General features: G+C 68.6%; 30 protein-coding genes, 1 tRNA gene and 3 pseudogenes (2 of these 34 cut by a window edge). 22 read left to right on the top strand and 12 right to left on the bottom strand.

What is annotated here, in order from left to right; all coding sequences use genetic code 11:
• Positions 1 to 540: the 3' portion of a hypothetical protein gene (locus tag GobsT_RS28570; protein WP_010050013.1), read on the top strand. Its footprint begins 315 nt before the window's first position; only the last 540 of its 855 coding nucleotides appear in the window; its start codon lies beyond the left edge, outside the window; it ends in the stop codon at positions 538 to 540.
• A 180-nt stretch (positions 541 to 720) separates the two neighbouring features.
• Here the strand turns inward: GobsT_RS28570 and GobsT_RS28565 are convergent, their stop codons facing one another.
• Positions 721 to 2,121, bottom strand: a complete 1,401-nt coding sequence (locus GobsT_RS28565; protein WP_010049960.1) for a Gfo/Idh/MocA family protein — start codon at positions 2,119 to 2,121, stop codon at positions 721 to 723.
• A gap of 1,035 nt (positions 2,122 to 3,156) precedes the next feature.
• Between GobsT_RS28565 and dnaG the strand changes: the two genes are divergently transcribed.
• From dnaG to GobsT_RS28515, 10 genes and pseudogenes are all read left to right on the top strand, one after another.
• Positions 3,157 to 5,067, top strand: coding sequence for a DNA primase (gene dnaG, locus GobsT_RS28560; RefSeq protein WP_010049962.1), 1,911 nt, complete (start codon positions 3,157 to 3,159; stop codon positions 5,065 to 5,067).
• Between the two features lie 103 nt (positions 5,068 to 5,170).
• Positions 5,171 to 6,841: an RNA polymerase sigma factor RpoD gene (gene rpoD / locus GobsT_RS28555; protein ID WP_010049964.1), complete on the top strand. Its 1,671-nt coding sequence runs from the start codon at positions 5,171 to 5,173 to the stop codon at positions 6,839 to 6,841.
• A 238-nt stretch (positions 6,842 to 7,079) separates the two neighbouring features.
• Positions 7,080 to 7,436, top strand: a complete 357-nt coding sequence (locus GobsT_RS28550; protein ID WP_148087905.1) for a hypothetical protein — start codon at positions 7,080 to 7,082, stop codon at positions 7,434 to 7,436.
• Positions 7,412 to 7,687: a hypothetical protein gene (locus GobsT_RS28545; protein WP_010041928.1), complete on the top strand. Its 276-nt coding sequence runs from the start codon at positions 7,412 to 7,414 to the stop codon at positions 7,685 to 7,687. The genes GobsT_RS28550 and GobsT_RS28545 overlap by 25 nt, the downstream gene beginning before the upstream one ends.
• A gap of 58 nt (positions 7,688 to 7,745) precedes the next feature.
• A complete protein-coding gene (locus GobsT_RS28540) occupies positions 7,746 to 8,447 on the top strand; it encodes a zinc ribbon domain-containing protein (protein WP_010041931.1) in 702 nt (233 codons plus the stop codon).
• 109 nt (positions 8,448 to 8,556) lie between these two features.
• On the top strand, positions 8,557 to 8,748 hold the full coding sequence (locus GobsT_RS28535; protein ID WP_010041933.1) for a DUF4177 domain-containing protein: 192 nt from the start codon (positions 8,557 to 8,559) through the stop codon (positions 8,746 to 8,748).
• Positions 8,749 to 9,134: 386 nt separating this feature from the next.
• On the top strand, positions 9,135 to 9,641 hold the full coding sequence (locus tag GobsT_RS28530) for an MCP four helix bundle domain-containing protein (protein ID WP_232068500.1): 507 nt from the start codon (positions 9,135 to 9,137) through the stop codon (positions 9,639 to 9,641).
• A pseudogene (locus GobsT_RS28525) lies at positions 9,611 to 10,992 on the top strand (methyl-accepting chemotaxis protein); the annotation flags it as partial. The gene GobsT_RS28530 and the pseudogene GobsT_RS28525, both read left to right, overlap by 31 nt.
• Before the next feature lie 520 nt (positions 10,993 to 11,512).
• Complete coding sequence (locus GobsT_RS28520; protein WP_010041939.1) at positions 11,513 to 13,525, top strand: methyl-accepting chemotaxis protein; 2,013 nt, start codon at positions 11,513 to 11,515, stop codon at positions 13,523 to 13,525.
• A gap of 64 nt (positions 13,526 to 13,589) precedes the next feature.
• Entirely contained in the window at positions 13,590 to 13,949 is a 360-nt protein-coding gene (locus GobsT_RS28515) for a hypothetical protein (protein WP_029600978.1), read from the top strand.
• A 197-nt stretch (positions 13,950 to 14,146) separates the two neighbouring features.
• Here the strand turns inward: GobsT_RS28515 and GobsT_RS28510 are convergent, their stop codons facing one another.
• Positions 14,147 to 15,142, bottom strand: a complete 996-nt coding sequence (locus GobsT_RS28510) for an IS701 family transposase (protein WP_010033997.1) — start codon at positions 15,140 to 15,142, stop codon at positions 14,147 to 14,149.
• A gap of 312 nt (positions 15,143 to 15,454) precedes the next feature.
• On the opposite strand from GobsT_RS28510, the gene GobsT_RS28505 reads away from it, so the two are divergent.
• Positions 15,455 to 17,761: a methyl-accepting chemotaxis protein gene (locus GobsT_RS28505; RefSeq protein WP_010041943.1), complete on the top strand. Its 2,307-nt coding sequence runs from the start codon at positions 15,455 to 15,457 to the stop codon at positions 17,759 to 17,761.
• 845 nt (positions 17,762 to 18,606) lie between these two features.
• Here the strand turns inward: GobsT_RS28505 and GobsT_RS28500 are convergent.
• Positions 18,607 to 18,680: transfer RNA gene (locus tag GobsT_RS28500), tRNA-Arg, on the bottom strand.
• Between the two features lie 832 nt (positions 18,681 to 19,512).
• Here GobsT_RS28500 and GobsT_RS28495 point away from each other — a divergent pair.
• Positions 19,513 to 21,438: a redoxin domain-containing protein gene (locus GobsT_RS28495; RefSeq protein WP_010041949.1), complete on the top strand. Its 1,926-nt coding sequence runs from the start codon at positions 19,513 to 19,515 to the stop codon at positions 21,436 to 21,438.
• A 97-nt stretch (positions 21,439 to 21,535) separates the two neighbouring features.
• Here the strand turns inward: GobsT_RS28495 and GobsT_RS28490 are convergent, their stop codons facing one another.
• The 7 genes and pseudogenes from GobsT_RS28490 to GobsT_RS41265 form a co-directional block, all read right to left on the bottom strand.
• Complete coding sequence (locus GobsT_RS28490; RefSeq protein ID WP_162542124.1) at positions 21,536 to 24,628, bottom strand: DUF4114 domain-containing protein; 3,093 nt, start codon at positions 24,626 to 24,628, stop codon at positions 21,536 to 21,538.
• 620 nt (positions 24,629 to 25,248) lie between these two features.
• Positions 25,249 to 27,636, bottom strand: coding sequence for a chemotaxis protein CheA (locus tag GobsT_RS28485; RefSeq protein WP_010041957.1), 2,388 nt, complete (start codon positions 27,634 to 27,636; stop codon positions 25,249 to 25,251).
• 55 nt (positions 27,637 to 27,691) lie between these two features.
• The gene (locus GobsT_RS28480; RefSeq protein WP_010041960.1) at positions 27,692 to 28,555 is read right to left on the bottom strand and encodes a CheR family methyltransferase; all 864 of its coding nucleotides are present in this window, start codon (positions 28,553 to 28,555) and stop codon (positions 27,692 to 27,694) included.
• Positions 28,556 to 28,567: 12 nt separating this feature from the next.
• Positions 28,568 to 29,668: a protein-glutamate methylesterase/protein-glutamine glutaminase gene (locus GobsT_RS28475; RefSeq protein WP_010041962.1), complete on the bottom strand. Its 1,101-nt coding sequence runs from the start codon at positions 29,666 to 29,668 to the stop codon at positions 28,568 to 28,570.
• 57 nt (positions 29,669 to 29,725) lie between these two features.
• Positions 29,726 to 31,585: a chemotaxis protein CheW gene (locus GobsT_RS28470; RefSeq protein ID WP_109570806.1), complete on the bottom strand. Its 1,860-nt coding sequence runs from the start codon at positions 31,583 to 31,585 to the stop codon at positions 29,726 to 29,728.
• 24 nt (positions 31,586 to 31,609) lie between these two features.
• Positions 31,610 to 32,647, bottom strand: a complete 1,038-nt coding sequence (locus GobsT_RS41270; protein WP_417936412.1) for a methyl-accepting chemotaxis protein — start codon at positions 32,645 to 32,647, stop codon at positions 31,610 to 31,612.
• A 51-nt stretch (positions 32,648 to 32,698) separates the two neighbouring features.
• Positions 32,699 to 33,094, bottom strand: a pseudogene (locus GobsT_RS41265) (methyl-accepting chemotaxis protein); the annotation flags it as partial.
• Positions 33,095 to 33,968: 874 nt separating this feature from the next.
• Between GobsT_RS41265 and GobsT_RS28460 the strand changes: the two are divergent.
• From GobsT_RS28460 to GobsT_RS28445, 4 genes are read left to right on the top strand one after another with little or no spacing between them, the layout of a single operon-like run.
• Complete coding sequence (locus GobsT_RS28460) at positions 33,969 to 34,274, top strand: STAS domain-containing protein (protein ID WP_010041688.1); 306 nt, start codon at positions 33,969 to 33,971, stop codon at positions 34,272 to 34,274.
• Between the two features lie 29 nt (positions 34,275 to 34,303).
• Complete coding sequence (locus GobsT_RS28455; protein ID WP_010041692.1) at positions 34,304 to 35,284, top strand: methyl-accepting chemotaxis protein; 981 nt, start codon at positions 34,304 to 34,306, stop codon at positions 35,282 to 35,284.
• An 11-nt stretch (positions 35,285 to 35,295) separates the two neighbouring features.
• The gene (locus GobsT_RS28450) at positions 35,296 to 35,661 is read left to right on the top strand and encodes a response regulator (RefSeq protein WP_010041694.1); all 366 of its coding nucleotides are present in this window, start codon (positions 35,296 to 35,298) and stop codon (positions 35,659 to 35,661) included.
• 11 nt (positions 35,662 to 35,672) lie between these two features.
• Complete coding sequence (locus GobsT_RS28445; protein ID WP_050790284.1) at positions 35,673 to 36,506, top strand: Hpt domain-containing protein; 834 nt, start codon at positions 35,673 to 35,675, stop codon at positions 36,504 to 36,506.
• 453 nt (positions 36,507 to 36,959) lie between these two features.
• Here GobsT_RS28445 and GobsT_RS28440 read toward each other — a convergent pair whose 3' ends face one another.
• Positions 36,960 to 46,802 carry a YDG domain-containing protein gene (locus tag GobsT_RS28440; RefSeq protein ID WP_109570807.1) on the bottom strand — a complete coding sequence of 3,281 codons (9,843 nt, stop codon included), beginning with the start codon at positions 46,800 to 46,802 and terminating at the stop codon, positions 36,960 to 36,962.
• Between the two features lie 150 nt (positions 46,803 to 46,952).
• Here GobsT_RS28440 and GobsT_RS28435 point away from each other — a divergent pair, with 150 nt between their 5' ends.
• Positions 46,953 to 47,543: an ECF-type sigma factor gene (locus tag GobsT_RS28435; protein ID WP_010041700.1), complete on the top strand. Its 591-nt coding sequence runs from the start codon at positions 46,953 to 46,955 to the stop codon at positions 47,541 to 47,543.
• 78 nt (positions 47,544 to 47,621) lie between these two features.
• Positions 47,622 to 50,861, top strand: a complete 3,240-nt coding sequence (locus tag GobsT_RS28430) for a serine/threonine-protein kinase (protein ID WP_010041701.1) — start codon at positions 47,622 to 47,624, stop codon at positions 50,859 to 50,861.
• 176 nt (positions 50,862 to 51,037) lie between these two features.
• Here GobsT_RS28430 and GobsT_RS28425 read toward each other — a convergent pair whose 3' ends face one another.
• Positions 51,038 to 52,168, bottom strand: coding sequence for a WD40 repeat domain-containing protein (locus tag GobsT_RS28425; RefSeq protein WP_010041702.1), 1,131 nt, complete (start codon positions 52,166 to 52,168; stop codon positions 51,038 to 51,040).
• A gap of 1,244 nt (positions 52,169 to 53,412) precedes the next feature.
• On the opposite strand from GobsT_RS28425, the pseudogene GobsT_RS28420 reads away from it, so the two are divergent.
• The 3 genes and pseudogenes from GobsT_RS28420 to GobsT_RS28410 form a co-directional block, all read left to right on the top strand.
• A pseudogene (locus GobsT_RS28420) lies at positions 53,413 to 54,689 on the top strand (cation:proton antiporter).
• A 129-nt stretch (positions 54,690 to 54,818) separates the two neighbouring features.
• On the top strand, positions 54,819 to 56,270 hold the full coding sequence (sthA, locus tag GobsT_RS28415) for a Si-specific NAD(P)(+) transhydrogenase (RefSeq protein WP_010041710.1): 1,452 nt from the start codon (positions 54,819 to 54,821) through the stop codon (positions 56,268 to 56,270).
• 725 nt (positions 56,271 to 56,995) lie between these two features.
• On the top strand, positions 56,996 to 57,671 hold the beginning of the coding sequence (locus GobsT_RS28410; RefSeq protein WP_010046841.1) for a cation:proton antiporter domain-containing protein. 1,979 nt of this gene lie beyond the right edge of the window; only the first 676 of its 2,655 coding nucleotides appear in the window; the start codon lies at positions 56,996 to 56,998; its stop codon lies beyond the right edge, outside the window.

Below are 57,671 nucleotides of genomic sequence, written 5' to 3'. Positions count from 1 at the left end.
CAGGCGCTGGCGCCGTTCAACCTGAAGTGCGGCCTGACCCGCGACGGGCTGTTCATCTCGACCGAAGAGGGGCTGATCACCAAGCAGCTCCGCCAGCGGGTGAGTGTGGACTGTGACGGCACCCCGTTCGCGACCGCGGTGAAGCAGCTCGCCGCCGACTGCGGGGCCAACGTGGTGATCGACCCGCGGCTCAAGGAGAAGGCGACCGCAACGGTCGCGCTGAAACTCGACGACGTGCCACTGGAAACCGCCGTGCGGCTGCTGGCCGAGGTCGCGGACCTGGGCACGGTGCGCATGAGCAACGTGCTGTTCGTAACGACCGTGGAGCGGGCCGAGAAGCTGCGCCCGAACGCGGACGGCCCGACCCAGCCGGCCCCGGGCAACCCGGTGTTTCCGTTCCCCAACGGCGGCCCCGGCCCGGTCCCGCTGCCCGGTGTGATCGGCCCCGCGGGACAGGCCGTCGAGGTGGTGCGACCGGCGGTCGAGGCCGCAAAGCCGGCGGAAGCGGTGCCCGCTCCGGCCAAGCCTGAGAAGCCGTAACATCCGCTCGCCACCCAGCAGAGAAAAGAGTGTTCACCGCAGAGGGCACGAGAGGGCGCAGAGAGAAAACAAGAGAGCGGATTGACTCCTTACTCTCTTACGTTTTCTCTCTGCGCCCTCTCGTGCCCTCTGCGGTGAACACTCTTTTCTCTGCTTCTACGGTGAACGCTCTTTCTCAGCTCACGCGTTGTAGCCGATCAGGTCCCAGCCCTTGCGGTAGGTGCGGCGGATCAGCGGGGCGGCTTCCTTGATGTCGGCGGCGCACTTCTCGCCGTCGAAGTTGAACGACTTGCCGGTGCGGATGGCGACGTTCCCGAGCAGGAACGCGGCGGTCAGCAGCCCGCCGTAATCGAAGTTGGCCAGCGCCATCTCCGGCTTCCCGGCCTTGATCGCCGCGACCCACTCGTCCTTCTGCCCCTGGTCGCCCTTGTTGTTCACCGGCAGCGTTTCCGGCTTGGTGTCGTTCCCGGTCTTCTTCCCGGTGCTGAAGAACACGTTCGCGCCGTAGTCGTCGGGCGAGTACGCGAAGCCCTTCGTGCCGACGATGATGGACCCGCTGTCCACGAGCTTCTTGGCGCCCGAGATCTCCAGCGCCTTCGCGACCAGTTCGTCGGGCGGCAGGACCTTCTTCCCGTCCTTCTTGCCCTCGTACCAGTTCAGCGTGACCGGCGCCAGGTCCCCGCGCTTCGGGAACTCGATGACCACGTTCGCCCAGCTCGGGCAGGTGAGCGGGTTCACGTCGCCGGCCGTGGCCGACACCTTCGTCGGGTGCGCCAGCCGCAGCCCCATGAACGCCATGTTGGCGGTGTGGCAGGCCATGTCGCCGATGGCCCCGGTGCCGTAGTCCCAGAACCCGCGCCACGCGAACCCGTGGATGCCGTTGGCGAACTCGCGGTCCGGGGCCACGCCGAGGAACTCGTCCCAGTGGATCCCCTTGGGCACGCTCCCCTTGGCGGGCGGCTTGGCGTCGCTCACGTCCGGCGCCTGCTTCCAGTAGCCCGCCGGGCGGTTGGTCCACACGTGGACCGCGGTCACGTCGCCGAGTTCGCCGGCGCGGAGCAGTTCGGCGGCGCGGCGCAGCCCGTTGGCCGCGGTGCCCTGGTTCCCCATCTGGGTGCAGACCTTGGCCTTGGCGGCCTCGGTCCGCATCAGGTGCGCCTCGTACACGTCGTGCGTCAGCGGCTTCTGACAGTAGACGTGCTTGCCGGCCCGCATGGCCAGGATGCTGGCCTGGGCGTGGGAGTGGTCCGCGGTGCTGACCACGACCGCGTCGATGCTCTTCAGCAGCGCCGCGTCGTCGTACAGCTTGCGGTAGTCGGCGAACGTCTTGGCCTCCGGCCACTTCTTGGCCTTCGCGGCCAGGTTGCCGTCGTTGATGTCGCAGAGCGCGATGACGTCCATCAGGTTGCCGGCCTGATCGATGTCGCTGGAGCCCTTGCCGCCGACGCCGATGCCCGCGACGCGGAGCTTCTCGTTGGCGCGGTAGACGCGGGCGGCCGAAACCGCGGGCGCGAGGTACAGGTAGCCGAGAGCGGCGGCGCCGGCGCCGAGCACCTGACGACGGTTGAAGTTGCGGGCCATAACTCAGAGTTCTCCGGAGAGGCGGAAGGGGAATCGGGGCGGTGCGCCCCCGTGCGCGAGGTCGTGGTGAGGCTGAGTGTAAGCCGGCCGCGGCGCGGAGGCAACGAGAAAGGCAACGACGGCTCGCCTCGCGTCGGCCCACCCGTCTAAAGGGTGCGGGTGGCGGTATGGCGGATGGTCGTGGCTTCGTTCCGGCCCGCACCCGTCTCGTGGTCATCAAGACGGTTTTGACAGAATCGGCAGGACGAGCGGGATCAAAACAGATCGATTTGAAATCTCGTTCATCCTGTCAATCCTGTCAAAACCGTCTTTGGCCTCTCCATCGCAATTTGGTGACGCACGTCCGTGCCGCGTTCCGCCAGAGATTTTCAGCACGAATGGCGTCACTGAGTCGGCACCAGAACTACAACCCCGCACGCCCGTCCGTGACGCACGCACGGTCTACCCAATCACTCCAAAATCGCGCGCCCGAGTTGGCGTAGCGGGCGCTCCCGCGGGGCCGGTCGTGCGGGTGGCGGCGCGGGCGCATCAGGCGCCGGCGGTGCGGGCAACTTGGTGGGAGATTCCGTTTTGTCGGAGCCGCCGGTGACCGGGTTATGGGTTAAGTTTGCGGGGTGCGGCGGTCGGAACGGAGGTTGCCTTGACGCCCCCCCCCAAGCGGGTATAATTCGCAAAGCATCAACGGATTGATGCACCGACCTTAAAGGCTCAGAGGAGAACAGAGCCACGGCACCAATCGAGCGTCCCCACCCCACCCACGGCGATTCATCCGGCAAGCGTTTAACTCCGTACGCGAGTTAGCCCCCTGACGCCGGTTCGCCAGCTCCACCAGCACGGGGTCGAAGGGCAAACTCGACAATCGCCAAGGCCGACCGACCGCGGACCCAGTAACGACTCCGGAATCCCGTTTCTCCCCCGATTCACGACCCCCCGGCGACCTTCCGCCGGGGTTCACGCGCATCGCCGCAACCGCCCTGGGCAGCACAGCGGTGTCGGGATCGAGCGAACGACAGGCCGGTTATCCGCAGGTGAAACGTGCCGTCCGACCCGGTGGAGCTAACCAAACAGATCAAGGCCGCCAGCGACATTGTCGCTGTCGTCGGCTCGTACATCAACATCGTTCCGGCCGGCAAGATCTTCAAAGCCGTCTGCCCGTTCCACAACGACACCCGCCCGTCGCTCGACATCGACCCGCACCGCCAGCGGTACAAGTGCTGGTCGTGCGGCGCCCAGGGGGACGTGTTCGCGTTCGTCCAGAACCACGAGAAGGTCGGGTTCCGTGAGGCCCGGGCCATACTCGCGGCGAAGGCCGGAATCAAGCTCGACGAGCAACAGTCGCCGCAGGACCACCACCGCACCCGGCTGCTGGAGGTGATGCGCTGGGCGCAGGCCAAGTACGCCTACCAGTACCTCGAAGGCGACCTGGGCGAAGAGGCCCGCAAGTACATGGGGGCGCGGAAGCTCTCGGGCAAGACCACCCGCGACTTCGGCATCGGCTTCGCCCCCATCAACGGCGACTGGCTCGTGAAACTGGCCCTCGCCGAAGGGGTCCCGACCGACACGCTCGTCGAGGTCGGGCTGCTCGCGGCCCGCGACGGCCAGCGCGGGTACTACGACCGGTTCCGCGACCGGGTCATGTTCCCGATCAAGGACGTGCGCGGGCAGGTGGTCGGGTTCGGCGGCCGGATCATGCCGAACAACCCGTTGGCCGCCCGCGGACCGAAGTACTACAACTCGGCGGAAACGCCGCTGTTCCACAAGAAGGAGCTGCTCTACGGGCTGGACCTCGCCCGCCACGCCAACGCCGGCTACCTCGCGGTCGTGGAGGGCTACACGGACGTGATGATGGCCCACCAGTGCGGCGTGCCGCAGGTGGTCGCCACGATGGGCACCGCGCTCAACCCCCAGCACGTCGCACAGCTCAGCCGCTACGCGCCGAAGGTGGTGCTGCTGTACGACGCCGACGCCGGCGGGTTCGCGGGCGTGGACCGCGCGCTCGAGATGTTCGTCTCGCAGGACGTCGAACTCGCGGTCGCCACCCTGCCCGACGGGCTGGACCCGTGCGACCTGCTGGTGAAGCCCGGCGGGACCGAAACATTTAAAGAGGTACTGACATCCGCCGCGGACGCGTTAGATTTTAAATTGAACAAGCTGCTCGAGCGGGACCCGAACCCGTCGGTCGAGACCAAGCGGCGGATCGCCGACGACATCCTGGGCGTCATGGCGTCCGCCCCCCCGATGCCCGGGGCCGCGGCCCAGATGAAGCGGGAGCTGATCGTCACCCGGATCGCCCACCGGCTCGGCTTCAAGCAGGAAACGATGTGGGTGCGGTTCGGCGAGCTGCGCAAGGACCACGAGCAGAAGCAGCGCGAGGCGCAGCAGAAGGAACAGGAGGGGCACCGCGACGGCGGCCGCCCGACGGTCACAGTTCGCCCCGACGCGGTCCTGCCGACGACCGAGCGGCCCCGCGGCGCGTCGAAGGCCGGCCCGGCGGTGGCGGCCGAGCGCCAGTTGGTCGAGCTGCTGCTCAGCGACCCGCTGCTGGTGCCGGTCGCGGCGGCCCGGCTGGCGCCCGACGAGATCACGCACACCGGGCTGCGGCGCATCCTCTCCGAGCTGTACGGGGTGCATGCGGCGGGCGGCGTGCCCGACCTCGAAAGCCTCCGCGAGCGGCTCGCCGACCGCGAGGACCTGTTCGAGGTGTCCCAGAAGCTCCAGTTCGTCGGCCAGCAGATGCAGGACCGCGAGCAGTGGCTGGCCCGGCTGCTCAAGCGGTTCGCGGAGATGAAGGCCGAGGCCGAGGCCCGCCGGGCCAAAGAGCAGCTCGCCGGCGCGAGCGACGACGAGGCGATCGAGCTGCTGCGGCGCATCCAGCAGACGCAGCAGCGGCCGCCCAAGCGGGGCGACAACGCGGGCGGCCCGCAGCCGGACGCGCCGGCGGCCTGACCGCCGCACGAAACGAGACATCTGGGTTTCGCACACGAGTTGAGAACCACCCGCCGCAACGGCCAAGACGGCCCCGAGCGGACGACCAGTGGGAGGGGTTCGGATGGACTGGAAGAACGACGAGGTTCTCAAGGCGCTGGTCGAGCGTGGCAAGCAGGTCGGGTCGCTCACCTACGACGAGGTGAACACCGCCCTGCCCGAAGGCCGCGACGGCGTCCCCGAGTCCGACCGGCTCGAGCACGTGCTCGAGATCCTCGACGCCAACGGCATCAGCGTCATCGACGAGGACGACGGCGAGGCCGTCGCCGACGCCCCGGTCGCGGCCGACGCCGCCGTCGCGGACCCCGAGGCCCCGAGCTACGAGGACTCCGACGGCGACGGCCGGCACATCGACGACCCGGTCCGCATGTACCTCACGCAGATGGGGCAGATCGAGCTCCTGAACCGGAAGCAGGAGGTGTCGCTCGCGATGAAGATCGAGCTGACCCGCCGCCGGTTCCGCCGCAAGGTGCTGGAGTGCGACTACGCCATGCGGCAGGTGGTCGAGACCCTCAAGCGGGTCCACTCCGGCGACCTCCCGTTCGACCGCACCATCAAGGTGTCCCAGACCGAGAACCTCGAAAAGGACAAGATCCTCCAGCGGATGCCGCACAACCTGCGGACCCTCGAGCCGCTGATGGAGGGCAACGTCGAGGACTTCCAGCGGCTCAGCGACGAGCGCACCCCGGGCGACGAGCGGGAGACGATCCGCGAGCGCCTGCGCCTGCGCCGCCGCAAGACCGTCACGCTGGTCGAAGAGCTGTCGATCCGGACCCAGAAGGTCCAGCCGCTCATGAAGAAGCTGGAGCAGATCTCCCAGCGCATGGACGAGCTGGAGGCCGAGATCGAAACCCTGAGCGGCAACCGCACCGCGAAGGAGGAGCGGGCCAACCTGGAGAAAGAGCTCCAGGACCTGATGCTCATCACGCTCGAAGAGCCCGCCAGCCTGCGCCGCCGGGTCGGCATCATGAAACAGCGGTTCGCCGAGTACGAGCAGGCCAAGCGCGACCTCTCCGGCGGCAACCTGCGGCTGGTGGTCTCGATCGCCAAGAAGTACCGCAACCGCGGGCTCTCCTTCCTCGACCTGATCCAGGAGGGGAACACCGGCCTGATGCGGGCGGTGGACAAGTACGAGCACCGCCGCGGGTTCAAGTTCAGCACCTACGCGACGTGGTGGATCCGGCAGGCCATCACCCGGGCCATCGCGGACCAGGCGCGGACGATCCGCATCCCCGTCCACATGATCGAGACGATGTCGAAGCTCCGCAACGTCTCGAAGCAGTTGCTTCAAGAGCTGGGGCGCGAGCCGACGGTGCAGGAGACGGCGGACGCCGCGAAGATCTCCTACGAGGAGTGCAAGCGGGTCCTGAAGATCAGCCGCCAGCCGATCTCCCTGGACCGGCCGGTGGGCGAGAGCGAGGACTCGTACTTCGGCGACTTCATCGAGGACAACTCCGTCGAGAGCCCGGTGAACGCCGCGACCAACGAGATGCTCAAGGACAAGATCGAGGGCGTGCTGAAGACGCTCACGTACCGCGAGCGCGAGATCATCAAGCTGCGGTACGGCCTCGGCGACGGCTACACCTACACGCTGGAAGAGGTGGGCCGCATCTTCAAGGTGACCCGCGAGCGGGTGCGGCAGATCGAGGCGAAGGCCGTCCGCAAGCTCCAGCACCCGGTGCGCAGCCGCCAGCTCGAAGGCTTCCTCGACGGGCTGAAAAACGTCAAGACGTGAGGGAATTAAGGGGTATTTACCGCAGAGGGCACGAGAGGGCGCAGAGGACCGAGAGAGCAGAGCCATCCTCACGCTCTCTCGGTCTTCCTCTGCGCCCTCTCGTGCCCTCTGCGGTGAATACTCTTCGGCCTCTGCCGCTCTACAATGCCCCTAGCCTGTACGCGGGGGCGAATGCCCCCGCTCGCGTTTCGGGGCGCCGGGCTCCTGTTACAATGTTTCGAGGGCGGCCGTGGCAAAGGTGCCCCGTCGATCCGTGCAAGAGGTAATCGATCAAGCGATCGGCGAAGGTCGGCGGTGGGAACGGCTGTGTTACGCGCTGGTTCTCTTCTTCATCGCATTGGGGTCCATCGTTCTCATCGTCGGGGTGGTGCGCGAGTCCGGTCTGCTGGCACTCGACGGGAGCTTGTTCACCGGGCTGTTCTGGCCGGCCCTGCGCTACGCGGACGGCGTTCGTCGCGACCTGATACGAACGCGCATGTACGAAATGGCGCTGGCGAAAGCGAAAACTCCGGCCGAGATGCTCGAGATGCTCCGCGAGGTCGCGGGGGCCGGGAACGAGGAGAAACCACAATGGGCGTATTCGGGCGCCGTGTGACCCCCGAGTCACTCGCCGCGGAACTGCTCCGCGGATTGGAGAGCGGCGACGTGGTGCTGTCTCCAGATGTACGGGCCTCGGCGAGCGGGCCACACGCGAGCGCAGAAGCCCAACTCGCTCATCTGTGCGCCGAACTGCGAACGCTGGTCGAGCAGGCTACCGAATCGCTGAACACGCCGGGGCAGGCCGCCTCCCTCGCGCACCTCAAGCGCGAGATCGACCAAGTCGCGCGGCGGCTCGGCGCGGCGTAACCCTCCGACACAAGCTCGTTGCCCGCCCGGCCATACAATGCCCCTAAAGGGGATTCGCATGTCGTCCGTTACTTCCGCGCTACGTGAGTGCCACCGGCTCCGCGTTCACCTTCGCAACCTCCAGGCCGAGATCGACCGCGGGCCGCGCGTCCTCAAGGGCTACCAGGACGACCTCGACGCCGCGCGCCAGGCCCACAAGGACCACCACGACGGCATCACCAAGCTGAAGCTCAAGCAGCGCGAGGACGAGGGGGCGCTCAAACAGACCGAGGCCCGGCTCACCAAAATCGAGGAGCAACTGCCCGGGCTGACGGTCCAGAAGGAGTACACCGCGAAGCAGCACGAGATCGAGATGGCCCGCACCAAGAAGGGCGAACTCGAAGACGCGATCCTCGCGACCATCACCGAACTCGAAGAGAAGACCGCCGCGGTCCCCGCCGTCGAGCAGGCCTGGGCACAGGCTCAGGCCGACTTCAAGCAGCTCCAGCTCGAGGCCGCGGAGCGGATCGCAGGGATGAAGGCGGACCAGATCGCGTGTACCGCAGAGCTGGCAAAGATCGAAGCAACGCTCCCCCCGAACGTCAAAAAGACCTACGACTCGATCGTCAAGGTGAAGGGGGCGGACGCATTCGCCGCGGCCAAGGCCCGCGTGTGCCAGGGGTGCCGGCTCAGCATCACCGAGGGACAGTTCCTGGAACTCACCCAGGGCACGTTCCGGACCTGCGGGAGCTGCGGTAAGATGCTGTACCCGGTCGAGTAATCACACTCGGTGTCTGGTGTCACATGCGTTGCATTTCGCCCGTCCGGGCCGCGGCCCGGTGGGACGCACGGCTTCAAACACCCGATACCGAACGCCGAACATCAGTCCTATGAAGTGGCAGTACACGACCGCCCAGTTCATCACCAGCGGGCTGGGCGACGAGTCCGGCGCGGGCGACCTCGAAACCGCCCTCAACCAGCTCGGCGCCGACGGGTGGGAACTGGTTTCCACGACCCTGTACCACAACCTTGAAGCGCAACAGGACGTGATCCTGCTCGTGTTCAAGCGCCCCGCCGTATAGCCGCGTCGGCCCCCAGCACCGACTCACTTTAATCGCCGGCCCGCTTCGTCACGCCGCACCAACTGTCAAGCCGATAAGCTAGCGGGGTAGTGAGCCGGTCCCGTCCTCGTTTTAATCACGCATCGCAGGTTGCCGTTACAATTTTCAATCCATGACACATTTACACCCATAACACTTGCACTCTCTTTCATTCAACTTTTGACTTCGATAGCACATTTCGAAGAAGCCTCACGATACTGTAAGGAAACGCCCTGACACAGGGAAACGTTGTCACCCGCGCGCCGAGCGGCGAGCGGGTCCGGCTCGCCGTATCAATCGCACTCGACCCAAGCCTCCCCGTTCGCACATAGGAGTTGTCCGTGAAGTGGTTCCAGAACCTCGGCACGATGACGAAGCTCATCAGCGGCTTCGCCGCGCTGGCCCTGCTGACGGCGATCGTGAGTGTGACGGCGACCTCCGCGATGAAGGAGATGGCAGGGAACACCGAGTTGCTGTACGAGAAGCACCTCAAGGGGCTGCACGCCGCAGACGAGTTGAGCACCCAGGTCGCGCTGGCCGGGCGCGGGGTGCGCATGACCCTCCTCGCCAAGCGCCCCGAGGACCGCCGCGAGAAGGCCGCCCAGACGCGTCAGTACCTGCGTGACGTGCAGACCCAGGCCGGCCAACTGGACCAGTACTTCGTGACGCCCGAGGCCAAGCAGAAGCTGGCCGAAACCCGGGACCATCTTCCGGAGTGGGTCACCCGCCTCGGGCAGGCGAACGATTTGGCCGAGGCGGGTAAGATCGACGAGGCGCTCGCGGTACTGGAAACCAGTATCAGCGGGGCCGGCAAGCTGGTCGCCGCCATGCAGGTCAAAACGTCGAAACGTACCGGTCCGCGCGCCAAACGATGATGACGCTGACGATCGTCGGCTGTATCGGCGGGGTGGCCTTGGGCTTGATGATCGCGCGCATGATCACCCTGCCGCTGAACCGCTGTGTCGAGGTGCTGGAACGCACCGCGAAGGGCGACCTGTCCCAGCGGGCCGAGATCGATACCCGGGACGAACTCGGGCGCCTGGCGGCCGCACTGAACACGGCCACCGAGTCGATCCGGGCCGCCAAGGAGGCCGAACGCGAGCAGGCCGAGCGGGACAGGGAGCGAGCCGATCGGGAGGCCGCGGCCGAGCGGGAGCGGATGGAGCGGGAGGCCGCGGTGGAGCGGGAGCGGCAGGAGCGGGAGGCGGTCGCGGCGGCCGATTTGCGGCGCAAGGCGAGCACCATCCAGGACACCATCCGGGCGCTGGCGGCGGGCGACTTCACCGCCACGGTGCCGGACCTGGGGACCGACGACATGGGGCAGATGGGGCGGTCGCTGAACGAGGCGGTGCTCAGCGTGCGGACGGCGATGGAGGGCGTGCGCGAGGTGTCCGAGCAGTTGGCCGACGCGAGCGGCCAGTTGTCCAGCGCCAGCGAGGAGATCTCGTCCGGTGCCCAGGAGCAGGCCAGCAGCCTGGAGGAGACGGCCAGTTCGCTGCAGGAGATCACCGCCACAGTGAAGCAGAGCGCGGACAACGCCCAGCAGGCCCGGCAGTTGGCCAGCGGGTCCAAGGAGGTGGCCGAGCGGGGCGGCGCCGTGGTGAGCGGCGCTGTCGAGGCCATGAGCGAGATCAACGCGTCCAGCAAGAAGATCGCCGACATCATCACCACCATCGACGAGATCGCATTCCAGACCAACCTGCTCGCCCTGAACGCGGCGGTGGAAGCGGCCCGTGCGGGTGAGCAGGGGCGCGGGTTTGCGGTGGTGGCCACCGAGGTGCGGAACCTGGCCCAGCGGAGCGCGACGGCGGCGAAGGAGATCAAGGGGCTGATCAACGACAGCGTGAAGAAGGTGGAGGCGGGCACCGAACTCGTCAACAAGTCGGGCGACACCCTCGCCGAGATCGTGACCAGCGTGAAGCGGGTCACCGACATCGTGACCGAGATGGCCGCCGCCAGCCGCGAGCAGTCGAGCGGAACGCGTCGCAGACCGAGGAGATGAGTGCCACCGCGCAGGCGCTGACCGACCAGGCCGGGCAGCTCCGCGACCTCGTCGCCCGGTTCAAACTGGGCGGCGGCTCGGGCGGTGCGGTGCGGCCGACGAAGCGGGCGGCGGGGCCGAAGCCGCGGCCGGCGGTGGCCAAGGCACTCAAGCGGAGCGCCACCGGCAGCGGCGGCGGGCACGAACTGGACGCCATGGGCGGCGACGGGTTCAGCGACTTCTGAACGCGAGTGCCCCACGAGCCGAGCCGGCCGATCGAACGAGAAGCGCCCCGAGAGCGGTTCTCGTTCCCACCGAGCACACCACGTACGCGCGCCGCCGCCCGACATGTCAGGGAAATGAAACCCCGATCCAATTGGGGGCCTGAAGCTCGCCGAGAGCACTCGGCTACAAAGCGCTTCCCCCCTTCCGAGCGGTACGACCAGCCGCGCCTGATCGCTGCGGCGCGATCGCTCGAACAGACGGCACCTCAGTTTCAGCCAAGACGGCTCCGGTGGTGAGCCGGCCCTGCTTTCGTTTAATCACGTAACGGATGCGCCCGCCATGTTTTTTAATCCAGAGCACATTTATACCCTAATCAATTATATATTCTTGCATTCGATTTATTCTCCGAGATGACACATTTCAAAAAATATGCCACGATACTGTAAGGGAATGCCTGACGTGTGGCGATGTTGCCGCCTCCCCCGGCATTCGCGAGGGGAAGGGAATTGTGTGCCACACAATTGGCAGGAGAAATAACCCATGATCGACTCAATGCTCGCGGCACTGTCGAAGATGCGCCTGGGGCCGCGCCTGGTGGGCGGGTTCCTGGTCATCGCCGGGGCCTGTGCCTTCCTGGCTTACCAATCCATGGAGGCACTCGGCGGGGTCCGCGAGTGCCAGGTTAACGCCAACACCAATCTGGTCCCCTCGGCCCTGTCGCTGGGCAAAATGGGTATCAGCCTCGTGACGGTCCAGCGGGCCGAGCGGAGCGCCATCCTGTTCGGCAAGTGCGGCGACGAGGCGAATCTGAGCACGGCCAGGGCATCGTGCGAGCAGGGGCGGCGGGTGGCCGACGACGAGGCCAAGGCGTACACCGCCCTGCCGATGACGGACAAGGAGGCGGTCCTGTGGAAGGCTTTCGAGTCGAAGTTCGCCGAGTGGAAGCGGCTCAGCGACGAGATCTGTGCGCTGATCGACCGCCGCGAGTTCGATAAGGCCGAGAAGGCGCTGTCCCGCGAAAACCCGGTCATGCGCGAGATGAACGCCGCACTGGTGGCGGTGCTGGACGGGCAGCAGGCGATCAGCAAGGAGGAGAACGCCAAGGCCAACGAGGTGTTCGACCAGGGCCGGCGGACCATGTGGGCGGTGAGCATCGGGGCGGTGCTGGCCGCGGTCGGGCTGGGGCTGCTGCTGACCGCGTCGGTGGTGCGCCCGCTCACCGCGACCATATCCGTGCTCGAGGGCGTGACGAGGGGGGACCTGAGCCGCAAGGTGGAAGTGAAGTCGGAGGACGAGATGGCACAACTGGGGACCGCGCTGAACGTGGCCATCGACGGCCTGACCGCGGCCAAGGAGGCCGAGCGGGCGGCAGTGGTGCGGGACAAGGAGCGAGCCGATCGGGAGGCCGCGGCCGAGCGGGAGCGGATGGAGCGGGAGGCCGCGGTGGAGCGGGAGCGGCAGGAGCGGGAGGCGGTCGCGGCGGCCGATTTGCGGCGCAAGGCGAGCACCATCCAGGACACCATCCGGGCGCTGGCGGCGGGCGACTTCACCGCCACGGTGCCGGACCTGGGGACCGACGACATGGGGCAGATGGGGCGGTCGCTGAACGAGGCGGTGCTCAGCGTGCGGACGGCGATGGAGGGCGTGCGCGAGGTGTCCGAGCAGTTGGCCGACGCGAGCGGCCAGTTGTCCAGCGCCAGCGAGGAGATCTCGTCCGGTGCCCAGGAGCAGGCCAGCAGCCTGGAGGAGACGGCCAGTTCGCTGCAGGAGATCACCGCCACAGTGAAGCAGAGCGCGGACAACGCCCAGCAGGCCCGGCAGTTGGCCAGCGGGTCCAAGGAGGTGGCCGAGCGGGGCGGCGCCGTGGTGAGCGGCGCTGTCGAGGCCATGAGCGAGATCAACGCGTCCAGCAAGAAGATCGCCGACATCATCACCACCATCGACGAGATCGCATTCCAGACCAACCTGCTCGCCCTGAACGCGGCGGTGGAAGCGGCCCGTGCGGGTGAGCAGGGGCGCGGGTTTGCGGTGGTGGCCACCGAGGTGCGGAACCTGGCCCAGCGGAGCGCGACGGCGGCGAAGGAGATCAAGGGGCTGATCAACGACAGCGTGAAGAAGGTGGAGGCGGGCACCGAACTCGTCAACAAGTCGGGCGACACCCTCGCCGAGATCGTGACCAGCGTGAAGCGGGTCACCGACATCGTGACCGAGATGGCCGCCGCCAGCCGCGAGCAGTCGAGCGGCATCGAGCAGGTGAACAAGGCGGTGTCGCAGATGGACACCGTCACCCAGCGGAACGCGAGCCAGACGGAGGAGATGAGCGCCACCGCCCAGACCCTGACCGACCAGGCCGGGCAGCTCCGCGACCTTGTCGCCCGGTTCAAGCTGGGCAGTGACGGGCACGCCCGGGCGGCGCGGCCGGCGAAGCGGGCGGCGGGGCCGAAGCCGCGGCCGGCGGTGGCCAAGGCGCTCAAGCGGAGCACCAACGGCAACGGGGGCGGCGGCGGGCACGAGCTGGACGCCATGGGCGGCGACGGGTTCAGCGACTTCTGAACGCGAGCGGCGCCGGAGTTCGGCGCCGCGGTCCCTTGTCACCCACCAATCAGGGCGTGCTCACATGTCAGAACCCACTCGGGCCGTGTTCGTGCTCAGCGGGCGGGTGGAGGTGCACGAACTGCGGGCCGTCCTCTCCCGCGCCCTCCGCACCCTCTGCGTCGACCCGCACGTGCCGGTATACGTGAACTGCGGCGGCGTCGTATCGCTCACCGGTGAGGCCCTGCTGGTGCTGGCGTGGGCGTGCTGGCAGTGTGATGCCGCCGGGGTCGCGCTGCGCCTGGTCGATTTCCCCGGCCAAATCATGGCCACGGTCACCGACCGCTTGGCCGAAACGGTCACGAGGCGCAGGGCGGCCACCCCGACCGAATGCCGGCCGCCGTCCCCTCGCCCGCGGTGGGATGCGGCGTACTCGCTCAACTGATCGGCCAGGGCGGGCGCCGCCGATACCACGCACCGCTCGTTGCGGCCCCGAGGCGCAGCACCCCGACCCGGGGCGCCGGCGTGGTATCGACCACCTGTCACGTCCGGCCAAGTCACAGATCAGGTAAAAAGGGCGCGCCGCAACCTCCAGCCGGCTCGCGCTAAGCGTCATCGTCAACCGGCACAATTCACTAGGACTTACGTAGTTGACTTTTGGGTAAGTAGGTATGTAGGTGCGGCGAGGTAGGTTCGCACCGCTTCGCGCACGATGGCCGTCTTGGCCGCGAACCAACTGACGCCGGACTTGAGCCGGTGCCACTCGAGCCGCAGGAACGCGCGGATCGCGAGCCCGATGTGGACCGCTTGGGCCCGGCTCATGCGCACCTGGCACCGGTCCACGTGGCAATGCTGCTTGAGGCCCCGGTGATACTCCTCGATGCCCCACGCGTGCCCGGCCAGAACCGCACGAGTGGCCTCGTCCATGTCGAGGTCGTTGGTGATCCAATGCTCCGTGCCCCCATCACCGGTGGCGATCCGGAACGCCTTCACCAATCCGAACCCCTCCAGGTGCACCACCGTACCGGCGGCCCCGATCGGGCACCCCTCGATGGCCCGATTGCCCGTGCGATCCGGGTTCACCCGCCGGTTGCTCCGCACCCGGGTCAGGAAGTGCCACCCCAGGGCCCGCACCGCCTTCAGGTTGTCCTTGCCCGAGTACCAGGTGTCGAACAGTACCACCCGGGGCGACAGGTCCCGTCCCTTGGCGACCGCCAGCATGGCTCGGAAGTGGTCGTTCTTGGTCTCGGCTCGGGCCGGGTCGGCGAGCCGGTAATCACACGGTACCAGGGCGGCCCCGTCGGTCCACAGCAGGGTCACCAGCCCGATCCCGCTCACCACCCGGCGGTGCCGCCCGGACCAGCACCGGCGCACCAGCCCCATGTGCCGGGCGAACGGCTTGTCCAGCACCGAGTCGTCGAGCACCACGGCACCGCCCGGGCGGACCGACGACCGGGCTTCGTCCCACAACGCCGCTGGGTCCGGTTCCAGCCGGTGCAGCAGTCGGGTGAACGCATCATGCGCGGGCGCCGTCGGATGGTCCGGTTGGGCTCGCGCGGCTTCCGCGGCCGACGCCACCTTGGGGGTGGCGATCAGGAATTGGATGTAGTCCTCGGCGCTCGCACGTGGTGCGTTCATGGCCCGATCATAGACCAACAACACACCATGCGCAAATCCTGCGCCAGCGCAACTGCGTAAGTCCTATTCACATCTCGTAGCAATTCTGATCCGCAGCCGATCCACGACACCGTTCCGCGTCCGGATACCCCCTCTGTGTCCCGATGGGTAATGGAGGACGTTCAGGTCAGGTGACGGGCAAACTTATGGGCTGATGGTTCGATAAGGTCGATAGGGGCCTCCCCGTGGCCATTGCCGGCAACGAGCCCCACATCACGTTTGCAACTCGTCAAGCCTGATCTCTCCCACGTCTCCGCTCGAGGTTCTACTCCGATGAGCTGGTTTCGCAACCGCACCTTAATGACCAAATTGCTATTGGGGTTCGCCATCGTCTGCGTACTCGTCGCGGCCAGCGGCGGGATCGCGTACCGCGGCCTCGCGAGTTCCCGCGAGGGGATGCGCGTGCTGTACGCGGACTACACGGTCGCCGGCACCGACCTGGCCAAATCGGCGGTCAACCTGGCTCGCTTTCGCAACAACGTGGTCGCCGCCACCGGCGCGAGGGACGAGGCCCGACTGAACCAGGCGCTTGCGCCCCAGCCCTCGATCCGCGAGGCGGTCACGAGCGGCCTCGACGCCTACGCCGCAACCGTGTTGCGCGTGTCCCGGAGCGGGCGGGATGAGCGGAAGGACTTGGAGAAGGTGCGCGCCGCCGTACGCGAGTACTTCGCAGCCGCCGAGGAAACGATCCATGCGACTCGTGCGCTTGTCCGGGCGGGCACCGACGCCGAGCGTGCCGAGTGCCGCCGCGAGGTGGACCGGAGGGTGCAGCAAGCCGGGCTAAAATTCGACGCGGTCACAGCGAGCATCGACGAACTGGTCAAGACGGTGACCGAGGTGGCCAGCGACGTCAACAGCACGGGCAACGACAGCGCCCAAGCGGCCCAGAGCACACTGGTCGGGGGCACCGTGGGCGCGGCGGCGCTGAGCATGCTCATCGGGCTGGGGCTGGCGCGCATGATCACCGGACCGCTCGGCCGCACGGTCGAGACGCTCGAGTCGGTCGCACGCGGGGACTTGGGCGTCGCGGTAGAGGTGGCGTCGGGCGACGAGGTGGGGAGGCTGGGAGCGGCCGTGAACGCCACCGTCGGGGGCATCCGCACGGCCCTGGGGCAGACCCGCGTGGACTGGCCCCAGATTGGCAAGCAGCGGGAGCGGAACGACGACTACGTGGGGCAACTGCTCGCGGTCAGTCGGGTGCAGGCGGTGATCGAGTTCGGCCTCGACGGCACGGTCCTGACGGCCAACGAGAACTTCCTGAGTACGATGGGCTACCGGCTGGACGAGATCCGCGGGCAGCACCACCGAATGTTCGTCGCCCCGAGCCACGCGACGGCCCCCGAGTACCGGGAGTTCTGGGCGAAGCTGGGCCGTGGGGAGTTCGTCAGCAACGACTTCAAGCGGGTTCGCAAGGGGGGCAAGGAGGTGTGGCTCCGGGCGGCGTACAACCCGATCCTCGATTCCGTCACAGGCAAGCCGTACAAGGTGGTGGAGTTCGCCTCCGATGTGACCGCCGAGAAGTCGATGGAAGAGTGCGCGCGAAGCGAGTCGATCGAACTGCAGCGCAAGGTGGGCGAAATCCGGACCTGTGTGACGGCGCTAGCGGCGGGCGATTTCACGGTCTCGATCCCGGACCTGGGTAGCGACGATGTGGGCCAAATGTCGGCCGAGCTGAACCAGGCGGTGCGCAGCATGCGGGCCGCGCTGGAGGGGGTGCGCGAGGTGGCCGAGCAGTTGGCCGACGCGAGCAGCCAGTTGTCCAGTGCCAGCGAGGAGATCTCGTCCGGAGCCCAGGAGCAGGCCAGCAGCCTGGAGGAGACGGCCAGTTCGCTGCAGGAGATCACCGCCACAGTGAAGCAGAGCGCGGACAACGCCCAGCAGGCCCGGCAGTTGGCCAGCGGGTCCAAGGAGGTGGCCGAGCGGGGCGGCGCCGTGGTGAGCGGCGCCGTCGAGGCCATGAGCGAGATCAACGCGTCCAGCAAGAAGATCGCCGACATCATCACCACCATCGACGAGATCGCATTCCAGACCAACCTGCTCGCCCTGAACGCGGCGGTGGAGGCGGCCCGTGCGGGTGAGCAGGGGCGCGGGTTCGCCGTCGTCGCCACCGAGGTGCGGAACCTGGCCCAGCGGAGCGCGACGGCGGCGAAGGAGATCAAGGGGCTGATCAACGACAGCGTGAAGAAGGTGGAGGCGGGCACCGAACTCGTCAACAAGTCGGGCGACACCCTCGCCGAGATCGTGACCAGCGTGAAGCGGGTCACCGACATCGTCACCGAGATGGCAGCGGCCAGCAAGGAGCAGTCGAGCGGCATCGAGCAGGTGAACAAGGCGGTCAGCCAGATGGACAGCGTGACTCAGCGGAACGCGTCGCAGACGGAGGAGATGAGCGCCACCGCGCAGGCGCTGACCGACCAGGCCGGGCAGCTCCGCGACCTCGTCAGCCGGTTCAAGCTGCGGCACGGGAACGCGGCTCCGGCGGTGCGGGCGGCGGGGCCGAAGCCGCGGCCGGCGGTGGCCAAGGCGCTCAAGCGGAGCACCAACGGGAACGGGGGCGGGGACGGGTTCAGTGCGTTCTGAACGCAAGCGGGGCCAGAGTTCGGTGCCGCTGTCTTTTGCTCCCGACACATCGGAGCGCGCTTGCATGTCGGAACCTACTCGGGCCGTGCTCGTGCTCAGCGGGCGTGTGGAGGCGCCCGAGCTACAGGCCGTCCTCTCCCGCGCCCTCCGTGCCGACCCGAACGGGCCAGTACACGTGAACTGTACGGGAGGGCGTGTCGCTCACCGGCGACGCCCTGCTGATGCTGGCCAAATCATGGCCACGGTCACCGACCGCTTGGCCGAAACGGTCACGAGGCGCAGGGCGGCCACCCCGGCCGAATGCCGGCCGCCGTCCCCTCGCCCGAGGTGGGATGCGGCGTACTCGCTCAACTGATCGGCCAGGGCGGGCGCCGCCGATACCACGCACCGCTCGTTGCGGCACCCGGGGGCGCAACACCCAACCCGCGCGGGCGCCAGTCACGTTCGAGCGGCCCACACACCACTCAACCGGTGGGCATCAACGCCTCTGGCTGACTCGCACCTTGTGTCCGGCCGTGTCGATCGACACCGCGGTTTTGCTTACGATTTGCTTCAGGCACACGGTCATGCGCGGGCTCTCGGTGCGTATTCTTCCGCTCACGAAATTCTAGTAGGCGGACCAGCCGGAGCATGCGCCTTTGGCCCGATCGCCGCTGTACGGAGTGACGCGTTCATAGCCAGTGGATGCAAAGAAATTGAGATCCGGAATTAGTTTCTTGGTGGGCACGATGATTGGCATCCGTGCCGGGTTCAGGTAGTTCTACCTGAATGACTCGGAAGGATACGCCGCACTCCGACCCAGAGGGGCAGACCGCAAGGGCTTACCAGCGATAGGTATCTGTCAGTACACCCGAGAGGATTTGAACCTCTAACCCTCGGTTCCGAAGACCGATGCTCTATCCAGTTGAGCTACGGATGCAAATCACTTCTCTTACTTTAGCCTACATCCCACGGCTGTCTTGTCAACTCTCGCGTTTGGTACCCGATTTTATAACAGCCGCTCGCGGGTAATTGCAACGTCCGAGTTCGCGTACACGATAACCGTTTTCAAGGACGGCTGACTCAAAGGTGATTCTACCGCGCCAGGGGTCTGCAGCAAGCCGAACAAAAACGGCGGCCCGATTTCCCACCAGCGCTATTCAAAGTTTCACAGCGGTGAAGCGAGGAGGTTGATCGCCTCGTGTAATCGAGGGGGCAAACATCGTGTGGCTCGCGCGTGGTTGTCGGCTTCGACGTGTGCGAGCAGATGAGTGCCCACGTTGCGTAGCGCGGCGAACGCCTGCGGTGGGGAACCGCGGCGCCCCTGGCACGCATCCACGCCCCACGTCATGTTAAGAAAGTTGTATAGGCGATTTTTGATCTGCCATGTCGCGGGAACTCCAGGAGCAAGGCGAAGTCGCTACCGTAATCGTCGGCGAGTTGGACGACAACACGGGCGAACGTCGCCCCAAAGAGAATGCCGACGACCAGCAGAGCGAGGATGGGAGCAAAAAGAAAGGACCGGCCCTTGTTGTTCTCGTGGATCGGGAACGGCGGCGAACGCACCCAACAGGCATTTGGGATGCATCGAAGCAACTCCCAATGCCCGATGCGCCAATTGCGACGGCGGAGCACCGGAATAGCATATGCCCCATTTCACCAAGATGAAACTTACGGTGGTGACCTGTTGCGCCGCGTAATGTAACGGCCCCTCGCCCGGCGGGTTAGAATAGCGTGCGGCGCTCCTGCGCCTGACCTTCTCGGAGATTCCGATGCGGAAGTGGTTACTCGTTCCGGTCGTGCTCGCGCTTGCGCCGCTCGTGGCGCCCGCGGCCGACGTGCCCGCGAAGCCCACGTTCAGCGAACACATCGCCCCGCTCGTGTTCCAGAACTGCACGGGCTGCCACCGCCCCGGACAGGTCGCGCCCTTCTCGCTGCTCAACTACAAAGACACGCAGAAGCACGCGAAGACCATGCTCCGGACGATGGAAGACCGGTACATGCCGCCGTGGCAGCCCGAAAAGGGGCACGGCGAGTTCCGCGACGCGCGCCGGCTGTCCGACGACCAGATCAAATTGTTTGCGAACTGGGTCAATGACGGCGCGCCCGAGGGTGACCCGAGTAAGACCCCCGCGCTGCCCAAGTTTCCCGAGGGCTGGCAGCTCGGCAAGCCCGACCTCGTGGTGAAGATGGACCGGCCGTTCGTCGTGCCCGCCGAGGGGGCGGACATCTACCAGAACTTCGTACTGCCGCTCGACCTCTCGGAAGACAAGTGGGTCACCGCGGTCGAGTTTCGGGCCACCGCGCCGGTCGTACTGCACCACATCCTTTACTTCACCGACGACAGCGGGCGGGCGCAGCAGCTCGCACCGAAGACCGGTCAGCCCGGGTTCCCGGGGATGACGTTCCGCCCCACCGGTTCGCTCGGCGGGTGGGCCGTCGGCGGCATCCCGGCGCACCTCCCGGACGGGCTCGCGCTGCCGCTTAAGAAGGGCTCGGACCTCGTGCTGCAAACGCACTTCCACCTCTCCGGCAAGAAGGAGGAGGAGGTGATCGAGGTCGGGCTGTACTTCGCCTCTAAGGCTCCCCAACGGACCCTCGTGGGGCTCCAACTGCCGCCGGTGTTCGGGCTGTTCTCGGGGATCGACATTCCTGCTGGGAAGGCGGATTTCAAGGTCACGGACTCGTTCACGCTGCCGGTGGACGTGGACTTGGTCGGGGTGGGTAGCCACGCCCACTACATCGGCAAGACGATGAAGGCCACCGCCAAGCTCCCGAACGGCGAGACGAAGAGCCTGTACTCCATCCGCGATTGGGACTTCAACTGGCAGGGCACCTACTTCTACAAGGACTACGTGCGGTTGCCGAAGGGCACCGTGGTTACCGCGGAACTCACCTGGGACAACTCGGCCAACAACCCGCGGAACCCGAGCACCCCGCCGGTGCGGGTGCGGTGGGGCGAGGCGTCCTACGACGAGATGGGGGCGATCACGTTCCGCACGCTCGCGGCCAACGAGGACGAGACGGGCACGCTCCGCAACGCGCTCCTCGCGCACACCCGCCAGACGGTGCTCAAGGCCAAGCTTGGCGGGATGGACATTGAGGGCGAGCTGAAGCGCGTCGGCATCGATCCCGCGGTTCTCGGGCGCGGACTCGGCGCGCCCAAGAAGGACGCCGCGCCCGTGAAGCCGCCGCTGAGCCTCCGCGACATTGATGGCAAGTCACACACGCCCCTTACTGTCGGTGACGCTAAAGCTAATGTGTTCCTCTTTACCACGACGGACTGCCCGATCGCGAACGGCTACTCGCCCGAGATCGCGGCCATCGCGAAGGACTTTGCCGCCCGCGGTGTGCAGTTTTATGCGGTCCAGGTTGATGCGGGACTGACCGTCGAGGACGCGCGTCGGCACGCAAAGGAGTTCGGTCTCACGGTGCCGGTGCTCATCGACACGAAGCACGAACTGGTTGCTGCGACGGGGGCGACCCGGACGCCCGAAGCGGTGGTGCTGCTGCCCGACGGGACGGTCGCGTACCGCGGGCGCATCAACGATCTCTATGCCGGCCTTGGTAAGAAACGCCCGGCCCCGAAAACGCACGACCTGCGTGACGCGCTGACCGCGGTTCTCGACGGAAAGCCGGTGCTGAACGCCCGCACCGAAGCCGTCGGCTGCTCGATCCCCGACCTCCCAAAGCGCTGAGCGGCGCGTCGGGCTCGGCTACCGTTCGGAGAGGCGTGCGGGCCGGGAGGCATCCGTCTCCCGGCCCGCACGCGTTCGTGCGCTCACCCGCACGCCGTTACGGGACGGTCACGGTGAACTGGTACGTCACCGTTGCGCCGTCCGGGTCCGTCGCGGTCGCGGTGACCGTTGCGGTGCCCGAGCCGACGAAGTTGAGCGTCATGTTGTTGTTGGTCACCGTCGCCGTTACCACGCCCGTGTCCGAGCTGACCGCGCTGTACGTGAGCGGGTTCGTGACCACGGAGATGTCGGTGAACCGCACCAGATCGTTGGCGGTGGCGTTCGGTAGCGAGTTGACCGCCCCGTTCTGCACCGGCACGCTCCCGAAGGCGCCGTTGGCGGCCGAGAAGTCCTTCTGCGTCAGCGCCGCGATCGCGTCGAGCGTCGCCTGCCCGTTGCCGACCACCTGGCCGAACACCGTGAACCCTTGATCGTCCAGGGCCGCTCCGCCGTTCGAGTTGTCCCCCGTGTTGAAGTAGAACTGGTTGGTGCCGCTGCTGACGTTGCCGCCGCGCTTGGCCAGCGCGAGCGTGCCCGTGCTGTTGGGCAGCCACGGCTCGTTGGTTACGCCCGCCGCCACGCTCCCGCCGCCCACGTAAGTCCCAGGGTTCGTGGCGAGCGCGTACGTGAAGGTCGTCGGGTCGATCACGCTGGTGACGGTGTAGATCGTGCCCCCGTCGTTGAACCCGGTGCCGGTGCCGGTGCTCAGTGCCCCGTTGATCGAGACCACCTGCCCCACGCTCAGGTTGTGTGCGGTGCCGGTGGTGATGGTGGCGACCCCGGCGGCCCAGGTCGCGTTGGTGATGTCGAGCAGCCCGCCGACGACGGCAAAGTTCGCGCCGGTGCTGGTCCCGGTGTTGCCGGTACCGACCGGGTCCGCGGCCAGCGTATACCGGAACGTGGTCGCGTCCACCACGGCCACCGTGTACGTGCCGTTGTACCCGGTGATGTTCACCCCCGCGACGGTCACCGTCTGCCCGTCCTTCAGGTTGTGAGCGGTGGCGGTGGTGACGGTGGCAACCCCGGCGGCCCACGTCGCGTTGGTGATGGTGGCGGTCGTCGGTGGGCGGAACTCGAACCCGCCGCCCTGGACAACTGCCGGCGACGAATCTGTGCGGTGGATGAACGAACTGTCGTAGGCGTTCGCGTTCGCGTAGGCCAGGAAGTTCGCCACGTGGGTCGGGGTGGCCCCGTTGAACAACTGCACCGTAATGACCGGGTTACCGGGCAGGTTAGTGGTGATCCGCGCGTACTGGTTGGTGTCCGCGTCGGTGAAGAACGTGTTCAGGTCGAGCGTCTGGTTGCCACCGACCGTGCCGGCGACCGGGGTCGCGGTCGGGTTGAGGGCCAGCGGCGCCTGGTTGAGGGTGATTGTGGCCGCCGCGCTGGCGGTGTTACCCGCCCCGTCGGTGACGCGCACGCGGTACCCGTTCGGCCCCACATTGAGCGCGTCGGTCCCGGTAAGGTTGAACGTGTACGTCCCGTTGGGGTCGGCGGTGGTCGAGGTGATCTGCGTGCGCACCGGGGCGCCGGTCGGACTCGCCGCCGGGGTCTGCCGCTCGAGCACCACGGTCGCCCCGGCCCGGGTCGTCCCGCGGAGCGTGACGGTCTGCGTTTCCGTGCGGAAATCGCCCTGGAAGCCGGTGTCAGTCGCCGCGTCCAACAGCAGGTTTGTGGTCACCGACCGGGCCAGCGTGAACGTGAGCGTCGTCGGGGCCGACGTGTTGCCCTGCGCGTCGGTCGCCCGCACCTGCACCGCGTAGGTCCCGTCCGGCAGGGCGACGCCGCCGTTGAGCGTCTGGAACAGCGTCGCGCTGATCGTGTACGTGCCGTTGGCGAGGGCCGACGTGATGTTGGTAAACGCCCCGGTGGTGCCGAGCCGGGCCTCCAGGGTCGCGACCCCGTCGGTATCGGTGGCGCTCCCGGTCACGCCCAGCGTGGCGGTCACGCCGTCGGTTGCCGTAGCCGGTCGGGTCGGGTCGGCTGTGTCGGTTGTCAGCGCCGCGGTGACCGTCGGGGCGGCCGCTTCGGGCGGGGGCGGCGGCGGGGGCGGGGGCGGGCTTGCCGGCGGGGGCGGGCTGGCCGGCGGGACGGGGAGGCTGAACGGGGTGCCGTACACGAACGACACGACCGCGTCGTTGAAGTCCTGGTCCCCGCCGTTGAGCCCGTCCTCGAAGTGCAGGGTGTTCGGGCTCTGCCGGACGTGGACCGTGCTGTCCGGGTTGGCGTTCGATTGCGAGAAGAACATCACCGGCAGGTTGAAACCGGTGTGGTTGGTCGGGTTCACCTGGAGGAACTGCTCGGCGGTGATCCCGCGGATCATGTAGAAGCCGTAGTTGCCGCTGGCGGGCAGGTTGGCGCCGGCTACGGCGCCTGCGCCGGTGAGCGGCGAGAACAGCACCGTGCGCTTCGCGCTCCGGGCCACCGCCGCAGCGTACCCCGCGTCGCCCGGACGCACCCCGTCCACCGTGCCGATCGCGTCGTCGAACTGGTACACCCCGATCTCGCCGGTTCCGGGGTCGCGGCGGTTCAGCCGGAACGCGGTCGGGGTCACCTGCCCGGTGCCGCCCGGAACCAGGTTCTGGGTCAGCGGTTGCACCTTGATTACGGCGTCGTTGAAGTCGCGGTCCCCGCCGCGCAGCCCGTCCTCGAACCGCACGACAGCCTGGTTACCCTGGTACGAGGCTTGGGCGTGGTCCGTCAGGTCGGGGCCGCCGAAGAACGAGAAGAACACGACCGGGCCGTTGATCGCGAGGTTGGCCGGGTTGAACGCCCGCGCCGTGGCGAGGGTGCTGTTCTGCACCATGTAAAAGCCGAGTACGGTGCCGGCGGCAAAGCTCTCGGAGTTCCGCGCACCTTTGGTTTGTCCGCGGGTGAACACGGGAGTAACGTTCGCCAGTACCGTCGCCGCGTAGTTCGGGTCGAGTGGTGACACCCCGTCGACCGTGCCGTTCGCGTCGTCGACCTCGTACACACCGATTTCGCTGAAGAACGCCGAGTCCCGTCCGACCCAACTGAAGTCGAGCGCGGTGGTCGAGCCCTCAACGCCCGGCACGACGTAGAACGCGGCCGGGTTGTCTCGCTGTTCGAGCACCTCGCACCCGAGCCGCGCGGTGCGCGGCTGGCGTGAGGGCAGACGGTCGAGGTCCATGAGAACATCCTTGTAACGGCGTCCGAAAATGCGATGCAACATGGTGCCGTCTCGTGGTGCTGCGTTTGGGTGTGTTTGTCGGGCCGCTCACGCCGTGCGATTGAGGGAAATCGGCAAGTTGCGCAAGCTGAGGTGCAAGTTATTACACATAATCGTGTTGGTCGAGTCCTTCGGCCGCTTAACACGGTCTTTTCACGCTGCCGCGGTAGCCACGCTTTCTCTGCTTGGGTAAGTCGAGACGCGAAACTCTGATTGTGCCGGTTGTGCGGGCCGGCTACCGCTCCGCTTGCGGTATTGGGTGTGAACGCTCGCGGCTCATGAGGCCGTTGGGTGCGGCGTGGGGAGGTAAGGGAACGGGCTCGGACTGGCGGTCATGTACGGGGCGGTCAACGGGGTGAAGAGGGGAACCTGGGGCCAGTACCACGTTCACCGTTCGACCCCCGACCGTGGCCGTGCTGGCCGCCGGCCGTCGCGGGTGATGCAAGGCGCTCGACGAGGTGCTGAGATGGTCTTCTTTGCGGAGTACACGGGCCGCCGCTCCTCCAAGCCGCCTGGGGGGCGGTATGGAGGAGCGTGCGGCTCGCGGCGGGCCGAGTTTGCCCGTCTCTGAGTGCAGGTGCTCAGTGACCGACCGCTTCCAACGAGCTGAGCGCAGACGTCAGAGCCCGGGTGTGGTGCCCGGGGCCGTCACGGTCATCGAGCGCGAGGCGGTACAGCCCCATCGGGTCGAGGATCAGAACGACGCCCCCGTCGCCCATGATTGTCGCCCCGCCCACCCCTTCGAGGTGCCCCAGCAGCGGCGGGACCGGCTTCAGCACGATTTCCTGCTGCCCGCGGAACGAGTCCACCGCGACCCCGAACCGCGCCCCCGCCACGTTCAGTACCACGACCGGCACGCGGTCCCGGGGGCCGGCGGCTTCGGGCGCGTCGAGGCCGATCAGGGCCGCGAGCGACTTCACCGGCGTAACCGCGCCGCGCAACGACACCGCCCGGACGCCGCGGAGCTGCCGGAACCCGTCCGGCTCGACCTTCAGCGTTTCCTGAACCGCATCGATCGGAACGCCGAACAGCGTTCCGCCGGACTCGACCAGCACCACGGTCGTGACCGCGAGGGTCAGCGGCAGCGTGAGCCGGACGCGCGTGCCCGCGCCGGGTTGCGAATGCACCGTGACCGCGCCGCCCAGGGCCGCGATGTTGCTCTTCACCACGTCCATGCCGACGCCCCGCCCGGACAGGTCGCTGACCACCGCGGCCGTACTCAGCCCCGGGGCGAAGATCAGTTGCAGCGCCTGCTCGCGCGACAGGGCCGCGGCCTGGTCCGCCGTGAGCACGCCCATCGCGACGGCTTTCGCCTTCACGCGCTCGGGGTCGATCCCGCCGCCGTCGTCCTGCACGTCGATGACGATGGCGTTCCCCTCGCGGCCCGCGCGGAGGGTGACCGTGCCCGCGACCGGTTTGCCCGCCGCGGCGCGGCGGTCGGGCGCCTCGATCCCGTGGTCGGCCGCGTTCCTGACGAGGTGAACCAGCGGGTCGCTGAGCGCTTCGGCCACCTGCTTATCGAGTTCGGTGTCTTCGCCCTCGAGCCTCAACTCGATCTGCTTCGCGAGGCTTTTGGCCACGTCGCGGACGAGGCGCGGGAACCGCTGAAAGATCGTCCCGACGGGCACCATGCGCATCGCCATCGCGTTGTTCTGCACGTCGCCGACGATCCGGCACACCTTGTCGATCGCGTCCTTCAGAACGGCGCGCGCCGCCCGGTCGGTTTGGAAGCACCGGTGCGCGTGGACGAGCGCGTTGCGTGCGATCACCAGTTCGCCCGCGAGGTTCACGTACTCGTCCAGCTTGCGCTGGTCGACGCGCATGGTTTTGGCGGCGGGCGCGGCCTTGTTGGCCCCGGCCGCCGGATCGGGGGGCGCGGCCTTCGGCACCAAGTTCGCCGCGGGCGGCGGTGCCGCCGCGGGTTGCTGTTGCGGTGGGGGGGCTACCAAAACCGGTTCCGGTTCGTCTGGTTCGAACGCCGCGACCAGCCGTTCGCGGGCCGCGGACAGGTGGTCGAGGAGCGCCAGCAGTTCGCCCGCGGGCTCGGCCGGGAGCGCCGCGGCCGCCGCGCGGACCCGCGCGAGGCCCTCCCGCGAGCCGTTGGCTGCGGCCTTCAGCTCTTCCGCGAGCGCGTCCAGTGGCGCGCCGGGGGCCGGCTCCGTGGCGCCCCTGGCGCTCTGTGCGTCGAGCGCGGCGGCGAACGCATTCATGTCCCGTGCCACCTCGCCCGCGGGGGTGAGGGCCGCGACCATCGCCTTGAGGTGGTCGACCCCTTGCAGCACCAGCTCGGCCGCGGGCGCGTCCAGCGCCGCGCCCCCGCTGCGGGCCAGTTCCAGAACGTTTTCCAGCTTGTGGCTCAGCGCGCGGATCTGCGCCAGCCCGAGGTAGTCGGCGGTGCCCTTGATGCTGTGAACGGCGCGGAACAGGCGGCGCACCGCGTCCGCCGGGTCGGTCCCCGTTTCCAGATCGAGGAGCGCGGCTTCGGCCTCGCTCAGGCTCTCGAGTGCCTCTGCCGTGAACTGCGCGAGCGCGTCCGCGGCGACCGGCCCGCCCGGGTTCGGCCACCCTGCGCTCGTAACCGCCGGCCGCGGCGCGGGCGCGCGCGCCCGCGCGTCCTGAAGTGCCGCGAGCGCGCGGTCCCGGTCTTCCGGGGCGCCCGCGAGCGCGTCGGACGCCGTCAGCAGCGCTTCGGCCAGCCCGGGGTCGCAACCGACGCGGGCGTCGCGCACGTCGCCCGTGACCGACGCGAGCAGGGCCGCGAGGCGGGCGGCGGACGGGGCGTCGCCCGCGAGCGCGTCTGCGAGCCACCGCGCGTCCCCCGCGGCAGCGGCGGCGGCGCCCGGGTCGGTCCCGTCTTCGAGGCGCAGGACGTTGCGCGCCAGCGCCCCGACCCGCTCGGCGAACCCGCTCACGGGTTCCACCGGGTCCGCCAGCGGGAGGAGTTCGTTGCCGTCGGGTACCGGGGTCATGAGCGGATCGCCTTTCGCCTGATGCTCTGGTGCGTGACGCGCGGCCCGGGCCGCGTCAGGTGGGGGCCGCCGCGAGCCGGTGCCCGCCGGGCTTGCGGTACGCCACCCCGCCGGGGCCGAACTGCACCGGCTCGAACGCCCGCGAGATCCGGCCCACCGATTCCGAGTGGCCGAGGAACACGAACCCGCCCGGCCGCAGGGCGTCGTGGAACGACGCCAGCACCCGCTTCCGGGAGGCGTCGTCGAAGTAAATGAGCGCGTTCCGGCAGAAGATAAAATCGAACCCGCGCTGCCGGCTCATGCGGTCGTCGTCCACGAGGTTCACCCGCTCGAACGCGACCATCCGGCGGATCGGGTCCGCGACCCGGTACCCGCCGCGCGTCGGGACGAAGTACCTGCCGAGGTAGGACGGGTCCACGTCCTTCACGTTCCGCTCGCCGTACACCGCGGCGCGGGCGGTCGCGAGCACCTTGGTGTCGATGTCGGTGCCCACCAGTTTGACATCCCACCGGGAGAAGTCGTCCAGGCACGCGGCCAGAATGATGGCCAGCGTGTACGGCTCGTCGCCGGTCGAGCAGCACGCGCTCCAGACGTTCAGGCTGTGGTCGCGGGCGGCGCGCTTGGCGTCCGCGACCCGCGGCAGCACCTCGTTGGCGAAGAACTCGAGCTGCGGGTAGTCGCGGAAGAAGTACGTCTCGTTGGTGGTCACCTCGTCCACCAGCTCCTGGAACTCGCGCCCGTCGGGGTCGCTGTACCGGAGCAGGTGGTAGTAGTCGCGCGGGCCGCTGCACCGGGCGGCCCGCACCCGGCGCGACACGCGGGGCGCCAGGAACAAGCGCTTTTTGTCCTCGAACATCAGCCCGGTGCGGGCGTAGATCAGGTCGCGGATCAGGGCGAACTCTTCCGGCGGAAGGTCCATTGATTTTCCAAGTCAGCGGCTGCGGCGCAACAACGACACGACTTTCGCGGCCACCTCGTGGCACGGCAGCACGTGGGCCGCGCCCCCCTTCGCGGCCGCCACGGCCGGCATCCCGAACACGACACAGGTGCTCTCGTCCTCGGCAATGGTCTCGCCCCCCGCGCGGCGGATCGCCACCATCCCGTCGGCCCCGTCGCTCCCCATCCCGGTGAGCAGGACGCCGACGACCTGCGAGCGGAACACGTCGACCGCCGAGTGCATCATCACGTCCACCGAAGGGATGTGTAGCGCGTCCGCCGGCTGGCTGACGTACCGCACCATCACCCCGTTCGCCGGCCGCCGGTCGGCGAAGATCAGGTGCTTCCCGCCGCGGGCCACGTAGACGTGGCCGTTCCGGAGGGTGTCACCGGCCTCGGCCTCCTTCACCGGCATCTGGCTGTTGCGGCCGAGGCTCCGGGCGAACGACGCGGTGAACGTCTCGGGCATGTGCTGGACGATCACCACCGCCGCGGGCAGGTCCGGCGGGAGCAGCGGCACCACCTCCTGGAGCGTCTTCGGTCCGCCGGTCGAGACGCCGATGGCGACGACCCGATCCGCGTGCGCCCCGGCCCCCCCGGCGCGCGCGGGCGGGGCGGGGGCGGGCTTCGGGGGCGGGGGTTGGGGGGCGAGCCGCTTCGCCCCGGACCGCCGCACCCGCGCGCCGGCGGCGGCCTTTACCTTCGCGATGATCTCGCGGCTCTGGCGCTCGATTTCTGCGGAAATGGTCCCCCCGAGTTTGGGCACGACGTCCACCGCGCCCAGCTCGAGGCACTCGTAGGTCGCCAGCGCCCCCTCTTGCGTCAGCGAGCTGATCATGAGCACCGGGCGCGGGAGCTCGTTCATGATCGTCTGGAGCGCGGTCACGCCGTCCATGACCGGCATGTTGATGTCGAGCGTGACCACGTCCGGATCGAACGCGCGCACCGCGTCGACCGCGGCGGCGCCGTCGCGCGCGCTGGCGACCACTTCAAGAGCCGGGTCGGACTCGAGGATCTCGCGGAGCTTCTTGCGCATGAGCGCGGAGTCGTCCGCCAGGACGACGCGGATCGGGCGAGTCGCGCGGGGCAGTGGCATGGGTTGCGCCTGTCTGGGATCGGTGGTAGGGCGGGCCGGGCCCGGCCCGCGACGGAGTTACGCCGACGCGGCCGGCACGCTCTCGACCTTGAGCAACTCGTCGGCGCGCAACAGCAGGAACATCCGGTCCCCCTTGTTGAGCTTGCCGACGCCCTCGATGATGTGATCCCCGTACCGGCTGCGGATGATGGGCGGGGCCGGCTCGATGTCCCGGCCGCGGACCCGCATCACCTCGGACACCGCGTCCACGATGATCCCGGTCTTCGTGCCCCGCAGGTCCACGACGACCACGCGGGTCGCGTCCGAGTAGTCCTTGCGGGCCAGGTGCACCCGGCGCCGCAGGTCGATGACGGGCAGCACCTGCCCGCGCAGGTTCACCACCCCCTCGACGAAATCGGGGAGGTGCGGCACCTTGGTCACCTTGCCCAGCCGGATGATCTCCTGCACCTGCATGATGTCCACCGCGAACTCCTCGCCGGCGACCTTGAACGTCACCAGCTGCCGCTCGTCGGACTCGCCCCCGGCGCCCGGCCCGCGGCCCGCGCCCTCGCTGCGGTCGGTCAGGTTGGTCACGGCGCTCAGCTCCGCGTGGGAAACGAGTTTGTCCGCGGCGAGCAGCATGATGAGCCGCTTGCCGCCGTCCAGCTTGGCGATCCCGCGGAGCTGCTCGCGCCCCGCCACGAGCGCCGGCGTCGGCTCGATCGTGCCGCGTGGCGCCTGAAGCACTTGGTTCACCGCGTCCACCCGCAGGGCGAGGGCCGCGCCGTTCACGGTGGCCACGAGGCACCGCTCGTCGTCCCGCCTGGTGACCCCGGTGTACAGCTTCTCGAACGCGGCCAGCAGCCGGGCGTGCGCGACCTGGAACGGGCCGTCGAACTCCTGTTGGGCCGCGGCGAAGTTCCGGGCGTCGAGGTGGGCCGCGACGGCCCGCTTCCCGGCCGCGCCCGCGTCGAACGCGTCGCGGAGGGGGGCCAGGAGCGCGTGCAGCAGCCGGTCGCCGCTCGCGAACCCGGCCTGCCAGCGGCAGAAGTCGCGGTGCCCGCGGAGCAGCGCGCGGTCGAACGCGCCGCGGCCCGCGACCGCGGCCTGGAGCCGCTCGACGGCCGCGGTGTAGAGCCGCTCGAAGGCCCGCACCTTGTCGCAGAACTCCTCGAGTTCCGCTTTCCGCGGGCGGAACTCGAACTTGGTGCGCAGGTCGAGCACCGGGAGGATGCGGTTCCGCAGGCTGGCGATCCCGACCACCCCGGCCGGGGCGTTCGGGATCGTGCTGATGTTCGGGACGCGGATGATCTCCTGCACGTCCATGATCGGGACGCCGTACTCCTCCTCGCCGATGCGGAACGTGACCAGGTGCTCGTGCTCCGGGGTCGGGGGGGCGGCACGGAGCGCGGCCCCGGACGCGGCCGGGTCGCCGCCGGGCGTCGGCCCGGCGGCGCCCGGCCGCCCCGCGGGCCGGGCCGCCTCCATGATCGCGCTGTGGTCCAGCAGCAGGACGAGCCGCTGCCCGCCGTTCAGCTTGACGACGCCGCGGAGGAACCGGCCGTCCACGCTCTGCACCGCGGCCGGCGCGTCTTCCACGTCCGCCCGCTTGACCCGCATGACCTCGCGGACCGCGTCCACGATCAGCCCCGTGGGGGCCCCGTTCAGCTCGACCACCACGACGCGGTTGCTGTCCCCGTTCCCGGCCCCGGGCATCCCGAACCGGGCGCGCGAGTTCACGATGGGGAGCACGTTGCCGCGGAGGTTCGCGACGCCCTCGACGTAACTCGGCGCGCGGGGCACCGGCGTGATCTTGGGCAGCCGCACGATCTCCTGCACCGCGTTGATGTCGATCCCGAACTCGACCCCGCCCAGCACGCAGGTGACCAGCTCGTGGTCGCCGCCGCCCCCGGCGCCGGCGGGAGTGTTGTCCGACATGTGTTGGCTCCTTCGCGGTGTGGGTTAGTTCTGCAGCTCGTCCGCCAGGGCCGAGATCTCCTCGACCGCGGCCGCCAGCTCGTGCATCCCCTTCGCGCCCTGCTGCGCCGCGGCCGCCGCCTGTATGGACACCTCGCTCGCCTCCTGCGCGGCCCGCGCGATCTGCTGCACCGCCGCGGCCGCCGTCTGGATGGCCAGGAGCGCCTGGTCCTGCCCGGTCTTCACCTCGATCACCCCGCGCCGCACTTCGTCGAAGTCGGTGGAGATGCGCTCCAGGTCGGCGGTCGTCTTCTTCGCCTTGAGCACCTCGGCCGCCGCCTCCTTTCCGGACGCCTCAATGTCGCTGGCCACGGTGACGATCTGCTTCTGGATGTTGCGCACCAGGTCCTTGATCTTGTCGGCGTTCTCGCTGGACTCGCCCGCCAGGTTGCGGACGTCGGCCGCGACCACCGCGAACCCGCGCCCGTACTCGCCGGCCCGCGCGGCCTCGATCCCGCCGTTCACCGCCAGCAGGTTGGTCTGGATGGTGACGTTGACGATCGCGTCCACGATCTTGTCGATCATCCGGGTGCGCTCCTCGAGCGCCTTGATGTTGGTGGCCGACTTGATCGACGCCTCGGCGGCGTGGTTGATCCCGCGGATCATGGCCTCGACGCCGGCCTTGTTTTCTGTGAGCAAGTTCATGAGCGTGTCGGCCCGCTCCACCGAGTCGGTGGCCTTGTGCTGCATCGCGCGGGCCGCGGCCTCGATCTGCTTCGCCGCGGTGCTCGACTGCGTCGTGGCCGCGGCCTGGGTCTGGGCGCCCTTGGCGATCTGTGTGATCGCGGCCGTGATCTGGGTCGCGGCCGCGTTCGCCTCTTGGATGGTGGCCGACAGCTCCTCGGAGGCGGCGGCCAGTTCCTCGGACGACTTCTCCGAGTTGGTCGAGGTCTTCAGGTCCTCGGCCATGGTGCTCAGCTCGTCCGCGCCCTTGCCCATCTCCTCCAGCGCCTTGCCCTGCTCGCGCACCGCCTTGCTGGCCTCCTCGGCCGCCGCGCTGGACTCTTCCGAGGCGCTGGCCACGGCCTGCGCGCCCTGCTGGAACTGCTCGGCCCCGGTGGCCGCTTCCTTCGCGGCGTCATTGATGGAGGCGCACGCCTTCTGGATTTCGGCGGTGTCGGTCGCGACGCGCTTCAGGTCGGCGGTCACCTTCTTGGCCTTCTCCACCTCGTCCGACGCGGCCTTGCCGGCCTTCTCCACGTCCGCCACCACCAGCTTCACGTCGGTCTGGATCTTCTCCACCAGGTCGCGGATGTTGCGGGCCGACCGCTCGCTCGTCTCGGCGAGGTTGCGGACCTCGTCGGCGACCACGGCGAACCCCTTACCGTGCTGCCCGGCGCGGGCCGCCTCGATGGCCGCGTTCAGCGCCAGCAGGTTGGTCTGGTCGGCGATCCGCACCACCGCTTCCACGATCGTTCCGATCTCGTTGCTCTGCTGCTCGAGCTGCCCGACCAGCTTCGCCGACTCCATGTTGGCCTGCGCGGACGCGCCGACCCCTTGGATCAGCAGGTCGATGTCGCCGCTGGCGCCCCGGACCAGTTCCTGGATGTTCGTCACCTTCCGCAACGACTGTTGTGCGGCGGCGACCGCCTGGGTGCTGGCCGCGTTGATTTCCTCAATGGCCGCGAGGCTGCTCTCGGCCGCCTTCGAGGACTCGACCGCCCCGCTGGCGATCTGCTCCATCTGCCGCTCGAGCTGCGCGACCGCGGCGTTGGCCTCGGTCACGCCCCCGGTGAGCTGCTCGGTGGCGGTGGCGATCCGCTCGGCCGCCTGCTGGCGCTTGGCCGCGGTGCGGGCGCTGGCCTTCTCCTTGGCGCGGTCGCGGGCGCTCTCGCGCTGGCGCAGGGCGTCCGGCTCGGCGAACCGGTTGTGACCGCTGGCGTGGCCGTTGACGTGACCGTTGTTCGACGAGCCGGGCTGGGGAGCGAGTCGGGCCATGTGCGTCTCCGGTGAGAGAAGAACTCCACCCGCGCCAGTTGCGGCCGTTGCGGTTGACAAAGGGCCGGGCAAGTGGGGCTGGCGCCGCCCCGTCGCTTGTCCGGCTGGTGGCTCTTCCGCCCGCGAAATTGGCTGCGGCTAATGTGAAATAGCTAGAACGCCAAACTTCCTGGCAATTTGAGGTGAAGGGTAAATTGATAACTTATTCTCAAATTGTCAATAATTGTGCACTTTTCATGTTTTGCCTCAGCGAAACGTGTTACAGCCGCATGAAAAACGTGCTCACAACAAAACTTGCCGTTTATGTCCATAATTAATTTCTGCACCCACGCTCCGGGACCCACAACGGTGCTATCAGTTTTGATGTCAACGTAACTGACTCGCGCCGGCCGGTCGTGGTGACGTGATGAAGAAAACAGATGAGTGCCAAGCCGGGTGCGGCGGGCCCGCACACATCGCCCTGAACGAGAACCTCGAACCGGCGGAACTGGCCGACCTGCTCAGCGCCGCGCGGGCGGCGGTTCGTGCGAGCCGCGGCGCGACCGTCGATTGCGCGGCCGCGCCGTTCCTGCCCACTGGGGCAGTGCAGATTTTGATCGCGTTACGGCGCACGTGTCGCGATCGCGGGCTACCGTTCGCAATGGAAAGCGTTCAGGACGCGGCGGCCGCGCACCTGCGCCGCGCCGGGCTCGGCGAGGTCCTCGATTCGTAACCGGCCCAACGGCCGCGGGCAGAACGCACATGGTTCAGGCAGGCACCAGTTCCGGCGTCGCGGGAGCACCCGAAATCGGGGTGGTGCTCGAAGCGCTTTCGACCCAAATCGGGGACACGGCGCGGCACGTCGAAGAGGCGGTGACCCAGGTCTGCACCAGCTTCGTGAGCATCGCGCGGCGGTCGAAGGAGAGCGCGGCCCGCGCGGCCCGCGCGACCGGGCAGGACGGCGGCACGGACGCGGACGCGCAGGCCGCCGCCCGGTCCACGATCACGGCGCTGCTCGGCCGCATGGACCAGGTGCGCCGGGCCACCGACGAGGCGGTCGAGACGCTGCGCCGGCTCGAGGGCATCGCGACCCGCGTGGACCGCATCGAGCGGTCGCTCGGCGACCTGGACGGGGTCTCGTACGCGCTGCGCATCCTGGCCCTCAACGCGCGCATCGAGGCCGCCCGCGCGGGCGAGTCCGGGCGCGGGTTCGCGGTGGTCGCCGCCGAGACCGGGCGCCAGGCGGAAGCGATCGGCACCACGGCCAAGTCGATCCGCGGGATGGTGGACGGGCTGTGGCAGGAGGTGCGCGAGAGCACCCAGCGGATGCGGGCCGGGCTGCTCAAGAGCGACACCGCGGCCGACCTGAACCGGGCCGCCGACCTCAGCCGCGAAGAGGGCGCCCGCGCGCTGGACGCGCTCGCCCGGTCCCAGGCCGAGATGCAGGCGCTGGTGGCCGCGTCCGCGACCGACGCCGAGCGGCTGGCCGGGGACATCGAGGACGCGATGACCGCGCTCCAGTTCCAGGACGCGGTGAACCAGCAACTGGACCACGTCGCCGCGGCCCTACGGGAGGCCCGAGCCGTGCTCGCGTCCGGGGACGCGGCCGGCGCGGCGGCCCTCCTCGACCGGCTCCGCGCGCGGGCCACCATGCAGTCCGAGCGGCGCGTTCTGGACCGCGTCACCGGGCACGACGCCGGCCCCGCGGGTGACGACACCCCGGGTTCCATGGAATTCTTTTGAGGACCACTCTCGTGGCGAAAACCGCTCTCATCGTCGACGACTCGCTCACGTTCCGCCAAATGGTCGCCATGGCCCTGTCGGACGCCAAGTTCACCGTGATCGAGGCCTGCAACGGTCAGGAGGCCCTCGACAAGCTCGCCGGCGCCCGCGTGGACGTCATCATCAGCGACGTCAACATGCCGGTGATGGACGGGATCACGTTCGTCAAGCAGGCGCGCGCGCGGCCGCAGTTAAAGTCCACCCCCATCATCCTGCTCACCACCGAGTCCCAGACCGAGATGAAGCAGCAGGGCAAGGCCGCGGGCGCGACCGGGTGGATCGTGAAGCCGTTCAAGGCCGCGCAACTCGTCCAGGTCGTTACCGACCTGCTCCCCTAGCGAGCGGACCGATGCCAGTCGAAATGGACCAGTTGCTGAACACCTTCCTGGACGAGGCGGGCGAGCACCTCGCGGCCCTCGAGTCCGGGCTCCTGGGCGCCGGCGACGGCGCCCCGGACCCCGAGGTGCTGAACGCGGTGTTCCGTGCGGCTCATTCGATCAAGGGCGGCAGCGGGGTGTTCGGCTTCGAGGCCATCACCCGGCTCACGCACTCGCTGGAGCAGCTCCTCGACAAGTTGCGCAAGGGCCAGCTCCCGGTCACGCGCGATCGCATCGACCTGCTGTTGCGCGCGGTGGACGGGCTGCACGGGCTGTTCGCCGCGGCCCGAGCCGGCGAACCCGCTTCGGCGGACGCGGATCTCGTTGTTGCGCTCAACACGGCGGCCGGGTGCGGTTCGGGCGCGGTAGAAGCACGCCCGCCGGCGGTTGCTCCGGGACCCCAAGGGGCGCACGTCTACCGCGTGACAATTACGCCCGGGCCGCGGCTGCTGACCGACGGCATGGATCCGCTGCTGCTGCTGCGCAACCTCGGCAAGCACGGCGAACTGCTCGAGGTTTCGACCGACCTCGGGCTGATTCCGGATCTCGAGAGCCTCGACCCGAACCGCTGCTATCTGTCGTGGGTCGCGACCGTTCGCACCACGGAGACCGCGGGCGATCTGAAGGGGGTGTTCCGGTTCGTCGAAGACGAGTGCGCGGTGAGCGTGACCGCCGCGGCGGGCGCCCGCGCCGCGCATTTCGGCGCGCGGCTGGCCGAGTACGAAGGCGCTTACGGCGCGCTACTGTCTTGGGTGATGAACCGGTTGCCCGAACTGCGCGAACACGACCGGTCACCGAGGAAGTAGTGGGACGCGGACGGATCGCGCCGTCGCCGCTTGATAGATCTTAAATGTATGCGGCTCATTTATTCATAAGTGAGCATCAACTTCCCCTGGCGCGGGCTGCGCCACCCACCGGCCGATGAGCACAAATGAGGCGGAGGTCGTTCGGTTGGCGAAGCCGCCTTGTCAAACGTAAAGCTCTCCATGGGTCGTGCAAGAAATGAAGGTGATGCGGCAGCATTTCAAGCCGCCGCGCCGTCAAACCGATAACTCAGCGTCCTGCGGCGCCTCTCGTGCCCCGCATCACTTGTGGGCGAACGCACCCGTTCCGTGCGCACCGTGTCGCAGCAGCACACCCTTCCGGCTTCGTGGTGAATCACGTGCAACCGGACTGCCCGGTAATGACCCGGCACTCGCGGCCCGGCTGCGGCGGCCGCCCGGGGAGACATGCGCCCCGGGGCGGCCACCGACCGACCGTTACAACTCGGTCAGCAGGTCATCCCCACGGAGCCCGGCGATCACGTCCAGCACCCCGCCGCCGGTGGTGTTGGCGAAGTACCAGTCCCGCCCGCTGCTGCCGTACAGGAAGTCACCGGCCCCGTCGTTGAACACGGTCGCGGCCGGCCCGCCGGCCACCAGGAACGCGTTACCGTTCGCTCGCGGGCCGGTCCCGGTGCCGCGCAGGTTGGCCACCCGGGTGCCGAGGTCCCGGGACGAGTTCCACTCCGCCTGGAGGCCCCACAGGGCCGACTCGTTGGCGTCGAACGCCGTCGAGCCGCCGATCAGCATGTCGTCACCGGCCCGCCCGAAGAGCAGGTCCGATCCGGCCCCGCCGATCAGGATGTCCCGTGCGCAGCCGGCGTAGAGCAGGTCGTTGCCGGCCCCGCCGACCAGCACGTTCGGGGCGTTCTCGGCCCCGACCAGGATGTCGTTGCCGGCCCCGCCGAACGCGAACACCGGCACCCGAACGTTGCCGTTCGCCACGATCGCGTCGTTGCCGGCCCCGCCGTACATCACCACCCGGGCGACCACCCCGGTGAGCGTCTGATCGAACAACTTCCAGCACCCGCTTCCGACCTCCACCGCGTACCGGTTGTTGCTCATACCCAGCACCTCGATCTCGTCATCGCCTGCGGTGCCGCCAACGAACAGCGCGTTCTGCCCGGTTACCGGGTCCGGCAGGATCGCCGCCGGCACCACCGACACGCCCACCGAGGCCGTGGCGGTCGGGACCGCGTAGTTGCCGCCGCCGGCGAACGTCGCGGTGATCGTCTTGTTGCCGTACTGGAAGGCGTCGGTGGTCAGTACCGCCTTGCCGTTCACCACCGGAGCGGTGCCGAGCACGGTGCTCCCGTCCTTGAACGTCACGGTTCCGGTCACCGGAGCGCCGTTGGCCGCGGCGACGGTGGCGGTGAACGTGACGGCCAGCCCCGGCACCGCGACCGGGCGGTCGGTGGCCAGCCCGATCGTTACGGCGGCCGGGGTGATGCTGGCCGTGGTCGTTGCGGAGGTGTTGAACGTGTAGTTGCCGGCGTCGGCGCCGGTCACACTGATCCCGGTCACCGTCACCGACTTACCAGTACCCACGTTCGGGTCGGCGAACGCGGCCGACGTGTAGCCCGAGGCGAGTTGATCCCCGACCACCCGGTTGTCGGCCAGGGTGACGGCCGCCGCGGTGGTTCCGTCGAACACCTTGTTCGTGCCCGTGGCGGTGATCGTCAGCGCCCGCCGGGCCACGCCAGCGGTGGTCGCGCCCACCCCGGTCAGGGTGTAGTTCGCGGCGTCGGCCCCGGTCAGAGCGGCCCCAGTCAGCGACACGGACTTGTTCGCACCCGCGTTCTTGTCGGCGAACGCGGCGGTGCCGCCGGTCAGGGTGACCGCGTCCTGTCCGATCACCCCGCCCAGTGTTCGCGTGAGCACGGTCGCCGCGGCCCCACCGTCGTACACCTTGTCGGCCGCGGTGAACGCGCCGCTGATGGCCTTTGCCGTGATGTTCGCGACGGCCGACGCCGTGGTCACACCGTTCAGCGTGTAGTTGGACGCGGACGCCGGGTCCAAGTCGATCCCGGACACCGTCACCGCCTTGCCGGTGCCGGCGTTCTTGTCGCCGAACGCGGCCGACGTGAACGTGGCCGCCGGGGCCTCGCCCGCCACCGCGTTCCCCAGGGTCAGCGTGGCGCTCGCCGCGGTGCTCCCGTCGTACACCTTGTCCGACGCCGTCGCACTCACCGTCAGCGCCCGCCGGTCGATGGCCGCGGCGGCGTCGGCAACACCGGTTAGGGTGTAGTTGGCGGCGTCAGCCCCGGTCAGAGTCGCCCCGGTCAGGGTGACCGTCTTACCGGCACTCGCGTTCTTGTCGGCGAACGCCGCGATGCCGCCGGTCAGGGTGACCGCGTCCTGGCCGATCACCCCGCCCAGGCTGCGGCTCAGCACGGTAGCCACGGCCCCACCGTCGTACACCTTATCGGCCGCGGTGAACGCGCCGCCGATGGCCTTCGCCGTGATGTTCGCGACGGCCGACGCCGTGGTGGCCCCGCCCAGCGTGTAGTTGGCCGCGGACGCCGGGTCCAGCGCGATCCCCGACACCGTCACCGCCTTGCCCACGCCCGCGTTCTTGTCGGCGAATACCGCCGACGTGAACGTGGCCGCCGGGGCCTCGCCGGCCACCGCGTTCCCCAGGGTCAGCGTGGCGCTCGCCGCGGTGCCCCCGTCGTACACCTTGTCCGACGCCGTCGCGCCCACCGTCAGCGCCCGCTGGGCGATGCTGGCGGCGGCGTCGGCAACCCCGGTCAGGGTGTAGTTGGCGGCATCGGCCCCGGTCAGGGTCGCCCCGGTCAGCGACACAGACTTGTTCGCACCCGCGTTCTTGTCGGCGAACGCGGCGGTGCCGCCGGTCAGGGTGACCGCGTCCTGGCCGATCACGCCGCCCAGGTTCCGCGTGAGCACATTTGCGGCCCGGGTGCCGTCGTACACCTTATCGGCCGCGGTGAACGCGCCGCTGATGGCCTTTGCCGTGATGTTCGCGACGGCCGACGCCGTGGTCACACCGTTCAGCGTGTAGTTGGACGCGGACGCCGGGTCCAGGGCGATGCCGGACACCGTCACCGCCTTGCCCACACCCGCGTTCTTGTCGGCGAATACCGCCGACGTGAACGTGGCCGCCGGGGCCTCGCCGGCCACCGCGTTCCCCAGGGTCAGCGTGGCGCTCGCCGCGGTGCCCCCGTCGTACACCTTGTCCGACGCCGTCGCGCCCACCGTCAGCGCCCGCTGGGCGATGCTGGCGGCGGCGTCGGCAACCCCGGTCAGGGTGTAGTTGGCGGCATCGGCCCCGGTCAGGGTCGCCCCGGTCAGCGACACAGACTTGTTCGCACCCGCGTTCTTGTCGGCGAACGCGGCGGTGCCGCCGGTCAGGGCCACCGCGTCCTGGCCGATCACGCCGCCCAGGTTCCGCGTGAGCACGGTCGCGGCCCGGGTGCCGTCGTACACCTTATCGGCCGCGGTGAACGTCCCGCTGATGGCCTTGGCGGTGATGCTGGCGACGGCGGACGCCGTCGTTACCCCGCTCAGCGTGTAGTTGGCGGCGAACGCCGGGTCCAGGGCGACCCCGGACACCGTCACCGTCTTACCGGTGCCGGCGTTCTTGTCGCCGAACACAGCCGACGTGAACGTGGCCGTCGGGACCTCGCCGGCCACCGTGTTCCCCAGGGTCAGCGTGGCGCTCGCCGCAGTCGTGCCGTCGTACACCTTGTCCGACGCCGTCGCGGTCACCGTCAGCACGCGCGGGGTAACGGTCAGGCTCCCCGCGGTGTAGGTCACGTCGTAGTTCGCCAGCGCCGCGGAGGGGTTGAGTGTGGCGGTGACGGCGTACGGGCCGCCGGCCACGGACTCGCCTGCCGCCCGTGTGTAGGCGGCGGCCACACCGTCGCCCGGCAGGAAGCCACTGAGGGTGCCGGTCAGAACGGGATCCGCGTCGCCGTAGACTTTCGTCAGCGCGTCCGCCGAAACGGACGCGGCCCGCCGGCCGATGGTGTACACGGCCCCCGTGTTGATGATGGAGTAGTTGGCCGCCAGTTGCGCGGCCGTCAGCCGGCTGCTGGACAGCGTGGCGGTGATGGCGTAACTGCCCGCGTTCTCCCCGGCCTGCCGGGTGTACGTGGCCGTCACCCCATCGGCCTCAACAAACCCGCTCCCGGCGCCGGTGGTCAGTGAGGCGGCGTCCGCGTCGCCATACGTTTTGCCGGCCGCGTCGGTCACCCAGGCCCCCCCCCGCGGGGAGATGATGATCGACACCGAGCCGCTGGCGGAAACGTAGTTGGGGCCGGCGTCGAACGTCCAGGTGGCGGTGCCGCCGGGGGCGTCGGTGAACAGGGTGCTGAGGGAGACGAACCCGCTCAGGTCGGCCCCGCCGACGCCGACAGCCTGCACTAGGCTCGCCCCGTGGGCCTGCCCGTCGTACTCGTAGGCCGAATCGGCCACGACCACAAAGGCCGTTGCCGGAGTGATGGTGAACGAGACCGGGCTGCTGACCGCGCTCCGGTAGCCTAACGCGTCACTGGTGAAGGTGGCGACAACGGTGTAGGTGCCGACGTTGATTGGGGCGTCAGCCAGCGGGGTTGCTGCCGCGACCTGGGCCGCGGTGAGGGCGCCGGCGTAGTAGGTGTACGTCAGCGCCGGGCTGCCGAAGCTGGCGAGGGTCGCGCCGTTGGTGCCGGCGACGGTCGCGGCCGTCACCGTGTAAGCCGTCCCACGATAAACCCCGCCGGCAATGGTCACCCCTACGGTCGACGCTTGCGTCTCGAACGACCCGATGTCGGGGTTGGCGTTCCGCGCCACCCCCCGCTGGTCGGTAGTCGTCGTGCCGGCCCCACCGGCCCCGATGGCCGGGCTGGTGGGCAGCAGGGCGATGGTCTGGGTCGGCCCCCCGTTGTCCCTCAGCCCGGCCGGGTCCAGGCCCGCGGCGGCGGCGGTCGGCACCACCACGTTCCCGTTCAACCCGCCGCTCAGCCCGCCCACCGACCCGCTCCCCACTAGCAGGTTGTTCGCGCTGGACGCGGACAGGTCGTCGCCGCCGAACGCGTCGGTCAGGATCGTGCTCGTCAGGGTCGTTCTCGGCAGGTTCGCCATGCCCTGGTTGAAGATGCCGCCGCCGTTACTGGCCGAGTTGTTAGCGATGGTGCTCGCCGACACCGTCAGGATGCCGCCATCAAGGTAGATGCCGCCGCCAGAATTGGCCGAGTTGTTAGCGATCGTGCTCGCCGACACCGTCAGGATGCCGCTATCAAGGTAGATGCCGCCGCCTTTGCCAGAAAGGACCGAGTTGTTGGCAACGGTGCTGGCCGACATCGTCAGGATGCTGCCGAGGCTATAAATGCCGCCGCCGCCAATATAACGGGACAAGTTGTTGGCGATGGTGCTCGCCGACACCGTGAGCGTGCCCCGATTGTAGATGCCGCCGCCGATAGAGTTGGCCGAGTTGTTGGCCACGGTACTGGACGACATCGTCAGCGTGCCGTAGTTCGAGATGCCGCCGCCGAAAGAGTTGGCCGAGTTGTTGGCCACGGTACTGGACGACATCGTCAGCGTGCCGTAGTTCGAGATGCCGCCGGAATTATCGGCCGAGTTGTTGGCGATGGTGCTCGCCGTCACCGCCGCCGAACCGATGCTAGAGATGCCGCCGCCGACGGTGGCCGAGTTGTTGGTGATGGTGCTCGCCGTGACCGTGAGCGTGCCCTGGTTGTAGATGCCGCCGCCGCCATCATAATTGTCGGCGCGGCCGCGGGTGATGGTCAGATGGTTCAGGGCGGCAGTGGCACCGTAACTCACCAGGATCACCCGGGACGCGTTGTTGCCGTCCAGGGTCACCCACGCCGCACCGCCGTCGATGGTGGTCTGGTCCGCGTCCGTGAGCGCGAGCTGCCCGCGCGACAGCACGATCGTGCCCCCCGCCACCCCCGGGGCGAACGTGATGGTGTCCGCACCCGGGTGCGCGTTCGCGTACGCCACCGCCTCCCGCAGGCTGGTGCCCGAACCGAAACCCGGGTCGGACGTGCCGTCGTCCTCGTCCGCCAGCGTGGTCACCACCAGCGACGGGCGATACGCAACGAACTCGTAGGCCCCGATGTCCGGCCGCGTGTCCCGCGCCACCCCCCGCTGGTCGGTGGCACCCGCGCCGGCCATACCGGCCCCGATGGCCGGGCTGTCGGGCAGCAGCGCGATGGTCTGGGTCGGCCCCCCGTTGTCCTTCAGCCCGGCCGGGTCCAGGCCCGCGGCGGCCACGGTCGGCACCACCACGTTCCCGTTCGCACCGTTGCTCAGCCCGCCCACCGACCCGCCCCCCACCAGCAGGTTATTCGCGCTGGACGCCGACAGGCCATTGTAGCCAACGAACCCGTCGGTCAGGATCGTACTCGTCAGGGTCGTCGTGGCGCCGCTACTGTAAATACCCCTACCCCCAGCGGCCCCGCCCCCAATCCGGACCGTGTTGTTGGTAATGGTGCTAGCCGACACCGCGATCGTGCCGCCGACGTTGCTAATGCCGCCGCCGGAATCATCGGCGTAGTTGTTGGCGATGGTGCTCGCCGTCACCGTCGCCGAAACATGGTTGAAAATGCCGCCGCCATGGTAGCCCCAGTTGTTGGCCACGGTGCTTCCCGTGACAGTAAGGGTGCCATAGTTCGAGATGCCACCACCGACGCGGGCCGAGTTGTTGGCGATGGTGCTGGCCGACACCGTCAGCGTGCCCTGGTTGTAGATGCCGCCGCCATCATAATTGTCGTCGCGGCCGCGAGTGATGGTCAGGTGGTTCAGGGCGGCAGTGGCCCCGTAACTCACCAGGATTACCCGGGACGCGTTGTTGCCATCCAGGGTGACACCCGCCGCCCCGCCATCAATAATGGTCTGCGCCGAGTCGTTCAGCGCGAGCTGGCCGCGCGTCAGCACGATGGTACCGCCGGCCACGCCCGGGGCGAACGTGATCGTGTCGGCACCGGCGCGCGCGTTGGCGTATGCGACCGCCTCCCGCAGGCTGGTGACACCGTCGAACGCGTTCACCGCGTCCGCGGTGGTGGTGACCACCAGCGAATCGGCCTCCCGCGGGGCGGCGGTCGTCTGGTACGCGCCGAGGTCGATGTTGCCGGCCGCCGGGCGACCGTACCCCCGCTGGTCCACGGTCTCACCGCCGGCGAACGGCCCGGCCCCGATGGCTGGGCTGTCGGGCAGCAGGGCGATGGTCTGGGTCGGCCCCCCGTTGTCCTTCAGCCCGGCCGGGTCCAGGCCCGCGGCGGCCACAGTTGGCACCACCACGTTCCCGTTCGCCCCATTGCTCAGCCCGCCCACCGACCCGCTCCCCACCAGCAGGTTGTTGGCGCTCGACGCCGACAGGTCGTTACCGGTGTAGCCGTCGGTCAAGATCGTACTTGTCAGGGTCACCGTGCCGCTGCTGTTTTGGATGCCGCCGGCATTGTTGGTGATAGTGCTGGCGGACACCGTCAGCGTGCCACCGTAGTTGTAGATACCGCCGGCATCACGGGCGGAGTTGTTGGCGATGGTGCTCGCCGTCACCGCCGCCGAACCGGAGTTGTAGATGCCGCCGTAACTGATATCGGCCGAGTTATTGTTGATGGTGCTAGTCGATACCGTCAGCACGCCGCCATCGTTGCAGACACCCCCGTAAAGGACGGCCGAGTTACCAGCGATGGCGCTAGCCGACACCGTCAGCGTACCCCGGTTGTAGATGCCGCCACCGTGGATAGCCCAGTTGCCAGCGATGGTGCTGGCCGACACCGTCAGCGTGCCCTGGTTATAGATGCCGCCGCCAGCACCGTAGTTGGCCCGATTACCAGCGATGGTGCTGGCCGATACCGTCAGCGTGCCCTGGTTGTGGATGCCGCCGCCGCTCCCGTCGCCCCAGCCGCGGGTGATGGTCAGGTGGTTCAGGGTCGCGCTCGCGCCGGTGCCCACGAAGAGCACCAGGGACGCTCTGTTGCCGTCCAGGGTGACACCCGCCGCACCGCCATCAATGGTGGTCTGGTCCGCGTCCGTGAGCGCGAGCTGCCCGCGCGTCAGCACGATGGTGCCGCCGGCCACCCCCGGGGCGAACGTAATGGTGTCCGCACCCGGGTGCGCGTTGGCGTACTCCACCGCCTCCCGCAGGCTGGTGCCCGAACCGAACCGGGAGTCGGACGTGCCGTCGTCCTCGTCCGCCAGCGTGGTCACCACCAGCGACGGGCGGAAGTCGGTGAACTCGTAGGCCCCGATGTCCGGCCGCGCGTCCCGCGCCACGCCCCGCTGGTCGGTGGCACCCGCGTTCGTGGCCGCGCCTCCGACGGCCGGGCTGCCGGGCAGCAGGGCGATGGTCTGGGTCGGCCCCCCGTTGTCCTTCAGCCCAGCCGGGTCCAGGCCGGCCGCGGCCACGGTCGGCACCACCACGTTCCCGTTCGCCCCGCTGCTCAGCCCGCCCACCGACCCGCTCCCCACCAGCAGGTTGTTCGCGCTCGACGCGGACAGGTCGGCGCCGACAAGCTCGTCGGTCAGGATCGTGCTCGTCAGGGTCGTCGTGGCGCCGCTGCTGTAAATGCCCCCGCCCCCCCCCCCGCTCACACGACTGGCCGCGTTGTTGGTAATGGTGCTAGACAAAAACGCGATCGTGCCGCCGACATTGCTAATGCCGCCGCCGGAATCATCGGCGTAGTTGTTGGCGATGGTGCTCGCCGTCACCGTCGCCGAAGCACGGTTGAAGATGCCGCCGCCATGGTAGCTCCCGTTGTTGGCCACGGTGCTTCCCGTGACGGTAAGGGTGCCATAGTTCGAGATGCCACCACCGAAGGAGGCGTTGTTGTTGGCGATGGTGCTGGCCGACACCGTGAGCGTGCCCTGGTTGTAGATGCCGGCGCCATCTAGAGTCCGGCCGCGGGTGATGGTCAGGTGGTTCAGGGCGGCACTCGCTCCAGTGCCCACGAACAGCACCCGGGACGCGTTGTTGCCGTCCAGGGTGACACCCGCCGCCCCGCCGTCAATGGTGGTCTGCGCCGCGTCCGTAAGCGTGAGCTGATCGCCGGTTAGCACGATGGTACCGCCGGCCACGCCCGAGGCGAAGGTGATCGTGTCGGCACCGGCGCGCGCGTTGGCGTACTCCACCGCCTCGCGCAGGCTGGTGACCCCGTCGAACGCGTTCACCGCGTCCGCGGTGGTGGTGACCACCAGCGAATCGGCCTCCCGCGGGGCGGCGGTCGTCTGGTACGCGCCGAGGTCGATGTTGCCGGCCGCCGGGCGACCGTACCCGCGCTGGTCCACGGTCGCACCGCCGGCGAACGGCCCGGCCCCGATGGCCGGGCTGGTGGGCAGCAGGGCGATGGTCAGGGTCGGCCCCCCGTTGTCCTTCAGCCCGACCGGGTCCAGGCCCGCGGCGTCGGCGGTCGGCACCACCACGTTCCCGTTCGCCCCATTGCTCAGCCCGCCCACCGACCCGCTACCCACCAGCAGGTTGTTCGCGCTCGACGCGGACAGGTTGTCGCCGGCTGTCCCGTCGGTCAGGATCGTGCTTGCCAGGGTCGCCGTGCCGCTGCTGTTGTAAATCCCCGCGCCGCCGAAGGCCCCGTCCCCAATCCGGACCGCGTTGTTGGCAATGGTGCTGGCCGACACCGCGATTGCCCCGCCGACGTTGTGGATGCCACCGCCGGCACTACCGGCGTAGTTTTTGGCGACGGTGCTGACCGTAACCGCCGCCGAACCGGAGTTGTAGATCCCGCCGCCGACGGTGGCCGAGTTGTTGGCCACGGTGCTGGCCGTGACCGTGAGCGTGCCATTGAAGTTCGAGATACCACCGCCGAAGCTGGCCGAATTGTTGGTAATGGTGCTGGCCGACACCGCGAGCGTGCCGCCGGAGTTGTAGATGCCGCCGCCATCCAAATTATCGGCTCGGCCGCGAGTGATGGTCAGACGGTTCAGTGCGGCACTCGCGCCGGGGCTCACGAAGACCAGCCGGGACGCGTTGTTGCCGTCCAGGGTCACCCCGGTCGCCCCGCCGTCGATGGTGGTCTGAGCCGAGTCCGTGAGCGCAAGTTGGCCGCCCGTCAGCACGATCGTGCCCCCGGCTACCCCCGGGGCGAACGTGATCGTGTCCGCCCCGGCCGTGCCGTTGGCCTGGTCGACGGCCCACCGGAGGGTGCCGGCGCTGCCGTTGTCGAGCAGGCTGGTGACGGCGAAGGTGGCCGGTACGGCCCGGTCTTCCAGAGCTTCCACCGCCAGTTTCGAGCGAGGGCGGACGATCGGCCGGGCGGGGGTGCGGTCGAACAGCTTGCGGACCCAGGAACGGACGGGCATCGAGCGGACTCCGACGGTATTGGGGGGATGCGCCACCCCCACAGGCGTCGCTGCGGTCCGAAACGCGCAATAGAAAAATGACAAATCTCTGCCGGCCGGCACCGCCCGCGGTCGGCACCGACCGGCCCGCGATCCGGAGTGACGGTTCCGATGCCCGTGTTCACCGAACTGCTCGCGGCCGCGAACGGCGGCAACGCCCGAGCGGTCGAGGACCTGTTCTGCCTCGTCTACGACGACCTGAAGCGGCTCGCCGCCCGCGCCCTCGCCAACGAGACCGTCGGGCACACGCTGCAACCCACCGCCCTGGTCCACGAGGCGTACCTCCGGCTGCTCGGCGACCGGCCGGTCGGGGCCGGGGCGCTCGACCTGCCGGGGGACAGCCGCGGGCGCTTCTTCACGGCCGCGTCCACGGCCATGCGACGAATCCTGATCGAGTCGGCCCGCCGGAAGAAGCGGGCGAAGCGCGGGGGCGGGCGCCAGCGGGTGCCGCTCGACCCGGACCAGATCGCCGAGCCGGAACGGGCCGACGAGCTGATCGCCCTCGACGAGGCGCTGACGGCCCTGACCGCGGCCGAGCCGAAGGTGGGGGAGCTGGTGCAACTACGGTACTTCGGCGGGCTGACGCTGAAGGAGGCCGCCGCCGTCCTCGGCATCGCGCCGCGAACGGCCGACGCCTACTGGGCGTACGCCCGCGCCTGGCTGCTGACCGAGATGGCCGACACGGACGCTCCGGTACCGTGACGGGCCGGGTTGCGCGTTCCGGCCCCCGGCGGCGCATGGTGTTGTGGCGAATCGGATCTGTGGCAGCGAGAGGCGGGCGTGAGCGAGCTGGACATTTTCACCGGGGCCGTGGTCCTCACCGACCCGGCGGCACGCGCCGCCTTCCTGGACCAGGCGTGCTGGGCGAACGCCGCGTTACGGGCGCGCGTTGAGTCGCTCCTGGCCCGCCACGAGTCTGCCGATTCGTTCCTGGAGGACAGCCCGGCGGACCTGCTGCGCGACGCCCCCGCCGCGCCGACTTGGAGGGGCGGCCGGAAGCCCGCGCCGGACCCGGCGACCGCCCCCGGCGCGGTGATCGCCGGCCGGTACGCGCTCGTGCGGTTGATCGGCGAGGGGGGCATGGGCGCGGTGTACCTGGCCGGCCAGACGGAGCCCGTGAAGCGGCAGGTGGCGCTGAAGCTGATCCGCGCGGGGGCGGATTCGCGGACGGTGCTGGCCCGGTTCGACGCCGAGCGGCAGGCGCTGGCCCTGATGGACCACCCGAACATCGCCCGCATGTACGACGGGGGCCTCACCCCGGCCGGCCGCCCGTTCTTCGTCATGGAACTGGTGGACGGCGTGCCGCTGACCGACTACTGCGACCGCCACCGGCTGACCGTCGAGGCGCGGCTGGCGCTGTTCGTGCAGGTGTGCCAGGCGGTCCAGCACGCGCACCAGAAGGGGATCATCCACCGCGACCTGAAGCCGTCCAACGTGCTGGTCGCCGAAGTGGACGGCCGACCGACCCCGAAGGTCATCGACTTCGGCGTGGCCAAGGCGACGGAGCGGAGTCTGACGGACCTGAGCCTGTCGGACGCGGGTGCGGTGGTCGGCACCCCGGCGTACATGTCCCCGGAGCAGGCCGACCCGTACTCGGTGGACATCGACACCCGCGCGGACGTGTACGCGCTGGGGGTGATGCTGTACGAACTGCTCACCGGGTCGCCGCCCCTCGGCGCGACCGGATTCGACCGGGGCGCATTTTTAGAGGTGCTGCGGCTGGTGCGGGAAGTCGAGCCGCCGCGGCCGAGCACCCGGCTGAGCACCGCCGACGCCCTGCCGAGCATCGCCGCCAACCGGAGCACCGAGCCGGCCAAGCTGGCGAAGCTGCTCCGGGGGGAACTCGACTGGGTGGTGATGAAGGCGCTGGAGAAGGACCGCGCCCGCCGCTACGAGTCGGCGAACGCGCTCGCCGCCGATGTCCGGCGGTATCTGGCCGACGAGATGGTGGAGGCCCGGCCGCCGAGCCGGAGCTACCGATTGAAGAAGTTGGTCAAGCGGAACAAGGTGCAAGTGCTGGCCGCGGCCCTGATCGTGTTCGCACTGGTCGCCGGGCTCGCCGGGACCACCGTGGGTCTCGTCGAAGCCCGGCGGCAGGCGGAGGCAGCGGAAAGCGAGCGGACGAAGGCGGTCGCGGCGGCTACCGCCGAGCGGCGGGCGAAGGAGGAGGCCGACGACCGGCGGCGGGCGGCCGAAACCAACCTGGGGTACGCCCGCAAGGCGAACGACATTTTGGGCGAGGTGTTCACCGGCCTCGACCCGGGCGCCAACTACGCCACCGTCGCCGAGTTCCGCGCCGCGCTGCGGGCGAACCTGGGCAACGTCGCCGCCGCCCTGAACGCGGCCGACATCGGCGACCCGCTGGCATCCGCAGGGCTTCACGAGAGGCTCGGGCTCTCGCTGCTCGCGGTCGGCGACGCCGCGTCCGCCCGCCCGCGGTTCGAGAAGGCCGTTGCCCTCCGCACCGAGCGCCTCGGCGCGGACCACCCGGACACCTTGAAAGCCGCGAGCAACCTCGCCTTCGCGCGGAAGGCGACGAACGGTCCGGTGGCCGCCCTGCCGCTGTTCGAAGACCTCCTCGCACGGCGGACGCTCACCCTGGGCGCGGACCACCCGGACACGGTAACGGCCCGAAACAACCTCGGCGTCGCTTGCCAGGAGGTGGGGCAAACCGCCCGCGCGGCCGAGCTGTTCGAAGCCGTTTACGCTCAGCGCGTGGCCGCGCTGGGCGCCGGCCACGCGGACACGCTCGCGACCTTGAATAACCTCGCCACCGCACACGCCACCCTCGGCGCGTACGACCGTGCCGTCGCCTTGCACCGTAAGGCCCACGAAGCGTCGAAGGCGATCCGGGGGGCGGATCACGTCGAAACCCTGAAGCTGCTGAGCAACCTCGGGAGCACCCTCCAGCTCGCCGGCCGCACGGAGGAAGCGGTGCGGGTGAACGAGCAGGTGCTGCCCGTCCGGCGGAAGGTGATTGGCTCTGACCACCCCGACACTCTGACGACGATGGCCAACCTGGGGTACGGGTATCACCTCCAGAAGAAGTACGACCTGGCCCTGCCGCTGCTGGAGGAGGCGCTCCGCGGGCGGGAGGCGGTCCTCGGCAAGGACCACCGCGACACGCTGTCCGGGGTCAACAACTTGGCCCTGGCGTACAGCGGGAACGGGCAAGCGGATAAGGCGGTGCCGCTGTTCGAGCGGGCGGCCGAGCGGATGACCGCCACCCTCGGCGCGGACCACCCGGACACCCTCGCCGCCCAGGCCAACCTGGCGTCCGCCTACCGGCAGACCGGCCGCGTCGAGAAGGCCATCCCGCTGCTCGAACGGGGCCTGGAGCGCCAGGGGGCGGCCCTGGGCAAGGACCACCCTTCGGTACTCACCACGATGACCGGTCTGGCCAACGCCTACAAGGTGGCGGGCCGGCACGACAAAGCCATCCCCCTGTATCAGAGCGCTCTCGAGCGGCGGAAGGCCGCACAGGGCGATTCACACCCGGACACCGTGGCCAGCATCGGCAACCTCGGCGCGGGCTACGCCGCGGCCGGCCGGCACGCGGAAGCGGTCGCCACGCTCGAGCAGTTCGTGGCGGCCCAGCGGAAACAGCTCCCGCCCGCCCGGCTCGCCGCCCTGCTCACCCTGGTGGGGCCGGAACTGGGCCGGTGCGGCCGGCCCGACCTGCACGAGGCCTATTTGCGCGAGGCCGTCGCCACCTACGAGACGAGCGAGCCGGGCGGCTGGCGCGCCGCCGGGGCGCGCGCTCAGCTTGGCGGGCTGCTTCTTGCCCAAAAGAAATACGCCGACGCCGAGCCGCTGCTGGTGAAGGGGTACGAAGGGCTGAAGGCCAAGGAGAACGAGATCCCGCGGGCGTCCGCCGCCCGCCTCCCCGAAACACTCGACCGGTTGATCGAACTGTTTACCGCGACCAAGAAGCCGGACGACGTGGAGAAGTGGCGCCGCGAGCGGGCGAAGTACGCGGTGCCGAAACCGTCGGCCACGTCTCCCAAGGAAGAGAAGTGATCGTCGTCCGGAGCCGGGCGATGAATTGATCGGCGGGCCGCCCGCGCTGATGCGCTCGCATTCGGCCAGGGGCGGTGCGAGGAGGAACGAGCGATCGCCCGCCCCGGTGGGCACCGAGACATGGCGGCGACGGCGGTGATCTGGTGGTTGCCGAACGACGTGCGCAATACTTGTGCTCACTCCCCGCCGGGGAGCCGGGTGACCTGAATTACCCCTTCACGAAGCGATCCCCATGCGAGCCGCGAACCGTCGGGGGAGAACGTGACCGCGCTGGCGTACCCGCCGGCGTCGTCGCGCGACCACGCCGCCAGCTTCTTCCCGCTTTCCAGGCTCCATAACTCCACCGCCTTGTTGGTCCCGGCGGCGAACACGTCCGCCGCTGGCGAACATACCAGAGTTTGGACACGCCCCTTCGGCTCACAGAGATGGGCGGCCTTACCGCAACGGGTGTCGAAGACGTGAATCGGGCCGAACACCGTGCCCGACACGATGAACGTCCCGCCGCGCCCCACCGCGAGTGGGTGGGTGTGTGAAGCGAGGTCGGCGCGCGTGCGGTAGACGAACTCGTGTGCGCGCTTGCCACTGCGCGTGTTCCACACCCACACGCCGCTGAGCGACTCGGGGTCGGCCGAACTGGAACACATTGCCGCCGCTGCTCCGTCCGGCGACAGTGTGAGTGTCTCGCCGTCCGGGGCCGGGACCTCGTTGGTCCTGGGCAGATCGAAGTCCCGGACCCGCGCCTTGGGGTTGGTAAATGGAACGAGTCGGAGCGTCAACTCCTTAGAGGAGTTCGGCCCCACCACGAGGACCGAATCTCCGAGCGGAACGAACCGGCCCGAGAAGTCCCCACCGCGGTGGGTGAAACCGGTCAAGTCGTCCCCGGTTCCATTCCACCGCTCGTACCGCAGCCCCCGATCCGCCCGAACTTCCATGCAGACCGTACCGGAGCCGGCGTCGCGCTTCGTGACCTGCTCCCGCTGCCAGACCAACACCCGGCCGTCGCGGTCGGACCACGTGAGCCGGAGGATGTCCCCGCCGCTGCCGTGGCCGCCGAAATATCGCCGTTCTCTGGTAGCCAGGTCATAGACGTGAACGCGCGAAGCGCTGTTGTCCTTCTCTCGGACGGCTGCGTAAAGCTTCCGGTTGTCCGCCGAAAAGCACAGGCCGACCACCGACTCTCCTTTCTCTAACCGGAGCGTGATTGACCGGGCGCGCGGCGGCGGGGCAACGAACGGTTCCCCCGCAGTGAGGAAGCAGAACGACCCGGTCACAACGAACGCGGACACTGTCAGCAAGCCGGCGCTCATATCACTTCTCGGTCAAAAATATTAAAATCATATGGTTGATAAGTTTTTTACTAATTCGCGAGTTTCTTCGGCAAATCTGTTGCCCATGTTACTTCAGGATACGGTCGGTATCGAGACGCAATCGCTTAACTGCCATCGCCCGAATTTGATACGTGGCAAAAGGAGGATAGTCTTCTCCGATGTGTCGCACATATTGGGAACCCGCTCACGGAATAATGGTTGAATGCGGTTTGCGAAAGGGCGAATGCGGTAAATCGCTCAGTGCCGGAGATACCGCGAAACTAGAACGTCCAAGGCTACCATTTGTGAGCCGCGATGTGCAATCCTTGCACAGGGCTGTGCAGTTCTTGTGCTTCTAAAATGACGCATCTCCTTGCTGCTCCTCTTTTTTCGTCGCGACACGTAGACTATGGTTGCCGCCCGTCAGACCTGAAGATTCCGACGGGGGAGCGTCATGCGGTGGCTCAAAAAGTGCGCGACCTTACTCGCGGTGAGTGTGCTGTGGGTGTCGTTGCCCGGGGTGAGTCGTGCCGGATGGATCACGCTGGTAACCGGTCCGAGCGGGAGCGCTCAGCCGACCCACACGTCCGAGTTCTGGTACGGTTCGTCTTCGGTGCCGCCGTTCGTGGCGATTGACGCGTTGTCCGGGACCGGAAATGTACAGGCCGTCACAGACGGCGGCCGGTCCTTTTTCAGCGGCTCCGGCCTGCCGGTTCTCTTAACCCTTTCGGACGGAGCAGCTTACCTGACCGGCGGTTCGCCGCCGACCGGAGTGACTCCGTACGGCCCGGGGGGGCAACCGATCGGCCCACTCGCTTCGTCGGTGCCTGAAGCGGGTGTTCCGATTCCCGTCGACGCTGCGCGACTCGGACTGACTCTTGCCACTGACTGGTCCAGTGCATGGGTGCTGACCGCGTCCGTTCTTGGGAGCGAAGGGACGGCATCGGGCTCGGTCATCGTTCCGGAAGGTGGCTGGTGGGTTCTGGGTCTGGGGACCGGTCAGGAACAACCGACGCCCGAACCCGAACCCGGCCCGGGGCCGGGACCATCTCCGACTCCCGGTGTACCGGAACCGACCGTGTCGGCACTGGCCGCGTCGGGCGCGCTGCTTCTGTTCCCGTGGCTCCGTCGGAAGGTTCGGGCCACGGGCGCGCAAGAGCCGGTTTGAAATCGGGTTCGTGAAGCGGGACACCCACCCGGCGGCATGGCCGCAGGCGTCACAGGGGGCCGCGAGGAGCGCTGGCATGACCGTATTCGAGATCACCGCCCTACTGATTGTGCTCGCGGCCCTGTTCAGCTACGTCAACTGCGCCGTGCTCAAGTTCCCGCCGGCCGTCGGGCTGATGGCGATGAGCTTGCTCGCCTCGCTCGTGCTGGTGGTCGTCGGGGCGCGGGTGCCCACGGTCGAGGAACGGGCCGTGGAGATCGTCCGGCGGATCGATCTGAACCAAACGATCGTCCAGTGCATGCTCGGGTTCCTGCTGTTCGCCGGCGCGCTCCACGTGCGGCTCGACGAACTCGCGTCCCGCAAATGGACCATTCTTACACTCGCCAGCGTGGGGTTATCGTTTCGACGGTCGTTGTGGGGCTACTGGCGTGGGCGCTGTTGAACGCGGCCGGCGTGCCGGCGCGGCTCGTGTACTGCTTGATGTTCGGCGCCCTCATCTCGCCCACTGACCCGATCGCGGTCATGGCGATCCTCAAACAGGCGGGCGTCCCAAGGGACATGGAAATCAAGATCGCCGGCGAGTCGCTGTTCAACGACGGGGTTGCGGTCGTCGCGTTCCTCGGGTTGTTGGAGGTCGCCACCGGCAAAGTGGAGTTCGACCCGGTTCATTTGGCGCAACTGTTCCTGTGGGAGGCCGTTGGCGGAGCGGGCGTCGGGTTCGTCCTGGCGTGGGTGACCTACCGGATGCTGCGGTCGGTGGACAATTATCAGGTGGAGGTGTTGCTGGCGCTGGCGGCCGGCGGGTACGCGCTGGTCAACCGGCTGCACATGTCCGGTCCGCTCGCGGCTGTCGTCGCGGGCTTGTTGATCGGGAACCTGGGGCGGGCGCACGCGATGTCGCCGACCGTGATCGAACACATGGACACGTTCTGGGAACTGCTCGACGAGATCCTCAACTCGATGCTGTTTGTGCTGATCGGCCTTGAGGTGCTGGCCCTGGCGTTCACCGGCAAGCTCTTGCTCCTGGGGCTGGCGGCGGTGCCGATCGTGCTCGTCGCGCGGCTGATTTCGGTCGCGCCGCCGATCGCGCTGTTGCGAAGGCGCGGGCGGTTCGCCCGGTACACCGTTCGCGTCCTGACCTGGGGCGGGCTGCGCGGCGGCGTGTCTGTGGCACTCGCCCTCTCGCTGCCGCGGACTGTTCGCGGGGAACCGGTCGGTGAGCGGGACGCGCTGCTGGCGATGACCTACGTCGTGGTCGTGTTCTCGATCCTCATTCAGGGGCTGACGCTTGGGCCGCTGACCAAGATCTGGATGAGGCGTCACGCCCCGGAACTCGCTCGACGGGCCGACTGACGCGCGAGAGCGGGGGCGGCACGGCGTGTGCTAGTCGTGACCCGCCGAGGATGAGCGTTTGGTAGCGTTCAGGTGCTGGCGGCGCGCCGGGCCGGAACTCCCGGTCCGTTACGCCCCGGAGATGCGATTGTGTCCGAGCGTGCGAATTTTGATCTCGTTGTGATCGGCGCCGGCCCCGGCGGCGAAACCGCCGCGCTGACCGGGGCGCGGCTGGGTAAACGGGTCGCGGTGGTGGAGAAAGCGCCGTTCGTCGGCGGCGCCGCGGTGAACACCGGCACGCTGCCGAGCAAGACGCTCCGCGAGACCGCGCTGGCGCTCTCGGGGTATCGCAGCCGCGACCTGCACGGGGTCGACCTGTCCCTCCGCCGGAACATTACGGTAGACGACGCGCTGCGACACGAGCGGACCATCAAAGCCGCCCACCGCGATCAGATCCGGGGGTTGCTCGACCGGTACGGCGTGACCGTTGTTCACGGCACGGCCCGGTTCGCGGGACCGAACGTGATTCAGGTTGCGGGGGACGGGGACGCCAGCGAGCGGGAACTCGTCGCGGACAAGGTCGTGATCGCCACCGGCTCGGTCCCGGTGCGTCCGCCCGGGTTCCCGTTCGAGCACACCCGGGTCCACGATTCGGACGAACTCCTCGAACTGCACGAGATGCCCCGGTCGCTCGCGGTCGTTGGGGCCGGGGTGATCGGCAGCGAGTACGCTTGCGCGTTCGCCGCACTCGGCGTCGAGACCTACCTGATCGACGGGCGCAACGAACTGCTGCCGTTCCTCGACGCCGATCTGTCGGCCGCTCTGGAGGCGTCGATGCGGCGGCTCGGGGTGCGGTTCGTGTGGGGGGAGCGCGTCACGTCTTGCGATGCTCCGGACGTTGGCGACGTGCGGCTCGAACTCTCGTCGGGACAAACCCTGACAGTGGACCACGTTCTCATCTGTAGCGGTCGGGTGAGCCGGGCGGGCGACCTGAATCTTGAGGCCGCCGGGCTGCGCGCCGCCCACAAAGGCCGGATCGGAGTGAACGAGTACTTCCAAACGGAGGTGCCGCACGTTTATGCGGTCGGGGACGTGATCGGCTTCCCGGCTCTGGCCTCCACGAGCGCCGAACAGGGGCGGGCGGCCGTCGCCCACGCGTTCGGTACCCCGCTAGCTGGGCCGGTTGCGCCGGTTCTGCCGACGGGCATTTACACCATTCCGGAGATCAGCGCCGCGGGCGAGGGGGAAGAAGAGCTGCGCGCCAAGGGCGTCGAGTACGTGACGGGCCGCGCCGGATACGCGGAAGTGGCACGCGGCAAGATTATCGGAGACGAGTACGGGTTCCTGAAGCTCCTGTTCCGCCGATCGGACCTTAAACTGCTCGGTGCTCATGTGATCGGGGAGCTTGCGTCCGAAGTGGTTCACATCGGGGTGATGGCCTTGATGACCGGTGCGGGAGCCGATTTGCTGTTGGGAACCTGCTTCAACCACCCGACGCTTGGTGAGTTGTACAAGCTCGCCACCCACGATGCCCTACTCCGGATGGGCCGGGAGCGGAACGACCCGACCGCGCTCACAACGGCCCCACGCGTTTCCGGCTGACCCGCTCCGCGAACCGTCCGGTCATCGGTCGGCCCCGGTTGTTGTCTTTGTGTCACAGACATTTCTGTCTGTGCAGCGCGAGAAGGTCGCATAGACAGGAATGCCTGTACCACGAGAAACAAACACAGCCAGCTGGACCTCTCTGATACACGTGCCCGATGGTCGTGTCGCTTTTGTTGACGAGCCGCGACCGCCCGGGAGCGGTGCCACGTACCCCGCTCCCGGGCGGTCGCGGCTCGTCAAGAAAGCGACGCCGCAGATAGGGCCGTGTATGAGAGCAATAAGGCAGCGACTGCGGCCGGCTTCACGATTCCGGTTCCGGTGTTCGGATCGGGAACCGATGACCCTGTTCGCGCGGCCGCTGCTTTACATGAAACATCGAACCGAACTGACCGAACTTCGTATTACACGCCATCGTGGCTCGCGCAGCGCCGCTCAGTTAATGCGACTTCACGAGACCGATACCGGAACCGGCTGTTGGTGCCCGTTTCTTGTGGCGCAGACACTCCTGTCTGTGCCACAAAGACGGCAACAAAAACAGGCACTAACAATCGAACCGTGAGTGAGGACCGGCGACGGACACGGTCGGGCGCCGGTACGGTGCGGACGGCTGCGCCCGCACCGTATCGGCGTTTCGTCCGGTGCGCAAACGACGGCGTGGCGGTCCGGCCGACCTACCGGCGGGCTCCGAGTGTGCCCCCAACTTGATCCCGCAACGGTGACGCATGCACGAGTTCCCTCTCATCACGACCATCGCCGCCGCCTTTACGGCCGCCTGGATACTGGGGCTGTTGACGCAGTGGATGCGGCTGTCTCCGATCGTCGGTTATCTGCTGGCCGGCGTGCTGATCGGGCCGCACACGCCCGGGTTCCAGGGCGACGTGAACCTGGCCCACCAACTCGCCGAGGTGGGGGTGATCCTGCTCATGTTCGGCGTCGGCCTCCACTTCCACCTGGAGGACCTGCTGGCCGTTCGGGCCGTCGCGGTCCCGGGGGCGCTGGGGCAGAGCCTGGTGGCCACCGCGGCCAGCGTCGCGCTGTTCGCGCTGTTCGGCGTGGACGTCAGGACGGGGCTGGTGATCGGCATGGCGCTCGCGGTGGCGAGTACGGTGGTGCTGATGCGCGTGCTGATGGACGCCGACTCGCTGAACTCGCCCGCCGGCCACGTCGCCGTCGGTTGGCTGCTCGTCGAGGACGTGCTGACGGTGATCGTGCTGGTCATGATCCCGGTGCTCGGTGGTCAAAGCGGGGCCGGACCGGACGCGGGCGGGTGGTCCGGTCCGGTGGTCGCGATCGGGCTAGCGCTGCTCAAGCTGGCGGCACTCGTCGCGGTCGTGATGGTCGCCGGTTCGCGGCTGGTCCCCTGGGCGCTCACCCAGGTCGCGCGGCTCCGCTCTCGTG

The sequence above is a fragment of the Gemmata obscuriglobus genome (genome assembly GCF_008065095.1).
Classification (GTDB): Bacteria; Planctomycetota; Planctomycetia; order Gemmatales; family Gemmataceae; genus Gemmata; species Gemmata obscuriglobus.
This window is presented reverse-complemented; position numbering and strand designations above follow the sequence as displayed.

Coding starts and splice junctions, on each gene's coding strand:
- GobsT_RS28455 (WP_010041692.1), top strand. CDS start 34,304: ATGGTTCAGGCAGGCACCAGTTCCGGCGTCGCGGGAGCACCCGAAATC.
- GobsT_RS28475 (WP_010041962.1), bottom strand. CDS start 29,668: ATGCCACTGCCCCGCGCGACTCGCCCGATCCGCGTCGTCCTGGCGGAC.
- GobsT_RS28440 (WP_109570807.1), bottom strand. CDS start 46,802: ATGCCCGTCCGTTCCTGGGTCCGCAAGCTGTTCGACCGCACCCCCGCC.
- GobsT_RS28535 (WP_010041933.1), top strand. CDS start 8,557: ATGAAGTGGCAGTACACGACCGCCCAGTTCATCACCAGCGGGCTGGGC.
- GobsT_RS28510 (WP_010033997.1), bottom strand. CDS start 15,142: ATGAACGCACCACGTGCGAGCGCCGAGGACTACATCCAATTCCTGATC.
- GobsT_RS28545 (WP_010041928.1), top strand. CDS start 7,412: ATGGGCGTATTCGGGCGCCGTGTGACCCCCGAGTCACTCGCCGCGGAA.
- GobsT_RS28530 (WP_232068500.1), top strand. CDS start 9,135: ATGACGAAGCTCATCAGCGGCTTCGCCGCGCTGGCCCTGCTGACGGCG.
- GobsT_RS28425 (WP_010041702.1), bottom strand. CDS start 52,168: ATGAGCGCCGGCTTGCTGACAGTGTCCGCGTTCGTTGTGACCGGGTCG.
- GobsT_RS28460 (WP_010041688.1), top strand. CDS start 33,969: ATGAAGAAAACAGATGAGTGCCAAGCCGGGTGCGGCGGGCCCGCACAC.
- GobsT_RS28470 (WP_109570806.1), bottom strand. CDS start 31,585: ATGTCGGACAACACTCCCGCCGGCGCCGGGGGCGGCGGCGACCACGAG.
- rpoD (WP_010049964.1), top strand. CDS start 5,171: ATGGACTGGAAGAACGACGAGGTTCTCAAGGCGCTGGTCGAGCGTGGC.
- GobsT_RS28520 (WP_010041939.1), top strand. CDS start 11,513: ATGATCGACTCAATGCTCGCGGCACTGTCGAAGATGCGCCTGGGGCCG.
- GobsT_RS28480 (WP_010041960.1), bottom strand. CDS start 28,555: ATGGACCTTCCGCCGGAAGAGTTCGCCCTGATCCGCGACCTGATCTAC.
- GobsT_RS28485 (WP_010041957.1), bottom strand. CDS start 27,636: ATGACCCCGGTACCCGACGGCAACGAACTCCTCCCGCTGGCGGACCCG.
- GobsT_RS28565 (WP_010049960.1), bottom strand. CDS start 2,121: ATGGCCCGCAACTTCAACCGTCGTCAGGTGCTCGGCGCCGGCGCCGCC.
- GobsT_RS28505 (WP_010041943.1), top strand. CDS start 15,455: ATGAGCTGGTTTCGCAACCGCACCTTAATGACCAAATTGCTATTGGGG.
- GobsT_RS28490 (WP_162542124.1), bottom strand. CDS start 24,628: ATGGACCTCGACCGTCTGCCCTCACGCCAGCCGCGCACCGCGCGGCTC.
- GobsT_RS28540 (WP_010041931.1), top strand. CDS start 7,746: ATGTCGTCCGTTACTTCCGCGCTACGTGAGTGCCACCGGCTCCGCGTT.
- GobsT_RS28495 (WP_010041949.1), top strand. CDS start 19,513: ATGCGGAAGTGGTTACTCGTTCCGGTCGTGCTCGCGCTTGCGCCGCTC.
- GobsT_RS28435 (WP_010041700.1), top strand. CDS start 46,953: ATGCCCGTGTTCACCGAACTGCTCGCGGCCGCGAACGGCGGCAACGCC.
- GobsT_RS28445 (WP_050790284.1), top strand. CDS start 35,673: ATGCCAGTCGAAATGGACCAGTTGCTGAACACCTTCCTGGACGAGGCG.
- GobsT_RS28515 (WP_029600978.1), top strand. CDS start 13,590: ATGTCAGAACCCACTCGGGCCGTGTTCGTGCTCAGCGGGCGGGTGGAG.